Below are 51,158 nucleotides of genomic sequence, written 5' to 3'. Positions count from 1 at the left end.
GTTATTAGCTGTAACGTTCAATAAGCAAATATCTCTTAATCATAACAATATCTATCTATTTAAATGGATAGGAATTGGTTTATTAGTAAGTGAAGTCGTTGTATTTATTAATTGGTACTCTAAAAATAATAAAATCCAATTCAACTAATTTATGCATTAGTTGAAGAAGACGAGTTACTTGTAGCTCGTTTTTTTATTCAAGTAATGGCAGTATGGTTCAATTAAGATGTAAGTTATTTTTCCTAAATGGATTATTCAAGCTTAAAATTTAATATCTTTACATTAAGATTACTAATGTAAGGAGTGTGAGTAATAATGGCTGAAATTAAAGGGCAAATGGTATTAATAAAGTAATAATCTTATTGTTAGTTTTAATTTTTATTATTTTAGCTATAAATGCTCCTAGAATAGAAAAATATCAACCTGTTTTAAATGGAACTTATCATTGCGACAAACTCCCTTTTGTTACAATTTCATTTGATAAAAATTATGATAACTCTTTTTATTATAATAATGGTACTGAATCCTACAAAGGAACATACTCTCAGGAAACAAAAACAATTTATGTTATAAATAGTCCTAAGTTTCATAATGTAAAAATCACTTTTAATAGAGAAAATCAAACTTTTAAAATTCATTTAAATGAGGAAATATATGTATTTAAACAATCTGATTCAATTTCGAAGATTATTAATAAATCTGAAAGATAATAATTCTGTTTATTGAACTAACTGCTGCTTTTGTTAAATTAAGCAATTAAGGAGATGAGAAATGAAACCAGTTGTTTCAGCTATTTATATCTCAAGTGGCACAATACTTTTAGCTCTAACTTGTTTTAATAGTTTTAGTGGTCCGCGTTACTTTGAAAACATAGCTTTACTTTTCATAGCCATAGGAATAATAATTCAAATTATAATCTTCTTTAAGCATGGAGATGGTAAATAAATTATTAAACTATGTAACTAAATGATACTTTAGTTGAACAACAAGATCGGCTGTTTAGTCGATTTTTTTATTCAACAACTGTCAGTTTAGTTGTATTAGAAATATTGTTTTATAGATTGGAGAATACAGGAATTCGTGTATTATTGGGTTAATTATGCTAAAAAGGAGGATTCTAAAGTGAAAAGATTGGATATTTTTTTAATGCTTTTAGTTTTTCTCATTAGTACAATGGTCTTTCCTTTTCTTCAAGGAAAAATAAAAACTAATTATATAATATTAATAGTTGTAACTTTTGGATTAGGGGTAGGTTTAATTTCTAGATACGTTACTGAAAGAAATAAAAAATAAGACTTCACTATATGAATGATGCTTTAGTTACATAAGATACAACCAGGATCAGTATAAAAAGATCCTGGTTTTTATTGCCGATAATGATGTTTATGTAAACTAGATTGCATACGAAATTCACCTAAAAATAAGGTCATTCTTGTAACTAATGGCAATTTAATTGAACAAGGAAATACAGTAATTTAAGTAGAAGTTTATTATTATCTATCAATTGGAGGATTAATAAAATGGAACATAATAATACGAATAAAGTTTATATATTATCAGGGCCAGCAGGAGTAGGGAAATCTACAACCTCAAAAGCACTTGTAAATACATTTAGCAATAGTGCATATATTTCAGGTGATTATGTAAGTCATATGCACATTAAAGGAAGAAAAAAACCATGGGAAAGTGAAAAAGAAAACTCATTAATTTGGAACAACATTCTAAGTCTTACAAGAAATTTTCTTAATGCTGGCAATGATGTTGTTGTGGATTTTGTAACTTTCCCACAAGAAGCAAAATGGCTTCATGAAAAGTTAAAAGATTTAAAAGTGGATGTAATATATGTTGTTTTATGGGCAGATAATCAAACAATAATTAACAGAGATAATACGAGAATACCAGAGAATAGAATGGGTGAACGCTGTCTAATATTAGTCAATGAATTTAAGGAATCAGTCTTAGATGAAAGGTACTTTTTGGATACAAGTAGAAATACCACTCAAGACTTTACCAGTGTTCTAAATGAAATAAGGAATAATCAAAAATATAAAATAATATAACCTCTTATTGAAATGATGTAATAGTTAAATAAGATCAAAAGCATTGTCATAGATGAATCACATCCAACTATTTCAATTCTTTCATTGTTTTCTATTTTCCCCTTGTTTTAGGGTGGTGGCTGGCAAGGGGTGGGGGAATCCCCCTCCACTCCTGGTTATATTCTTCAGGTTGTTTTAGCTCCACTAAATGTCCAATTCCCCATGTAATAGTTGCTCCGTTTGGAAATGTGCTGCATGAATTTAATTCGATGGATGTTTTCGTTCTATTTTTTACTGAAAAGGCATTGGCGTAGGCTTTTGCTTGTGATGGTTTTTCGGCTAAAATGACCACTCTGCTCATTTATATTACTCCTTTTTTTATTAACCCTTACGGCACGTGATATTTTCTTCTAATAAGATAAAGAAAGACTAATTATAAAATGAAATCAGTCTTTCTAATTTCATCTTTCTAATACTAATTCGGTATTATTTTTCATGTTTAATTGCTTCATATTGGCTATTTTCATTTGCTTTTTTAATTGGTCATTCCAATCTTTCTCACTTGGAAGATCCACTTCAAGTACAGATGTCTTTACTAATTTCTTAATGGTTTCTATAAAGTTCAAACCAGCTTCATCATTATCAACCGCAAGTACCCATTTCTCAATGACATGTCCTTCTTTTTTGGCATCAATATGCGATTGAACGATGGTTTTAGGCTTTAATCCATCCATACTCACTAATCGTACATTCGTTAAGTTGTTTTGTTTAATAGACCAATAGGACAAGAGGTCTATTGGGCTTTCAAACGCAATAACCTTTGTTGGTTTACCAATATCAATCGTAAATCCACTATGCTCTTTTCCATTCGGAAGTATTTGTTTGAAACTGCCTCTCTTATTAACCATTTTGATTGTCCCTTGACGGTTAGCCCCTACTACTTCGCCTTTACCATCCTGTTTTTTCCACTTAAAGACGACATTTTTCCGTAGATCCTGGACGATAAATTCATTTGTTATTAACCACTCCACCAAGCGAGGGTTGATTTTACGTTCATTTACTAAGTAGTTTTGTATTGCGTCTGTCTCTTTGACATCTAAAAAAGCAGGATACCGAAATGGTCCCTGCTTTTTGTTTAGTTCAATTAGACGTTTTTCTCTATTTTTTTCGTTATATTTTAGGTCATTAATTTCTTTCACTGCTTCTGGAAAGGTTAATCGATAATACATCATCGCAAAAGAGATAGCTCCTACGCCCTTCTCTTGCTTACTATTCCAATAATAGAGATTATCCTTAAAGACAAGCGAATCATGTTCCTGGTGGCGATAATAACTGGCTCCACTCTCTTTCTTTAGATGTTCGCCTTTTGCTTCTAAATAATCGATTAAATGAATCTGTTTTGCGCTTAAAATCTCGTCTGATGAGACATATTTTGACGTTGCCACCAACTAATCCACTACCTTTCCATTTCATGTGTGAATGGTTTCACAAATGATGTTTGTAGGCTATGATCCTTTAAAAGAGCTGATACCTTTTCTTCCATCTTTCCAACTGTAGTTTTTGTCATGACACCAGTAGACAGTAACGTTTCTTTTGACTGATAGTACGCGTTTTCGGCATTTAAACGGTCAAGAATCACCTCTTCAGTCAAAGGGCCTTTTTTTTCTTTTTGAAGCAAGATAAGATACGTTGTGTAGTCTGTTTCTAACGTTTGGATTTTCTCTTGATCTTTTTTGTGCAATTCATTATAAAAATTAGAAGTTGTTCTTTCACGAATATCATTTACGTCTTCTTTCGTGTAAAATTCTTCTTTCATCGCAATATGAGTAAACTTATCAACCATCCATTCATTTTCTTCAGAACGAGTACTTCCATATGCACGAAGTCCTCTATTTATATTAGTTGTTGCTTGTAACCTTTCAACTACATAATGTTCAATTTGTTTTTTTACATGTTCTTTTGTTAAGACTGGACCAGCTTCTCTAATTACTTGTATATCCCATTTAGACTGCATATACTCAAGATCTTTTTTGTGTGAAAGATGGTTCTTTAACTCATCAACAATCGATTTGAAAGATCCATCTCCGAAATCAATTCTGTCCATTGCTCTTACGATCATTTCACCATTTTCATTAGGGTATAGGTAATGGACTCTCGTTTTTTCATACCCAGGATGATGTTTTGCTTCAAACTCAGCTTCTTGTAAGACCTTATCTAATTCTTTCAATGGCATTAATTGCTTCGTAATGACTGCTTCACTCCAAACAACATATCCCATTGGATCTGTGATGTGTTTATCAATGATGATAACTTTATCAGAACCGAGCATTCTTCCATCAAACTGATTAATTTGTTTAAGAATATCCTTGTCATCTGTTAATTCGGACATACCTGGTTGATTAAAGAGATTGAGATAGTTTTGATCTGTAAACACTCGTTGGATCTGTTCATCCGTCATATCCTTAATAGGAACTAACTCTGCTTTGGACATGTTATTTTGAACATAATAAAAATGACCATAACGTTCTCGAATTTCTTCAAGAGATAGGTCATTTCCATTTTTTACTTTATGGACTACTTTTTCTCCACCATACAGTAAGTAGGTTTCACAAAGCTCTTTATATAGTTTTGGTTCTTGAATGTAAATTTGTTGTGCGATGGATGAAAACGTCTGGTTCTCTTCCATTTTTGACATCATAAACGTTTGAGGTGTATAGATATTTCCCTTAACGTCGATCACTTTATATTTTACTGATACATCAAAACATTCATTATTTTTCAGTCTAAGAGTACCATCTTCATTAATCGTTTTCTGTAGCTCCTGGTTAAACTGAAATAAGAAGTCATTCGCTTCTTTAAAGGTCATTTCTGTTCCTTGTATTACTTCATTTATGTCTGAGTACTCAAAAACGACTTTCGGTTCTAGCGTTTCCTCTTTTTCCTGTCCTTGATTTCTTTCTTGTACTAACTTTGATTCGATTGTTTCAATAAACGAATGTGCAATTTCCTTTACTTCATCTAACAAACGAATTTTATCTTCGAATTTTGATTCATCTTGAGTGTAGTAGTGAATGTATTTTAAGCTATATTCAGATGTATCTAGCCCTAGGTATGAAGCTACTGTGAATGCAGTTAATTCTGCCTGGAATTCTCGTTCATGTTGATTGTAGTCATTTCGCTTTTCCAAGGTATGAAGAACAGCATGAACTAGTTCATGTATCAAAGTCTTTACATTTTGTAGTTCACTGTTTCTAGGATTTAAGGCAACTTGTTTTAATTCGGAGTAACAAACACCCTTTGCTGCACCTAACTCTTCATATGGTGCTACAATTTTGATTCCGTTAGTTTCAGCAATTTTTTCTAATGCTTGATAGACTAACTCATAATCCTTTACTTTGCCCTCTAACCATCTATTTGGAAAAAGCTTTGGTAAATCCTCAGCCCTCGCATTTGTTTGCGCGATATCGAACACATGCGTAATAGTATAATTTAATTCTGTATAGACTTTGATTTTCTTTTCTTGAATCAATCGTTTTTCTTCTTCTGTTACTTTACTAATTGGGATCTTCGGTCCATTTTTCTCACGTCTGAAATAGTCAAATTTCATTGGTTTGAAGATCTTAATGCCTTTTTCACCTTTGTTGACTGTGAACCCATTTTTCTTCCAAAATTGAAAATTCCCAACAGCTTCTGCCCCTGGGAATTGATTTTCGATTAACGCTGCATTTCGATTCGAAAAATTGTAGAATTTCGATTTAAATAGTAGGTACTCTTTTAATTGTTCAGATGAATGAAAATAGAAATCTACTTTTTGGTTCAATTGTTCTGATAGATCATGTATCTCTTTTTTTCGTTCTTCAGAGGTTTTAGGTTGATACGCTTTTATCGCCATTTTTAACCATCCTTTCCATCTATTTTTATATTACGCTACCCTCTTCATCAACTTCATAACTATCGTCGGCCTGTAATTCTTCTAAGTTCCATTCAGAAGGTATTGGTAAATCCTCTACTAATTTTTTTGAATTTTCATCAAATGGAATAATTAACTCATCTTCACTTAATAGCTTAAAATGTAACCATTTCACTTCATCTGGCGTTAATGGAATTACAAAATCTTCCTTTCCATTTGATAAGATTACCTCAGTTTCCCCTACCATTTTGACAATTCCTAATGATACTGTCATGTTATTACCTCTCCTTTTTTTGATGTTTTTCTTCCCAATCAATTTTTCTTTGTCGTTTATTTTCAATTCGCTCGTGAACGATATTTTCAGCCGTTTTAATTGCAGCCATTTTTATATCTTCAGTTGTGATAATGTCAGGAATATCCTGATGATAGATTAATCCATTGAATAGTTCGATTAAGATTTGAGTATTTCGATCTGTATTATTTGTCCCTAGTCTGACTCGCTTTAACTCTTCTCGTATATTTTGATTAATCGAATCCGTTAAGACCGTCATCGCTGAATGCGTAATATGATTCAATGACCACTGTTGCTTTTTTAATCGTTTATACTCCGTTATTAAGTGTGATAATACATCACCATTATATCGAATCTTTAATTCCATTTTTAAATCGTCTAGGAAATCGATTGTTTCTTGATCTACCGTAAATCGTATTTCTTTACTCACTACTTGTCATCACCTTTCCATTTCAATTTCTTGTTGTATACGTTGATATGCCATTTGATTCTTCCAATTTTTATATTCACTATTTAACATCCGATCAATGCCATATTTCAATTGATTTAAACCAGCATTTCTTTTCAGATTGTCTCTCTTTAAAGAACCTTTTTTAATCAATTTTTCTAATTTTTTTTGAGCCCTATCATACTCTTTTATCTCTTGTAAAAAAGCATTTCCTAATCGTTTATACAATTCATTTATCTTATTCTCTTTATAATTCTCATACCGTTTTATATTTCCTTCTCCGTATGTTTTTTTATAGACTTCAACTTCTTTATCTAATTTTTTGAGAAGATCTTGAAAGTCTTTCTTGTGATATTTTCCGATATATTCTTTTAATAATTTGTCTAACATTGGTTTCACTTCTGATATCGATTGATAGCCATATGACCACTGTCTACGATCATTGGGAAGTCCTTTATAAATTGCGAGAAAATCTTTTTTAAAAGAACGATTCTTAAATGAAAAAGTATTGTCATTCTTTTTTGAATCGACAATACTTTTTCGGATGATGTCATTTATTTTTGTTTGTTGACGAGAACGATCCATTATATTGTTAATGACTTTTGATTTCATCGCGTCTAATGATTTTAATTTCCGTTTCCCTCTTTCTTTCGTAGGTTCAGGTTGAACTGTTGCGATATGAACATGAAGATTTTGCGTATTGTAATGAATGGCTGCTGACCAATATGATTTATCCTCCATGTTCTCTTTTTTTAACATCTCATTCATCGCTAGACGAACAACATCTTTCATTTTTTCTTCATCAACAACATGCGTCTTTGAATCATACAATCCATGTTCTTCTAACCATTTGTTGTCAAAACTAATAACATCTTGCCACATGATACTTCCTTTATCATGAGCATTTTGAAAAATATTTTTAACTTCGAGTTTCTCTTTATCATCTAAATGATTTGTGTTACTCGTAAACAATGAAGACGTCTTTTCTGGGTTGCCCATATAGTCCATATAGGAATCAAAATGTTTTAAACGTTCGTTTGTTTGACCTACCACATTTACTTCTTTTTCAATTCGTTTTTCCAAGTAAAGAAGATAGTTTTGTTTCCGTTCGATTGTTTCATCTATTTTTACTAGTTTTGGTTTAACAAGCAGTCTAATCTGTTTTGTGGTTAACTCTAAAATTTTTTCTTCAATCGCAAAATCTTGTTCATACGATTTATGATTTTGAACTAATTGATTAAAGGTATCTTGTAGTTCTTTTTTCTCTCTAAAACTAAAAATTTCAGACTGAAAAGCAAATAGTTTTTGTACCGAGTTTAGATCATCCAAGTAGTCTTGATACTCATTGTATTGTTCTTTTTTAGCTGACAGTTTATTGATTTTTTCTTTTTCACTTTTAACATTTTCTTTCAATCGCTCAATTAAAAGTTCTTTCTCTTGAATAAATTTTTTTTGATTACTTTTTTGAAGAACAAGACTCTTTTGACTATAGCTCGAATAGTCTTCATACATTTCATTTCGCTTTGCTTCATCACGATCTACGTAATCAATATAGGTTTGAAAGGTGGTATTACTAGGTAACACAAATTTGGATTTCACGATTACACTTGCTGCACGATTCTTTGTTGCCATGTAGTCATCACTCTTCCATTAATTCTGTAATGATATTTCGTAAATGCCCAACTTCAAGACTCATCAATTCCATCATCTCAATATTTTTCGCAATTAGTTGTTCGTATCTTTTTTCTCTATCATCTACTTCAGGAGTAACTGCAATTTTTGTTAAGATTGATCGTAATAATTTATCTCGTGAGATTGAACTTTTCTTTGCCATCTCATCAAATTTTTTTACAATCACTGGATCTAGATTTCTAATTTTTATTTCCATTTCTATACTCCTTTTTTGTTAATGAACTGAATTTGGCCAAACACTAAAATCGAAGAGAAAGAGCATAAGGAAAAACTGCCCCCAAAAAGGTTGTGGGACTAGGCAAAGCCTAGTGTTTTCTTGGGTACTCCATTTTTTCCCAAATCGTCGGTCATTCGGCATCTCGAAAATCGGTAATCGTCGGTCATTCGGCACTCATTTATTTTATAAAATCAAAAAAAGAAGTATAAATCACTTCTCATCTTACAATTTCCCACTTAAATTGCTCTCTCTTTTTTTCAATTCTAGCTTCTCAATTTTTTCATTTAATAACGTTATTTTTTCTTCAAACTTTTTCGTTTTTTCACTTGATTCATTGATTAATTGTTGGTATCCATCAATGATACTCTGCGTTTCTGCCTTCTCATCTTCTGTTTGATAGATGAGTTTCTCTTCATTTTTTTTGATCTCATTTTGAAGCGTTTGTTGCTTTGTTTCTTCATTTTGGATATTATTTCTAGCCTTTTTAATTTGAAGATTTGTTTCTTCAATGAGCACATCAGATAGATAAACTTCATACTCTTTATCTGTTTTTACGTCAATTTTTTCTTGTTTTACTTTTCGTTGATCTGCGTAAAGTGTTGTTAAAACTTGTTTATGTTTCTCCGATTTTTGATGACTCGTTTGTTCCATTTCATTAAACTCTTCATCCGTTTGTTTGATGACATCTAATGCTACTTGTTGAAATTCATTTGATAGTCCATAGATTTTTAAGACGTAAATTTCATCATCATTAAACACCGTTTTTACTTGTAAACCATCCGAATTTCCGTTTCGTTGAAAGACATTAAATAGCACATCATTCTCCAGATTTTTGATATCTTTCGTCAGAAGTGTGACTTCCATTACGTTCTTCGACGGATCATACAACCATGATTGAATGATGACCGAACCACTACCTGGAATCGATAATTCTTCATTGATTGTTGTATTTCTAATTGGTATTTTTTCAGTGAAAATGAATTTTGAAGATAAAAAAAATGAGAATCCTAATGTCACAAAAAGTAGGATTCCCATAAAAAAAGATGATTTTTTTCGCAAGTTCACTCGATCTCGTTTAAACATCTACCTCTTCCTTTTCAGTTTATTTTTTCAATCACTGACATCTTTAATGTTTGTCGCTATCCACTTCTCACCCACTTTTTGAAAAGAAACAACGACAATTAAATTTGCTTTATCGACATTTCCAGTCGCAACAACTTTCAATTGATGCGTAAACGTAACCATCACATCGACTTGATTTTGATTCGGTTTTAGTTCTTGAACATAATATTGTTCGTTTGAAATGCTTGTCTGAATTTGGTCCTGGTACGTTGTATTTGCCGGGAAAAATCGTTTCCATAATTCATTCGTCATGATATTTTTCGCAGCCATTCGGCGTTCAGAATACCCTTCTTTTTGTTGAATATAAGCTGAGTGAACAAATAATTTTGCATCTTCGATCATCGCTTGATAATGCTTTTCTCGACTAGTAGGAGAAAATAAATTTACTTCTTCTTTCATTTTCATGTTTTTATTTTGAAGAGAAATCTTCTGTTCTTTTAATTTAGATAGATTGCTATTTTCTTTCTGTTGATGAACAAAAAAGTATAAATTTATAGCTGTTAGAAAAATAAGTAAATAGACTCCTAGCCATTTTATTAGTTTAATAGTATCCATATTTCACATCCTAATTATCAAAATTGGCCACTCGACCATAAGCATATAAATGTGATTTCCAGTACGAATTAGTTAAATCAGTTTCACCTACTCCTACGCTATGAGTATCATACATTTTTCCATTTCCAATATAAATGCCGACGTGTGTTACCGTTACACCAGCGTTATATGTTCCACTAAAAAAGACTAAGTCACCAGGTTTTAATTGAGCTTGTGTGATCTTAGTTGAAGCTTTATATTGTTCATTTGCGGTACGTGGAAGATTCACATCAGCTTCTTTAAAAATCCATTGCATAAGAGAAGAACAATCAAATCCTTCTTCCGGATTGTTACCTCCAAAGACATAAGGCATGCCTTCATATTTGTATGCTTCTGTTAAAACTAGTTTTAATTTTCCGCTCGCATTTGCAAGTGCACTTCCATTATGTAAAGGTAAACTATCAAGTGCTGCAACACTCTTTGGATGATAATATTTTAATACTGCATCTACATATAAGGGATCTCCATAACAGGCTCCCGTTGGGACTGAATCACCTCGAACACAAGAATAATCCCCTGTGTATGCTAACTGACTATACATCATTTGCGAGAACTCAAACGCTAGTTCTTTCGAGTATTTACCACCGTTTTTTTCTTTTGCATAGTCAATAAAACCTCCACCAAAGTTGTAAGACTGAAGCCCTAGCAATACGTCTTGTCCTGCACTTTCCATTACATTTTTGAAATGTTTTACACCTTGTGTGATGGACGCTTGTGGTGAAGTAATACAGCCAATATAACCACACAAGCTCTCTGAAGATTCCATTGGATCACTTCCTCTACCAGCACTTTCTTGCATCATTAAGGCCAGAATTAGGTCTGTATATTGAGAGATTCCGTTGGCCATTGCTTCTCGGTAAATATCATCACGATAACCTTCTACTAATTCATTTAATGGTGCACTTCCAATCTCAAATCCTGTTGTATCGAATGTTATTCCGAAATCTGTTACTTGTTGTGAAGTGTTGTTGACGAGTACAGTAAAAATCCCCATAATTAGCACGAGCAGGCTAACAATGAGGATTGTGGCACCATATACATAAAACTTTTTAGGAATTAAATTTACTATAAAGTGCATAGCATTATGCACCCCCACCAAACAAGTCTAATTCTTCTTTTGACACATCTACTTTTAATTTGATGTTCTTTACACCTGAAATACTTAAGAAGATTTCTCCTCTACTTAAATAAGGAATTTGAGCTAATTCACTCTCTGTTAATTGGTTCACAAAGACTTCTTGTAGCTTCTTCAATGATTCGGAATCTTGTTCCGCAATGATTTTATATTGTGTTAAACGAAATAGATTTTTTACTTTTTCTGCTGCACCTATATCTGCATTTTCAGGTACAAAGTCAGTGATTAAGTGACTCGCAAAGAAGATGCCACCGAAATATTTACGTGCTTCCCTCATAAATCGTTCAATGTACTCCACACCATGTTCAGACCCTTTTCGAGTATTGATGATGTGATGAGATTCATCAATTAAGATCAAATAACGAATGGCATCTTCGAAGCGTAATTGCTTCTTATTAAATGCTCGAAACTGAGGAGAACCATTGTATAACATCCCTTCCCACAACATGTTCATGAGATTAAACAACTGCGCTTGAAAGATTTCCGGCTTCATCGCAGACAAGTGTCGAAGTGGAAATGAAGCGACTTTTTCTTTATTAATATTTTCGATACTGGAATGACCATTAAATAGTTGGCCATAAGTCGTTACCATGTTATCAATGTTTAATTCAATATCACCTAAACGCTTAATTCGATCTTCACTTAAGTTCGTTCGAAGGACTTTTTTATCAAAATCACTGTATAATTCGTCTCGTACATACGAAAGAAAATCCGAAAAAATCGGATACTCAATTGCTTTTTTCTTTGTAATGTCAATCGACCCATCTTCACTCCATAAATCTTTTAACACATATAAATTTCGTAAAAGATTTTCATATTCTTTAAGCTCTGTATCAGGAGCATTTGGATTTAAAAAACGATAAAAGACATTTAATTTACTTAAATGCTGTCTAAAACTACCTTCTTCATTGACTTCACCATCTTCATCGATTGCAGTCGCATACACTTGAAGAGGATTAATTAACCCTTCACTACCATCTAATGCGACTATTTTTCCTCCTAATTGTTTAACTAGCCCTTCAAATTCACCAGTAATGTCTAAAATGCGTGTATAGTAGCCTTTAATCGCATTATCTAATGCAACTTTCTTTAGTAATGTCGATTTCCCAGACCCCATTTTACCAATCATTAACGCATTGTAATGTTTTCTTCGATTGTCACTATAAAATAAATCCCAAATGACATTACCTTTTGTAGCTGTTGTCCCGTAATGAGTGCCGTAAGGATCATCTAATGATGTGAAATGAAAAGGATATCCACCTGCAAGAGAAAGAGATGGAATCTCTTTTCCTTTTCGTTTATTCGTATACTTCAACTGTGTCGAGTAACTTGTAAAAAGTCCCTCCCATTCATATTCTTGTTCATTTAAGAAGATACTTCCACGGAAGTTCTGAGCTTCTAAGTTTTCAATAACATCCTTTGCGTTTCTCTCGATTTCATCGAGTGTTTTTGCGCTAATATAGAAACGTAGATGAATTCGTTTCATGACTTCACCTTGTGTAATGGCATCATACATTTCACTTAACTCCTGGAAACTTTCCCTGGCATCGATGCGATCAATATTATCTTTTGCAGTGGCGTGTCGAACGTTTTGTTCAGCCATCGACTTATTAATCGAGTCGACAATTTCTTTTCGATTAGGTGTTGAAATATCAATGGTCGCAACAACATTTGGCATGTTTAAAATCGGCTCTAACCACATATCACTGACTAATGTATTGTAATCATATACATGGATGCATGTTTCATAACCATCACCTTTTCGAATGAACGCTTCTTCAAATTTGATCCCACCTTGCGGTTGGATTTCAGCTACTAGATACGGATTGTACCCATTCTTTTCTTTATCTGTCAGATTTGTTTCCCTTTGTTTAAACCGTGAAAACACTGTTGTTAAAAGTTTCATTTCATCCTCACCCTTACTTAGTCTTTGAATTTAAATTGTTCAGCTTGTACAAAATCGCTATCTTCTTCTCCTCACTTAAATGACTGATTGGTGTTGTCCGTTGTAACAATCGTTCAACTTGAATGGCTTTATTCTTTAAAGTAAATTCACTTTCTGAATAAAGAAACAAGTAATATTCTCGATTCGTGCGATTCTTTTCAATAAATCGTAATTCCTCTAGCTTTTTCTTTAAAAAAGGAACATACAGTTGGTTATCTGTACGTTCTAGTTTTCGTTGGATATGTTGTTGTTGGATGGTTGTGTCGACAGGAAAGTTTAACGGTACAATCTTCATATCTTCTAAATACGACTGTAAGAAATAGGCAAATGAATAGATGTTTAGATTTTTATCTACTTCATTTAACGAATACACATCTTTTGTGGTTAACTGTAGAATCTCCATGAATTCGCCATTTCTCAGTTCAATAAATCCATTAGCTGTTAGATCAATCACTGGAATGATGTCTGCAATACTCTTTTTAATGATTGGTTTATCTTCTTTCTGTTTTTTCTTCATCATTATTTGACTTTCATCAAATATAGCTGGTGTACTCGTTTCTGGATTATTTTTTTCAACGAGTGAAAGATTGACGGTCTTTTCATTCAAACTCACTGGTTCTCATTCCTTTCGTTCTTTGGATCATCGATCGCACAATACGTCTCATTTTTTCTTGAAGCAGCGATTAACACAGCTTGATACATCCGTTTTTGAGGGTTTGTGTATGGACGTAGTATGAAAACAAGTCCGACAATACCAACAAAGACATAAAAAAATTGTTTTAAGGAAGTTATAACGAGATTCCCCAAAACCATTGCCCCTAGTAATAAACCCATGATGAAAAATAGATCAAATAGGTAAATTGCTTTATTAATTTTCAATTCAGAAGTAACCTCTTTCGGAATCCGATAATTCGCCATATTATCTCTCCTCATTTCGACTATTTCGATGTTTATCTCGATAATTTGCGATGCTATTACGAAGCGCTGATCCAGTATTTTCACCTATCTTATAAGAACGTTGAACACTTTGAACAGGTTTCTCTTGAGTGAATCGATCTCTTATCACTTGGCCAACATGTCTAGTTTCTTGCATAGGTTTACGACTATTGGCACTGCCTGGACTTATTTGTTGACCGTTTTGGTTTGATGAAACAGATGAATTTTTCATAGGCTCGTTTGTACGAACACTCGATGAAAGGTGATTACTTGTCGTTTGCGCTGGTTGACTATTATTCATTTCTTTCTGTAATCCACTTTGGACATTGGATTGTTCATCTGACCTTACACTTGCGATTGAATTTTCTTTATCCATTTCTTGATGTAGGCCATTAGTTGAGGCATTTTCAACTGACCCTACTTGGCATTCCATTTGAGAAGTTAAAGAATTATCACCACTTGCATTCATTTCTTCGTGTAAACCAGTTGGTGAAGATTCGCCGCCCAATTGTCCTGGTTGGTTTTCCATTTCAGAAGATGGTGTATTTACACCACTTGCATTCATTTCTTCATGTAGACCGATTGGCTGATTTGGATTATCATGTGCCTGTTGTTGATCCATTTCTTGTTCGAGGGATGAAGCAACTTGTCCCATTCCTGCATTCGCTTCTAAGCTAGCCTGTTCGTTATTTGTTTGATTTATTTGTTTGTCATCTTTACTATTTTGAGTTAAATCATTTTGATTGTTCATCGTACCATTAAAATTTTGATTAGTTGATAAATTCATTTGATTCGATGATAGTCCTTTCGTAGCACCAGCCATACTTGCAACTGTATTAGCACCACCTTGTGCCAAAGACTTTGTTAAACTTGTAATACCATTAACTCCTTTACTCATACCTTTCGCAACACCATATGCACCTGCAAGTGCTCCCCAACCTGATTTGAGACCTGCATCAATTCCAAATAATCGCTCAACGATATTTGGCCCATCAACCACAGCTAAAGAGAATGAGAATAATGCAATTACATAGGCAATTCCATCAAGTTTTTGCGTAATAAAACCAGTTCCGATTGTATAAATCTTAAGTGACATAAATATCATAATGGTTGTAATAAAGATATTAAGGATATTTTGAATAACTTGTTTCGTCTTTTGGCCTGAATGGATATCGGCTGGCGCAATGATGGTAGCCAGTACATAATTGAATGTTAATTCAAAAAATAACTTAGCTAACTTAATCGCAATTGTCACCATGGTAAACGCCATAACCCCTAACGTGATCGCAATCGTCCAAAAGTTCCAATCCCAACGGTAATAATTCTCATCGAACGTGAACAATCCTTTATCTAATTCGACTTCTTTTGGTGTACCACTATCTCCGTAACTAAGCTTATTTTCAAAAGCATACTGCCCGTTTTGACTCAATTCTTTCTTATTATCAAATTGAAAATCTTTATCAATTGGTTCTGTTATCGAAATGTTTAATATATTATCTTTTGGAATCTTATTTGGTTTATCTAAATTCACTGTTTCCCAATTAGTTAAATCGTATTGTGAAACATCCGTTATGTTGTCCTTTACAATTTGTATCGCAATGGATTGAGTACCTGAAATTCCAAAACCTTCAATTGCCTGGTCTGTAAATTTATTTGTCTTTTCCATCCCTGTTCCTAAAATTGTAAAAACAACAAGAGCCATAAAGATATTCACTACAATGGCTTCTCGATTCACTTTTTTTTGAAACATTATTAAATAACCTAAATATAAAAGAGAAAAAGCCATTAACGTAATCGATAATGGCTTTAAGAGATCAATTAGATCGTGTATTTGATTGTCTGTGAAAAATAATTTTAACTTTAAAATGGAATCCGTTACATTCGATAGTGAATCAACTAACCAGACTAAACCATTAATAATTAACCATCCAATAATTCTAAACATATAATTAATTGGATTTGAAATTTCTAGATGGTCTGAGAATTTTAATAGAATTTGGACCGTTTGATTCATTACTCATTCTCCTTCACATCTTGAAGAAATTGATTGATAACTAAATCTACTTGGTCTTTTTCAAATTTCTCAAGATCTACAGTAGATTTTACGGTACCTTCTTTATAGTAAACAATCGTTCTAGATATTTGATGAATATATTTGCTATAAAGATCTAAACCACCATCAATAACATAAACATTAAAATGTTTTTCCTTCCCCATTTTAGTTAATTGATCTAAATATCGTTTTTCTTGTTCAGGAAACGGACGCTTTACATAAACAAATCCGTCTTTTTTACCATCTACAAACTGTTGATACTCTTTTAAATCAATATTAATGATTTTTCCCTCTCCATTAAAAGGGGTCTTCCCGCAAGCTGTTAAAATGATGGTTAGTAAACAGAGCCCTATCATCGCTGTTAGTAGCTTGCTAATCTTATTTTTCACTTTTCCTTACCTCCATTATTTAACTATTTTCATATTCATTAATTAAAGCTTTGTATTTATCAATCACTGCCGTATAGATATTCATCTTGATTTGATTCGTTTCTCGTAAATTGACTAGTAAATCATTAAAATCAAGAATATTCATAGTCCGAATATCACTTTCATGTTTTTCAATGAAAGAAATTAAGCTATCACCTTTGAAAAACGTTTGGATATCCATTTTTTGCCAATCTGTTAGTTTAGGCTCTTCAGGATCTGACGTATCAGGTTGGTGGGGTTCTTCTTGGTTCGATTTAACATACTGGCCAAGTTTCTCATCTAAAGATTGAAATACTTCCTCAACAGGGTTTCTATTACTTCCGTTAAAATTAATGATTAATTTCTTTAAATTCACATCTGCATGCAAGCAACGAATATCAATGTCATTGATTGATTTGTCCGTATCAAAGTCCTCAGATAGGTACTCCCATCTATACTTCATTGCCGTTTCTTTCGAATTAAAGATTGGATAAGGTGTAATACGTTTTCGATCTAAATCTTGACGCTTGATAATCCGAATAATAACGGTTTCAGCTTCTTGAAGTTGCATTAACTCTACTGATGTCAATAATCTTCTTCCATCTACACTCTCTGTTTTACTTTTATCGAGTGATAACGTATGACCACTACGGCTCTTTGTAGTAATCGTTCTTTCTCCTAATTTTTTCGAGATCCGTTCTGCAGTCGTTTCGTCTGTTGTTAGAATGTAGATGGTATTATTACAGTTACCATCAATTGTTTCTGAGGCATCTCCATATTTCGTTTTTAATTGACTATATGCTTGTATAATTAAGTTAAATCGAATACCACGACCTAAACAAACTGTTAAATTCGTATCCATATTTGGAATTGTCGGCATGTTACCGAATTCGTCTAATATGAAAACTACTTCTCTCAAACATTTTCCACCTTTTGTGACAGAAGCATTAATGGATAACTCTGTATAAAGTTGAGCAACAAATAGAGAAGCAATGACATGAAGTGAAGGATCTGAGTCGGGTGTTATCATAAATACAGCAATCGGTTTTTGATAGGAGTCGATTTTTTGAATTCGAATGACTTCACTCGCACCTTCACAAGTAAATTCTACTACTCCTTCTTTATCAATTGATGTAACCATTACATCTAATGAACGATCCTTTTCCTTTTCTCTAAATACAATTGTCTCTCCATTTTCGATAGTATTTGTGTAGTTCAATTCAAAGTTACCATTTGCATCGGTCCGTATCGATTCGATTTCACCATTTGGAAACTCCATATTAATACGTGTTAAAGGTTTTGAAGTTCCAACAACTGCTCGACCAAATCCCACCTTCTTTAAATCAAAGCTACTCTTAGATGTCATCTTTGCAACGTTATCAATTGTAAAGATACTTAATTTTGAGGATGTATTCGAGAAAATTCCTCCCCTTGTATTACCAGAAGTGAAATTTGATGTAGCATACTGCATTTTGGCAGCACTATCATCTGGTAAGTTTCTAAAATATAAATCTAGTGCATTGTCTTCTGAACCATCATTATATTTGATTGTTTTACTACCTAACGTATTTAACATGTTCGCAACGGAATACATTGTAATTTGATCTTCTCTTCCTTCTTTAGTACATTTATCACAAATTGCTAGTATTAAGGCATTACAAAGTGAAATAGAAGAATTTTGCCAGAATGGATCTTTCGAATTCGGATCATTGAACAACATAAAACTAACTGTGTTTGCACTTTGTTGTGCTTGAGCATAGTTACCTTGTTTATAGTGTTTAATCACTAACTGAAGAATTTGGTAAGACATACTCTGTAGAGGATCTAATAGATTAAGTACTTCGACATGATAACCTCGTTTTTCTAAAGTATCTTTTGAAGCTGCGAACAATTCTCCTTTTGGATCATTTAGTATCATTGACGCCTGTTTTTCGGCACGGCTATATAGATCTATTGTTGAAAAGACAAAGGTTTCCCCTTTACCAGAACGAGTTGTCCCGATTATTAAATTATTTACTGGTGAATCATCTATAAAAATTTTATCCTGGTACCGAGAAACTGGAATTCCTCCTATTCCTGGGAACTTTTCTTCTTTCTCAGGTACTGCTCGATACTGTTTTTGTAATTCATCTAATGTTGTAAACCGTGATGTCCCTTTCTGCCCTTTTTCTAACGAAGCAAAGTTCGAACGAATCTTGTAAACTACAATACTTGCACAAAAAATTGCAAGACACATCAATAATAAATAGAAAAAAATATTTAACTGAAACAAAAAAAAGTCTTTTACTTCAAGATGAGGTGTATGGGGATGACCGAAGTCAGTTAATGACTGTAAAAGTGAAACGACAGCATTACCAACCATTGTTGATAAAAATAAGACAATTAAACAAGTCCCTATCCAAATACCAATTAATGTATTTTTTTTTTCAAAATATTTTAACATAGGCTCTCCTTCTGTAAATGTCAAAATGGAAACTATAATATCTAGTTCCCTAAGTTTCTGTTTTATACTGAAGATACAATTCAATATAGAAATAGTTAGTAATAGCCAATAAACAAAGAAAGGAGCAGTGTGATAACATTTGGTTACCCAGAACTTAACGACTATATAAATTTAAAATATTGAATTATGAAAATTTATATTTCACTCAATAACCTTCGTATATTCTAAACGAGTTTATCTGCACTTTCTTTATTCATCATCAGACCCAGGTTCGAGTTTGTGACATCAATTATTGCTACATGCGAATTTATTGGGTTGTTGTAATTTGACGTAATTTATCTACTTGCCTTGTCCACCGAATTTGCATGAAATATGAATACTAAATTTTTACATATAACCATAAACACCTTGTCAGTCATTGCATATTCATCTTTAATAATTGATGTCGAGAAATTAAACGGAACTTTCATATAACAAGCACAATCTTTATTACTTAAATTGACCTTAATTGTTTTTGTAATCCATTTTTCCTATCTGTTAGTTTCTTGACGTCATCATTCTTTTTACTTTCCTTTGATATGGAAATTGCCTTATCTATATCTTTTAATTGCTTTGTTAAGTCTTCATATTTGGTAATTTTTTGTATTAATTTTTCATTATTATTGTTCGATAACTCGTTTTTTGCTCCTTGAATGTTACCGGTTTTGAGATAAGCATATGTTTTCATCTCACTTCTTTTTACAGTCATTTCAACCTTTGTTAGCTTAAGTAAATCCGCATATTTCTTATCTGCAAATAATAAATCGAATTTCCCTTCATCTGTAGGAAAACTAGCATTATATTCTCTCAGTTGATCAATACTGCCTTTGGTTGAGATCAATGTTTCTACGAAACCAACATTATTTTTATAGATACCTACTACATCTTTGTATTTTTTTTGATCTAACAGTAATTTGGCATACAACTGAGTTTGCTCTATTGTTAAGTCTTTTTTATGTTTACCAAAATAATTTAGTATACTCTCATTATCACCGAGTAACGCATGTTCATACTGATTTATTATTTTCGTTTGTTCTTTTACTAGATTGGTTTGTTTCTGTACATCATGTTTACCATTACTAATTACTAAACTCATAAACGTAGCTGTTCCAACTAAAGTTAGTGAAACAACCCCTGCAATTGAATAGATTGTACGTCTTTGCCACTTTTTTAGTTTTGATATTCTACTTTGATCCAGACCAATTAAATGAACATGCTCATTTTTTTCTTCTAATTTAAAGACATCTGGAAGACAATCTTCCATTTTAGACAAAAGGATTAACTTATCTTGTTCGTGCTTTTTATTGATTTTCATTTGTTCAAGATTTTGTTTAATATGTTGATAAAGGTTTGGGGATTTATAGGAACCAAACTGAAACGTTCCTGTGTAGATTGGCGAACCATCACTATCTTTTTCAATTAAATAAAAATGGCAGTCTAATTCCTTTTTTTCTTCTCGACAGACTTTTTCGAGTTCTGCAGATTTCTGTACGGCTTCAATAAAATCAATTTTCTCAGATTTTTGAAACATCTTATGATTCAATTGGGTAAATACTACTTGTAGCATTTAGTTCACATCCTTTTCATTAAAAAGAATAGGTACACAAAATTTTGTGTATCTATCAGTTTTGATTTTTACTTTTGATCTTAGAATCGAATGTTGCTGTTGATACCTTGCGCTAGTGCATAAGCACCCATAACAACAATCAAACCAACCGTAGCACCAATAAACCAACCCTTGGCCTTCGGTCGTCCACTATCTCCACCTAACATAAAGTAATAACCACCGATACATAGTGCAATCGCAGCACCTACGATTCCACCACCTTGTAACCATTTTAAAATTGCTAAACCAGTTGTATTTAATAAATCCATACAAATTTCCTCCTACAAATAATCTTTTTGTCTCATTTGAATGACAATTGATTAATGGAATAATGGGGTCATCCTTCTTATCTTCTATAGCCTCAATATAATCTGACGAAATAACATGTTTTTCTATTACTTGACAGATGAAAGTCTTTTCTTCATTTGAGAGATAAACAAAATCCCCTATTTTATCCGATCAAGTGGACTAAATAAGAGATTCAGATTTTTCATATAATGTGAAGCTAAAGTATAGTTTTTTCCCATCGTTTAATTCGGTTTTAGGGTACCAGCTCCTGCCGAAACGCCTTTAATAAATGGCAGTCTCAACTTCACTCTCTGAATGTCAACTTCCCCAATAACGGGTAAAGTCATTCTTGAGGCAGTTATAACATCTTTTGTTGTAATATTTTTAATTTCATCAAAATTATAGGTTACCTTAGCCTAATCATTTTTGGCTTTTACTTTAGTCTGAATGAATAAGATTCCTATAATAATAATTAAATAGGAACCAAACCTACTTTCCTTTTTATCCATTTTCTCTTACTTCATACTGTTTATTTTCTAATACATCCACTTCTTGTTTAGTTGAAGAAAATTTTTCTTTTAACACCAATAATTGTTCAAATGCTTTTTCACTATTTTCCACAATATAGTTTTGATGTTGCTGGTATAACCATTCGTTATATTCTTCCCCTAATACTGACATCAACTTTTCCATTTTTTCTTTTTGTTTCTTTAGTTCTTTTAAATTAATTGTTTCTGACATCGAAATTCTCCTTTCTAACTTAAATAGCAAAATAAATAAGCACCGATGAAACGCTGCTATAATTACATGTATTCAATTCATGAGGTCATAAATTGTATTAAGCGACTTGTTTCTTGATTCGATAATAACAAGATCCGATCGTTGTTACCTTGTGTGCCATATGGTCTTACCTCAAGGTATTGAACTTGATCCTCAGTAAAGGCTGTACCGTTGTCATCACTCGCATTTGTTACAATGAAAGTCTTATTCGGTTCTCTTTTCATCCACTCAGAAAAGCCTATTAATAACTGTGTTGCTGTAAATTGACCATTCAGTTCGAGGACGACATTAAGTGGTTTTATCATTCCTTTCGCGGATGTAGCTTTTCGAATAAAACGTAATCGATATTTCTTATTTGTTACTTCTTTTGGTATTGCCATTTTATTATTTCTCCTTTCATTTATTTTGTATTTGCATGAAACTGTCTTTCAATTTCAATAAATGCACACTTTGTATAACTTCCCATTGACCCAGAATCAATAACTCAGCCTCTTTTAGACAAAATAAATAGCCCTGCTTTTTCAGTGAACTGAGTTTCACACTCATCTTCATAACGCCTTTTCTGTTTTGAAGTTTTTCTTGATGAATGAAATCTTTGTATTAATCCCCCGTAAAAGTATGGGAAACTTATACAAAATCTAATAAATGGTTGTCTTTTAATCGCTCGAATGTGCAAACAGGCATTGTCATCGCGTTTCTAACCAATCATTATCAAACAAAATCACTTTCAAATCATTGAAAATAAATGAAAAAACCTATAAAATTAAGTTTCCTACGTTTAATTTATAGAGGTTTTTGTTTAATCAATTAATCACGTAACATAACCATTCGTTATAGAATACTGGTTAATTGTGCGGGCATTTAACCCAACCTCACATCACGCCCTTGACGACTTGCGTCTAAGGTTAATTTTGAGTTGTTGGTTTTCAGAGACCAACTCGTCAAAACAACCCACAGCGTAACCGAGTGCCTTCATTGATAAAGGTGAGAAGACATTACCTTTAACTCTTTTTATTCTTTTATGAATGAACCGATGTGAAAAAAAGATAGCGCATTTTCCTATTTCTAGGTAAATGCGCTATCTTCATTCCTACTGAGTACACAAAAAGTATATGTTTCACAATAAAAAGATTAATCATTTTTATGAAAAAATATACTACCTTCCCCCATAATCTAACTAAATAGACAATGAAAATCTAGGGTTTTCATGTGCAATTTTGGAATGAGACAAAGTTACCTAGCAACCCTTATTTGCTATGGAAACTGTAAGATGAATGCTTCCAACACGATTCTTACTGTCTCATTTTTTAATAGTTCTATAATTATTAGTCATCCGTTTACAATCCAGATAATTCCAAAATTTTTATTTTAAATTTCATTTATAAATCCATTTAATTTCATGAAAAAATCTTAAGGTTCATGCGGAAGTGAATATATTATCATTTTTTGTAACTACATATAATTAATCTTATACTTCTCCTCATTTCTATAAATAAAGTTAGCATGTAGAAAATAATTTGGGGAGGGTTAAAAAATTAACCCTCCCCAATCAGCTACAAATATTGTATAATAAAATGCTTATTTTTCTATTTTCTTTCTAATATTCTTAATTTGAAGTTTTATTGTCTCCACTGATTTATATAAAATTGAAGCAATCTCATTTTTCTTTAAACCTTTTTCATGCAATTCGTACACTTCTCGTTCACTTTTAGTTAATTTTTTAATTTTTCTTTCTTTCAATAATTCAGATAAAACAATGTTTGTAGCGTCAGAATGAAGACTATGATTATTTTGATAAGCTTCTTTTATTGCGTTCGGTATATCTCGAAAAGACTTTTTTGCAACATAGTTCATTACACCTTTATCAAATGCATTGAGGATGGTATCTTTATCTTCCCACGAAGTTAACATAATGATTTTACAAAAATTCTTGCTTCTTAAATAGTCAGCAATTTCAATTCCTTCGAATTTCTCAACATTATCTGTCAATGAAAGATCTAATAATGCCACATCAAATTTCGTACAATCAACATTCAAGGCAGCTTCTTTAGTTGATACTTTCTCAACAACAACTATATCATTTTCTCTTTCTACTAATTTGCACAAACAATCCATCCAAACAGGATCATCTTCTACAATTAACAATCCAATTTTATTCATTACTAACACCTCTAGCCTATGATACTCCGAAATTCAATTTTTCTGTTAATCGGAAATTTAAGCATTACAGCAGTTCCATTGTGTAACTTACTTCTAATCAGTAGCTTTCCATTAAGGCGCTGCATTACATTAAAACAATATGTTAATCCTAGTCCATAATTATCAACTTTTCCTTTTGTAGAGAAAAATGGATTTAACACAAGAGACATGTTTTCTTTGCTAATACCAGCTCCTGTGTCAATAATATCAACGTATATATATTTTCTATCACGATAGACATTAATTGTTATTTTTCCAGATCCTTTAATTGCTTCGATTGCATTTTTAAGGATATTTAACAGCATTTCTCTAAAATGAACTGAATCACCTTTTAATTTATAATCGAGTTTGTAATCTTTATGGATGATTATTTCTCTCAGCAACGGTGTTAAGAGTATGATACTTTCTTCAATAACATCGTTTATCCAGAAGAAATCTATTTTAAAATCAACAACATCTAACTGAGATTGAACTCGTGTAGATAAATCAATAATATGATTAATTGATTTTTTCGTTAAATTCATATTACTAAGTGTTTCTTTATCGTTCTCTACTATTTTTCCTTCTAGCTGTTCGATTAAGAAATCAATTTTGGCAATTTCATTTTTAATTGTATGATTGAAAACTGCTGTACCTGAAACAGCGCTTTTAACCATTAATTCACTTCGATCATTCTCAATTCTAATTTTAACACCTAGAATACCATAGCGTATGCCATAATAGACGAATAATAGAAATTGGACTCCAATGATTAAAGGATTAAAAAAATCCCAAGTTCCTACAACACCGAATGCCTCCAAAATGAAATTTGTTATCATCGACATACTGATCATCGGTATCACATATATACAAGTCAATATTCTTTTCTGCTTGATAATAGGGTTATTTTCTTTCAATGCCGTATAGGCCAATAAACTTATACATATAAACATATATGGAACAGCCCATGTCGATATAACTTTAAAATTCACTTTAAAATCAGGATAGTATTCGATATGGAAATACATATATATTACTGGAAGAAGGAATAAAACTTTACATATTCTTTTTAGTTTATTTTCTTTAATGATACCGGTATAAAGAAAACCAAATATCAAACTAGTATAGGGAACAAAAAAATGTGAAGTAGATGTAAAAAAAGCATCTGCAAATTTAATATATTCTGGACGATTCATCCCTCTGCCCAACAGAGTTCCTATTCCACCAAACATACCAACGAAAGCTAAATAACTCGACCAACGAAGCGCTTCATTTTGATAATTCTTCCAAAATAAAGTGATCCCCATAATTCCTAGAACAATGACGAGCATGACCATAACTCTCACCTCATTGTTCTATTTTGCAAGAAAGTCATAACATCTTTCGCAATTTTATTTCGTTTAAGAACAATACCCGAATGACCACAATTGTAGATAATCCTTCTTGGTTTATTCCAAGCATTCCACAATATATCTGCATCTTCAATATCTACATATTGATCGTATTTAGCAGAAAGTAATAAAATGTGATCCTGTTTTATTTTCGGAGGAACTAAACTCGCTTCTAGAATTTTAAAGTGTTCAGATATTTCTTGATATCGAACTCCATTTTCTAACAGTTCTTTTTTGATAAATTTTCCTGGATCAGTATTCCATATCGTATGTGCAAGAGAATTCACATAAAATATAGACACCATTGCATCTACCTGGTCCTCAACAGTAGCAAGCAAATTTGTAATAAATCCACCAAGACTAAGACCTACGACAAAAACTGGCCCTTGTTGTCTCTTCTTGATTGAATGAATAAAAGATCTTAAATCCACAACTGCTTGTCTAACTGCTTGCACTGTACGTTCAATATTTGCGCTCACCATATGTTCACCACTAAAAGATGACTCAAATGGCTTTCTTTGCAAATGGTAAGGTAAAGTATAATAATACATATTCCACTGATGTTTCTTCATGTGATGTTGAAACATTTTTATTAGTCGATCATTCGATTTCATTCTCCATCCATGTACAAAAATAACATTTGGTTGTTCTTTATTCTCATGTTGAACAAATTCCCCAGTAACAAGATCATTGATGGTGTCCCCTATCGGAACAATACTCTGAAATTCAAAAATTCCAGAAGTATATTCATCCTCGATACTATGGGTAGTAAGAGATACATTTGGTACAGAATTAGTACTATAAAACTCGTCCCTATTCCTCTTATTGACATGCTCCTGAAAAGAAGTGTAATGTGCAGCGTTGCTAATGTTTTTATGAAAATTTCGGAGTGCATATCGATCAATTAATTTTGAAAACAAAATTTCTCACCTCAAGACTATCTTTTTTGTATCTATTTGAACTGGATAATTACCAGTTAATTTATATCGTTATCTATAAAGTAAATAATTGTATTTTTGTATCTATCTAATGCTTTTTAAAGGTGCCGTAAAAAATATAGCTGAAAGGTATTGATATCTAGCTCAATTTATTGAACAGGTAGCAAATATTCCTTTGTGTAATTAATTTTCTAACCAGTTATACATAATATTAATGTCAAACGCTTTAGGTTCATCTTTTAATTTCTCTTTGTATTCTTCTTTTTGTTGATTTAATTCCATTTTCTCAAGAGACTTTGTGTAAGCATTATTTAGCATTACAAATAACATATTTGAAAAATTTGTATGTACTTCACCCTTAGATAGTTTGTCTTTTGCGATTCGTATTTTTGATCCGATCATTTGATGAGTGAGTTTCCCTTTGAATTCATTCTTGTAATAATTACATATCTCGTTAATTTGATCTTCAGAAAAAGACTTTCTATCATCATCTATATTTCTATCCATATCTAAAGGTAAATTTTTATCTATTAACCTATTAATGTTAGTGTTACTATCTTTTGAAGCATTAAAAAGAATATTTGAAACATTATTGCGTTTTATTTCTGATACGGTTTAATTCAACCGTTTGACTTTTAATACGGTAGGTAGAAGTTCGATTGCGTATATTTTGTGGATATTCGTAAACTATTATATTTTTTGGCTTTTGTGCTTTTCTAGTACTCTCTTCGTATTCAATAATATCAATTAGACCAAACTCCCATAAAGGCTGTAATTGTCTATATAATGTACTTTTACTCATTCCTAAATACTCTGCTAAAGATTCGATGGATCGTGGGATGATATCAAATGCACGATTTGCGTCTGAACGATCAGCTAGAGTATGCAATCTTAAAATGATGAAGGAATGACAAAGGATGTACATCACTCTCCGGGAGTGGGATATTGACCGTTTTATGAAGCTGCGAACTTCTTAAAACACGTCATTCCTTTTTTCTCTTCCTTTCTGTTAATTTCTAAACAATGAATCTATCTATTTTGAATTAATTACTAGTTTCTGTTAGCTTAATCCTATCACTTTAATTAAATATGTAGTGTCCCAAAATAAAATTATTACGTTACTTTGCAATTTTAAATCTTTATCGTCTTGTGATAAAGGCTTATTGCTGCAATGCTGCCTCCATTAAAGAAGCAATTGATGGAGTTTTACCTGTACCAGTTCATCCTGCAGCAAGCATGTGGTAGTTTAATTCGTTGGAATTCAATAATATACGTTCTTTAAAATCTCTATACCATATAAAAACACCTGTTGAAAGTTTTTCTCGATAGTTTTGCTGTTTCTTGTCCAAAAATGTAACCCTATTTTTGCGAAACGCTTTATAATTTTGTTCAGATTTTTGCTTTAGTACTTCACCGGATTTTGTTTTCACTCGCTTTTTCCAAAGAAACGTTGCAAAAACGAAGTACCCGAATGAAAATAACAACGCCATTGCGACTAACATCATATACGATGAAGCATTAGCTTTAATAGGATGACCTTCATTGACTAACCGTTCAAGTCCGGTTAGTAGATACGGGATATTCATTTCAGAAATGATGCCAAAATACGTAAGGTCGGTTCCTAATTGAAATTGCCAGTAAAAGAAGCATAAATCCTATCAAAAGAGCAGCATATGATAGCCAGGTTCTATTGAATTGATGAATAATCGCAAAGATCCGCATTCCCTGTAATGCAGGAAAAAAGAATAGTAATACAACCATACCAATCAACCGGTCTGTTTCAGTTTGCTGAGATTGCTCCTGGCTCCTCGGCATGTCCACTTGGCACCACCTCTTCCCAACGCTCTTCTAAAATTACCAAAAGAATTTTGACATCATCCGCAAAATCAATCACTTGATCATACCCGTAAGGCTGATCTTCTAATCGTTCACTTGAAAGTAGAGCATCTAAAAGCTTAAACTTTTTATCATACCGTTTTCGTTCTTTCTTATTTAGTTCCAATTCGACCAAGGTAGTTGTACTTTTCCTTCAGCTGACTTGAAAAAGAACACAGTGTCAGGTATTCGATCCCTGTTATCATTGTAAGCTTTTAATTTACTCTGATTATCCCCTTGTCCAATCATTGAGTGACGAATTTCTCTTTCAGTACGATATTTAAATTCAACACCCTGCTCTAGCTTGAAACTCATAATATAGGCCCAAATCCGTTAAAAGCAGATCATGCTGCATCGTATAAATGAAAACTTTTGTTAGTACTGTTGCACTGACATTCGTTAAATTTTTAGCTTCAATTTTCCCCAAATAAACTCCAACTTTATGAGCAATCGTTTCATGTATTAAATAATTCTTACCCTCTAATTTTCTTAACCGACGATAAACACGATGAATATTAGGCTCTTGAAATTTAAATAACGGAAACATTCCCCTTTACCTAAAAAATAGGAACCACTCTCTTGTTTAACAGTTAACCACCCCATTACCGATTCCATTAACAAAAAAGTCAAATCACACCGCAAATTGAATCACAACTAAAAATTAAGAAATTAATAGATACCTAGAACAAGTTCTCATACCAAACTATTAAAATAGCTAAATAAAAAGTTATTCATTCTTATAAACTCAACAATTTTACTAATGTATACGTATACACTATAAGCTAACTTTTATACACTAATCCTTTTATTAAACAAGCTGCTAATCTACTTCAATCATTTGAATTTCTAACTTTATCTCAAACACTTTTAACCCCTTTTTTTCACTGGAACCTATTTCTTGACCTTGAACTTAGTCACTATTTTTTTGAGTGGAAAAGATCGCAATACACAACCATTCATTTTCTTTTGAATTACATATTGAAAACTATATAAATTGCGAAAATTCTAATTTCCCAACATTTTACAATACGTACAACTGTTTCGCAATTCCAATCAAGTAAATTCGTTATGTATGGCTATATAGTGAAAGTTAAAGTAAGAAGATCCCCTATAAAACTCCTTTTTTACTACGTAATTGCCACAAAAGCTTAAATTATAACCCCATATAGTTTTAATTTATTTCTGATTTAATAACACTGATCAATTTCTTTTACACTATTAAATTAATAATTATAAAAAATAACTATTTACCTCAAACAATCCATTGTCACTATGAATAAAATCATACATAACAATGACAAAAAATTATAAGACAATCTTAAATTTTTTTCCTCTAAAATATTAACAATTTCATTTACTGAACTGCACCTATTCTAACTATAACAATAAACAGTCCCTTCGAAATATCTTTTCGAAAGTAACGCTACTACACACTACGCTTTAAAATAGAAACAAACACACATTCTAAAACTACGACCCTGACCTAGTAAAAACAAGCTAGCAACACCAGACAAAAGGAGAATATAGATATGTAAAGGCAGACTGGCTTATTAATTTTAACCGGTATTTAGAGTAGGTGGCGATGCTCCACAACCATAAATCAGGTCTAGTTCAGCCCAAAGTAGATCAGCCTCTACAGACGGGATGGCAAGTGAGTGTTTAAACAGTTTTAGTTCAGGAAATAACTCAGTAAATGTTAATTGTGCATTTTTAACTTGTTCTTTACGTAGATGCAATAGTCTTCTAAAAAGCATAGTTCGACTAGCCACTTTCGTGATTGCTCCACGCCCTTGACCAATTGTATATTTTTTTAGTTTACTAGAGCGCTTCAGAACTTCTTTTAGAGATGATACTGCCATTCCAAAGATTTCAGCAAGCATCTTTAAAGAGCCCTCTAAAAATGGTGTTTCGGGGCTTGTCCTAGCCTCTAAAAAGGCAATAATATCTTCTTCCCATTCGTTATAATGAGAACGAATTCGATCTTCACGAGATTTTTTAAACTTATACCAACCTTCTCTTCCTGCAAATTGAGCTTGTCCATCTGTCCATAACTCAAGTAATCCCTCAACATACGAACGTTTCGCCCCTTTATACTTACCAGAATATGCACTATTCAAAGTACGTTCAAATTCAGTTTTTGATAAAGGTTGAGCTAAATTACTATTAAACTGGTCTAGCTCATCATATGCCTCTTCATACGATCTTTCACTAGCGTAATTGGCAATAGCCATCGTTAAAAGAGCATTATTACGGCTGGCTCCATGATGCCCTTTTTCAATATCCGTTGCACGTATGAGTGCATGATACCAATCTGAAGACGTTTGATCGAATGCTGATGTATACTTATTGTAAACAACATGCAAAAAAGTTCTTTTTTCTTGTTCTTCATACTGTTTTGACCATAAAAGTAATTGATTCGTATTTGCCATTACCTCATAAAAATCAAGTGTATTATCTTCTCTTGGTATACGATAAAAACCAAACGGTATACATCCTGTATCGATTGGAACATACTTACTTAATGCTTTCCGTATATTTTCTGATAAACGTTCTGCTACTCGAAGTGCCTTGTAATCATTGTTTTTATGAATATAAAACGGTGTGTCTAAGACAAAAAAAGCTTGAAACCCTCTTGGAGTTTCCAAAAGAAGGTTTGGACGTGGTAGTCCTAATTCTTCACAACCTAAATAAAGGGCATACAAATCGACGTTTTTTGTGTCGATGTCAAACCCAATAACATTAATCTGTTTAAGATTTTCACGTGTGTGTCCTTTAATCACTCGTCTTTTGAAATCGTAATAAGTACCACCTCTGTACGTGTTTGGTGTCCAGTGTGACAATTGCTGATAACGGTCCTGCAATGCTTCATAAGATGTAACAACATAACCTTTACCATTGATAAGGTCCTCTTTAGTAGGCGACACGAAAACTGCACCTTTGCGGTACGGATCATTCTTTTCAACTTTCTCGAAAGCTACAACTCTATCAAATGGTGCACGAGATCCTTTTTTCTTATATAAAAGCAGGCTATTATGGGTCATGAATTGCATAATTTCAACCGGTGAAATAACACTTCTTATTTTGTGATCTAATTCATGCACTTCCATTTCGTACACCTCCTTTATATGTATATAAGAATGCTAGAATAATTTGTTGAAATAAGTATATCGAAATCGATTTTTGAAAAAGTGCGCTCTCTAAGCAAAATGCACCAAAAAAAATAAACCCCTTGAGGCCAATAGCCACAAGGGGTTTAGAATAAGTTGAAATTTATTTTTCTATGCAAGTTTCGCTGATATTTTGCACCAAATTAACAGAAAATGAACCATTTTTTATAAAAGGCAACTTTTATAAAAATTGAAGAAACCTTGTTCTATCAATCGTTTCAGAGATTCTATCCAATAAATTACTAAACAGGTTTCGCTGATACACTCTTGCTTGTGGTGCATTTTTCATACACAAGTTCCGCTGTTTTTTCAACAACACCATTGGGAGAACGATGTATTTTTTTATTAATTTTGCTCATGAAAAGTAAAAAACTGTCGAGATATCAATGTTTTACTAGGTACACAGGTTCCGCCGACTTTTTTATAAATGCACCAAAAATGGAGCAATTCGATAAAGAATAGTACGCAGGTTCCGCTGAACGTCTAAAAAATGCACCACTATTGGGCCATTTTTTATAGAAATAATATACAGGTTCCGCTGATGTTTTATAATTGGTGCATTTTAAGAAGTTAATTGAATGATAATGTACCAAATTTGGCATACTACCTAATCATATCTATTTCTATTGATGCAAGACAGGACATACTCTGTTTTTATTTTTCCCGCTTAAAGATATTTTTCACTTTTTTCACTGAAACCTTTGAACCACCTCTATCTAGTACATTTTCAACGACCATTGCGACCATCAAATTTGAGGATTTCGTATCATATGCGATGAACCATCCATTTTCGATCCCTTTTTCACCTTGTTTTTGTTTGATTTCAGCTGTACCGGTTTTGCCTGAAAGTGGATAATCTGCCATTTCTGCAGCATGTGCTGTTCCTTTTTTGTCAGCGACGACTTTTCTTAGCATTGTTGAAATCATCTTCGCATTCTCACTTGTCATCGCTTGCTGCTTCAGCACCTGACTTTTTTGCTCATCAAGTAACAGGATGGGCCTAATCATATTCCCGTCATTTATAAGTGGTGTGTAGGCAGCCATTAAATGAACAATATTCATTTGAATTTGTCCCTGTCCATAGCCAGAATCAGCGAGTGAAATGTCATTATCAAGACTACCAATCGTCGATGTTTGCAATGGGAATGGATAAACGAGTTCCTCTTCAAAATTGAACCCCTTCAACCCTTGTGCAAATGAATCTTTGCCAATATTCAATGCGGTTTGAGCGAAGTAAATATTATCAGAGAGAACGAGTGCTTTTTCAAGGTTTACCGGATTTGCTTCGTGGACCCTCGTGACATAATAGCTACCCCAAGATGGATCCTTTTGCCATTTCAGGCCTCCAATTTCCACCGATTGTTCAGGAGTGATTGCTCCATTTCTCAACCCAATAGAAGCAGTGATTGGTTTAAGAACAGAGCCAGGTGCATATTTCTGTTTAAAGCGCGTCATCAATGGCTGCCGTTTATCTTCCTGAAGTGTTTTCCATTCGTCAGCTGAAAATCCTAAAGTGGCTTGATTCGGGTCAAATGATGGACTACTAACAAGTGCGAGTGTTTCACCAGTTTTAGGATTCATTGCAGACGCTGCGCCCGCTTCCCCTTTTAACTCTTCATACACATTTTCCTGTAAGTTGGCATCAATAGTAAGGCTTAGATCTTTCCCATCCTCAACCTCTCGTTCAGCCAAGGCCTTCTCGCTTCCGTCTTTCTTTTGAATTGTGATTTTCGCACCACTTTTTCCTTTTAGTTGTTCATCAAGCACCTGCTCAAGACCTTTTTTACCGATAACATCAGTGCTTGTATAGCCCTTACCTTTCAGTTTCTCTAATTCTTCCGCGGTGATTGATCCAACATAGCCGATTAAATGGGCTGCGGCATCTTTATACGGATAAATGCGTGCTTCAACCTTTTTCATTTGCACCGGTTCTAAAGCGACTAACTGCTCGATTCGCTTCTTATCGTCCATTGAGATTTTTTTCAATGGAACAAACAAGTCCGGCTTTACCCAGCTCGCACCCAGCTCTTTGTTGATTTGATCTGGTGTTATTTTAAGGAGACTGGATAATTGCTGAATAACTGTTTCGTTTTGGTCGGCTAATTTTCCAGGTACCACGCCAACTTCGTACACTTCTCCATTCACGGCCAATCCTTTACCGTTACGATCGAATATTCCTCCTCGTTTCGGCGAAGTAGTGCTGAGTCCAATTTTGTCGCCTTCCTTCAGCTCTGGAAAAATATATGTCGTGTTCCAGTCGACATACCAGTTTTTCTTTTTGTCTCTTTCCTCTTTTTTCAAATTGGCTTTTTGGGTAAATTCGATTTTGCCTGCGATGCTTTCCATATTTGCAGAAAATGTATAATCAGCCTTTTCTTCCTTAGCTTGTTTAGCATCTTTTGGCTGTTGGAATGTAATCTTAAGGTCAGTGATTTGTAGGTCTTCGTATATTTTTTGATAGCGTTTCGTAAATTCTTCTCTCGTAATCGATTTTTTCGCATCACTGGTAAGATAATCATACATCTTATCAAATTTTTGCTCATTCCATAATGCTATGTATTCCGAAAATCTCTCTTGTGGGTTTGGTGCTTTGCTGCATCCTGATGTAATAATCGCGACAATAAATAGCAAACCTACTAACTTTTTCATCATTTCCTTCCTACCTTCCTCTAATAATCCTTAATTCCTCTAAAGTTGCCCAATAATAAAATGTGGCGTGTAACCAACATGGATTATTATTGTATTCAATTGAAACTATGGAAATTATATTTCTTCACTTTTTTCAAACCAAAAAACCTCCTCCTAATTTCTTTCAATCCTTCTTATTCGAATAACTGTCTTTGTGTTCATTACAATTATTTCAAAATTTGTAATATTCTACAATCCTAAAATTCCAATAAAAAAAAGCGTTTTCCTTGTTCTGGAAATACGCCATTTAATTGATTACATTATTGGGACTACTTAGTAATTCTCGCAAATACTCTAGCACTAATAGGGACAAATTTATTCGATTGTAAGTACCCTTTTAATTCAGCTCCTTGATAGTACCATTATCGCCAACAATTGAACTTATTTGGTCATTGGGTTTACTGAACATAAAGGAATGTTCATTTTCTAGTGATTAAATTTTGTTACCAATTTTAGTACGTTAATTCTCACATTGTCAGCATATTGTCTATTCCGTTTGTAATTGTTAGAAAATCTATTTTAAATTCAGGGGTTGAGAGATCTATCCTTCGTTCTCCCTCTACCATAACCTATACTTTTCCAATTTCACTTAGTCCGACCAATCTTCCATGGCCCATCGTTCTGCCATTGGAAGTGGTCTATCAAATTGCTCTAGTATCTGGACAATTGCAAGTTCAACAATATCATGATTCTGTAATTTATAATGCTTTGTAAATCTGTTCATTCTTCCAATCGTGCTATTTGTTAAATTAAAACTACTTCTAGTCATTTCCTCATGTTTATTAATAAATATATCAATTAAATCGGAAATCTTCTCTGTACGGTATTCCGATATCGTACGTTTTTCTGTTATTAATATTGCATTACTAAGTTCTTCTCTAACAATTTGTCATATCATTTTCTCAATGTTTATTTTTACATTCTCCTCATAAATTCTTGACAGCATAATCCACAAATTCAGTTACATTTTTTTCATAATGAACTATTTTAATGAATTAGAGAATTTCTTTTATTACTATGATAATAAATTCTTTTCATTTAGTAAGATCCATTTTTCAAACAGTCCTAACGATGTTCGGTCTGATATATTTCTTTAATTTTCCTTTGTTTCTATTTGTAGCTCTATAACTAATTCAGATATGTAGATTCTATACTACATTCATCTAATTAAAGAGTCTGGCTCAAAAAGCCGTTGAACAACGACATTTAAGCCAGACTTCTTACTTATTTTTTAATTCCTAGATCCCTCAATATGCTATCTAACGTCATACCGTTATACTCCAATTTTGGTTCAGGTGAATTCGCCACAGTTGGATTTTTCCTCTTATAGTAATAAGTAACAGAAGACATGTCTTTTGCATCGACTGTTCCGTCAAAATTGATATCAGCATTACGGTAATTTGTATTGTAATGGTTTTTAATTTCAATAGCGTCTAGTACATCAACAACATCATCACCGTTTACATCACCTGCCTGGATAAAATCTGTATTCAATGTTTTCGATAGACCAATTTTTTCACCATTATATATTTCGTTCATTTCTTCTACATTCAATACAGATCGGAAGTGCCCTGGGATTTTAACTTCTACTTTATATATATCATTTTGTACTGGTAAATCTTTTAATGTAAAACGACCGTCACGAGGTATAACCCCTTCGTATGCATGACCTTTTTTGTCATATGCGATTAAAGTTGCATTTAGCTTGCTGTAATTTACATCCGTCACCGTATTCCATCTAAATCCCGATAAAAGTAATTCCCCAGAAATTTGGGATGTGACAGGAAGAATGTTGAAGTACTGTCCAAAACTTAGGATTTTTGTCATGTTAGCTTCAGATTCTTGTATGTTCACATTTTTCAGTGCGATTTCTTTTGGACCTTTCATGTATTTTTCATTGCTTACTGCAAAAGTCATATCCACTAATGAAGTATTTTTATTTAGGTTTACTTTCTTCCCATCATGGTTCACTTGAAGTGTTACAGTGTTAGTACCATATTTCGTAGATAACTGATAATCCTTCGAAAGTTGTTTACTTAACTTTACATCTTTCAACTCTAAACCAGCAGGATAAGAAATGGTAAATTCTCCGCTTTGCATTTGTTTTACGTTATTTAACATGACTTGAGCTGTAAACAGTTTATCTGACTTAATTTCAGTTTCTTTAGCAGCAATGTTCGCATACTGAGTTCCTTTTTGGACAATCGTATAATTATAATCTGGTCGGCCGTATACATAGTTGTTGGCTTCATCCATTGGGAGTAGGAAGGCTTGTTTGTATGTTTCTCCTTCCGCCAAAGATAAAGTAGTAGAGAACAGGCCAAACTTATTAACTGGTATTGGTTGATATATTAACGTTCCAGGATCATTCATATAGACAGATTTTTCTCTGTTAGGATTGTTTTCAATCGGTTCATCGTAGATCCAGCCAGCAATTTGCATTCCTTTTTTATCTACTTCATATACGCCACCTTTTTTTAGCATTTTAACAATCGGCATTTTATTATCAACGTAAAACGGAACTTCTTCGGAAAATTTATTCCCATTCGTATCTCTGCCCACTACCTCCATATTGTATTTACCAGAAGAAAGAGTAGTAGATTCTTGTATAATCAAATCCGGTTCAGACAACGACATCGGCATTGGAGTTCCATCAAATTGCATCCTTCCATCTACATTTTCTTCTCTACCATACGTTGGTACTGTTCCAGAATACCCTATACGTTTTCCCGTTTTCGGGTCTTTAATGAATAATTGTAAGTCAATAACGGTAGGTGACAATAGTCGGGTAACAACATCAGTTGTAATTTTAGCACTCGAATGACTATTTGTCGTAATTGTATTTGATGTAAGATTTAGTTTTGTAATACCTTGTCCTATTTTGCGTACTCCAAATGGTATTTGATATTGTTCGTTACGATCTGCTTGATTCGTAAAGATTACATACCCTTCATACGTACCATATTCAGCAGATACAGGTACCATTAAGTCGGCATTTATACTTTGTTCTGAATCCCCTTCAACTGATAGCAAACTCGGCACTGACAACTTAACCCCATTAGCCTTTGCATCTTTGGCATTTCTAGTATCTTTTTGGTACACTACTTCCACTTGAAATTGCTTTTTAGAACTGCTATTATTTTTAATCGTTATTGGCATTGTTTTTGTAATCGGCTCGTCTTTAATAATATTAGCCCCAAAGCTTAAACTGCCCGTCAAATTTGGAATTTTGACAGGTTGTCCATCTACAATGTTGACCGTTTCTCCCTTTACTTGAATTTCTACATCACTATGGACTGCTTCATATGCGTCAATTCTTCCCGCACCTACTTCATAAACACTATAATCCTGGCTTAACTTATCAGCCGTATTCATTAATTCCGTTTTTACATCTGCAGGTGTATAGTTTGGATGCTCCTGTAAAAGAAGCGCAGCAACGCCTGCTACATGCGGTGTAGCCATCGATGTTCCCGACATGCGCTGATACGCAGTTTGATAATCGTTTAGATTGTCTGGGTTGGTAATATAAGAAGGTGCTGCTGAATAAACTGCTACACCAGGTGCGGTGACCTCTGGTTTTATGTCAAACGTTTCTAGAGTAGGTCCCCGAGAGCTAAAAAAGGCAAGCTCATCTCCATTTGTTTTCATCTCACCTACAGTATCAAAAGAAAAGGTTATTGATTCCTTAGCGATTTGATCTACCAATTTAGCAGCGTCTTCATTTGGTAAAATAAACGTAGGTAGAAACTTGTTGCTTTCTCCTTTATAAAAATCCGTGTATAAATTACGACCATTCGTAAAAAATACGGCAGCCGCTCCTGCTTCCTTTGCAGATTTTAATACTAAATCGGGCGTATAATCCCCATAGTTAACTACCAATATTTTATCTTTAAAATCCTTTCCAACAAAATCACTCGGTATTCCTCTTCCTGCCTTTACTACAGGCAAGTTTTTCCCTTCAAGCTTTTGAATATCGTCAGTAAAATTCTTCGCGAACAATTGAAGATTAGGAGAAAATGGGCTTGAACTATGGATTGTTCCATTTACTTTTGGTAACGTAATAGAAAAATTACTTGCTCCTACTGTCAGCGGTAATGCTGCTGCTCCTGGAGTCCCGAGAGTATACATATCGCTTCCAGAATTGCCGGCTGCAATAACTGGTAATGTACCAGCAATTGTTGCATTATTTAGTGCAATGGAAAGTGGATCAAATGGATCATTTGTATCTGATGCTAATGATAGATTAATAATATCCATCCCATCTTGGACAGCTTTATCAATAGCAGCTAAAATATCATTTGTACTACCCGTTCCATATGGTCCTAACACACGATAGACGTATAAATCTACATTCGGTGCAACACCTTCTACACCATTTAGCTCATTTATATTTTGTCCTGCGATCGTACCAGAGACATGTGTTCCATGCGAAGTATAATAGGTATTTCCAGATACTTCAGGCTTCCCAGAGGCTTTCCAATCGGCATAAGTAGTTTCCATTGGATCATTATCATTGTCTACAAAATCATATCCGCCTTTATAAACATTTTTTAAATCTGGATGATGATAATCGATCCCTGTATCTAAGACACCGACTTTAATGCCCTCTCCTGTCACTCCCTCCTCATGAAGCTTATCTACCCCAATGTTCGGCAGTGTTTCGCTAACTGTTCGGGATTGTGTACTTGCAGTGGCTTCTGTTTTATCAGGAGGATCAATATGTACTTCTCTATCCTTAGTAACGGCCTTTACTAATCCTGATTCCATCAGATTTGGAATTTGATTCGCCGGGATTGTAATCGCGACACCATTAAAAGCATGTTTATATTCATGATTAATTCGTACAGACGAGGTTGATTTTGACTTCTTATTCACAAATAGAGCTTTGAAATCCTGATGATTTTCTTCTACTTTTTCGTCTGCTTTCCGAATATTTAATGAGGCTTTTTGATTTAATTTTTTGTTTTTTGCAAGCTGTATCTTTGAAGGTTCCTCATTAAATTGAACAATAATATCCACAGGCTTACTACTTGTCACGTCAATATCTTTCGGAATGCGTATATCTGGAGATTGTTCAGACATTTTCATTACTTCATTTGGTACAGTTGATAAAGTTGGTATAGTATCTAGCGAAGTTTGTTGAGTGTCAGTGGATGCATGGGCGGAAAAACCAATCGTTCCTAGTAAACTTGAAGCAATAAAACTCGTTGAGAGCACCTTAAACCATTTCTTATTCAAGTATATTCCCCTTTTCTCAATTTATTTTTGCTTATTGAGTAACAATTGTAATCTAAGAAAATATCCTTTCTACCAATGTCTAACTGTCCTCCTTTCTGCTGATATTTTCATTATATTAAGAGTTGATGTTATTTTAACTTTGAAAAAAACTATAAATATCAGATTTTTCAAAAAATAAAAATGATATTAAGTTTCAGTTGATCCAATAATATTCTTTAATATTTAACTGTTGATGTAGCAGGCTAACATCATATACACAAGTGAGTAGATATCCAAAGCTACCTCACTGATAAACGTCTCCGATTGAAGAACCCTTTTGACGCAAATTGGACTACCGAATTAAATTTCTTAATTTATAAAAAAAGTACCTCTAATTCTCGATCTTTTAATATAAGATTTTTAAAATAGAATTTTGGAGATTCTCATTTCTAAAAACATTATTGTATAGGGGTTTTACTGTAAATCAGAAATAATAAAAAGTTCTGTGGAGTCATATTGGAATGATTTGTTATTAGAATGCATTAAATTGGAGTAATCCATAGGCTGTTCGACACGCCCATTCCCTGCATTACAATCGGAATACTCACTTTGGAGAAGGGACATCTAGCTGGAGATACATTCAACGGGTAAGAGAACTTGGGATTACTCACTTACCTTACAGTCCTCTAGGTAGGGGGTTCATTTTTGGCAAACTACGATCTTTCAATTTACTATTATGCAACTTATTTAATAACACTAGCTAGAAAAATCTTTTGATTAATCAAAAAAAATCTCCTCTACAATAAACAGTACCCTCATTTTTTTGACTGTCTATTATAGGGAGATAGAATTACAGAGCTGTCCTCAGCTAAAATTCTAAAATGACTTTTGGATATCGACTGCTAATTTCTTATTGAATGCTAAGCTCACTCTTAATTGTCTCTAACGTACTTCCTTTAAATTTTTTGACCGCCTTTGGCGCGACTGTCACAAAAGGATTTTGCATTAAGTAGTTTTTCTCAACAAATGCTAAGTCTTTTTCATCGATAATTCCGTCATAGTTGATATCAGCGCTTCGTTTATTTGTACCCCAATATGTTTGTAGCATTAAAGCGTCCATGACATCTATTACATTGTCCTTATTAATATCACCTGGCTTCGCTCCAACAGTTGGATATGATACTGCTTCTCCAATGTTAATTCCTCTCTCTGTACGGCCGATTTCCAACGGTGAATAAGTTGTGAAATGGCCAGGAATATCCATAATTACTGTATATTTTTGTACTGATGCAGGAAGTCCATTAAAGGTTACATTTCCATTTTTTTCAATTGCTCCATCATAAATAACACCATTAGTGCCTTTGAGTTTCATAGTAGCACCAACTTTTGTATAATCAATACTGCTGTTGTAGTAACCTGCAGCAGTATACAAACCTACTCCATTTATTTTAGCTGTTGCTGTGGAGTAGATAGGATATCTTGGCAATGCTCCCATAATAATCTGTAGTCTATTCGTACTTTCGCTATTTACTTGTACAGTAGAAAAATTAAGGACTTGAGCATATGGGTTAAGGAATTCATTTGCATTTGTATCAACGTCTAAATCAAATAATGCCACATCTCCTGCAATACCTTCTCCTGGTACATTGATATTGACTGTTGTCCCTTTACTAGTTGTACCCGTAATAGTTGTTGTCAGTTCTGATCCTTCTGGTAAACTTTGTGTTTTTTTAAATTCAACACTATCAAAATATTTCGCTACATAGTCCAATCTAAAATTAAGCTTATTGGCTTTTCGTAAATTATGTGCATAAAACGTATAGGTAACTTTGTCACCATTTTCCATTGCCTCTTTATTTGGTTTTGCATAAATATAAGAAGCACCTGGCTTCACGTAATAAACCATTTTTGGTAAAGTACCGTTTCCTGCAAAATCTGCGCCTACATATTGAATTTGATTAATTGTTCCAGTCACATTAACTTCTGTCTTGAACTTTCCATTTTCATCGACACTTAAGGAATATGCAGATGTTGAACCAGGGCCATAAAACAATTTATTATTTGCTTGATTCAGAGGAATTCCTACTTCTTGTGTTTTGTTTATTTCAGGATCCAACATTGTACCTGATACTGTTACTGTAGTTTGTCCTTCTGCCAATTCTACAATTTGGGTATCGTCTTTTGGCATCGCATTAGTATCATCGAACGTGATCGTCGGTGCATTATTATCAACGCTTACTTTCGATGTTTTCACAAACTGTTTCCCCTCTCTATTTGTACCAATCATTTTAATAGCATAAATTCCATCTGGAGCTAATTCAGATGCATAACCAATCGGATTTTTTTCATTTCCAGTAAACGGAAAATATCTACCGTAAAATCCACCGTCTATCGTGTAAACTGTATCAACTGCTGCACCTGAACCGCTAACGGAAGTAATTAGTCCAAGATCTTTATTTGTTTTCGGATCAACTAATACCCAGTCTAACGTCTGCATCGATGAATTCAAACTAAAATCTAAGTCAGTATCTTTTCGGCTGAATAAATTAATGACTCTGTTCGATGATATGCTCTTAAAATATGGTTCAAAGTACGCCAAGCCTTCATCCGCTGCTTTTACACCAAATGGTATTCGATAGCTTTCTTCTGGATTGTTTTTGTCTTTAATATTAATATATCCTTCATAATTACCTTTTTCTGCTGTTTTTGGAATATCTAGTTTAGCAGAAAGTCGTTTTGTGCTGTTTTTCTTCACTGTAATCGTACTTGGTACTTTTAGCGTTACCCCATTTTTCTTCGCATCCAATGAACCCTTTGTACCTACATTGTATTCAACAGATAGTTCGTACCTTTCATCTTGATTCCCCAAGTTCTTGAATGATAGTTTTGTAGTATCTGTATAATCCTTATCTGACGAAACTGCAACGAATCCGTAGCTTAATCCACCTGTTTGTTCAGAAATAATTTTATCTACACCATTTTCAATATAAGGTGTCTGATCATCAACACTAATGATACTATCCGAATGAATTGCTTGCATTGGATCGATTCTGCCAGCCCCTACCTCAAATACACTGTATGCAGTTTTTAGTGGATCTGCTGTATTCATTAACACAGTCTTTACATCACCCGGCGTATATTCTGGGTGAGCTTGTAATAGTAATGCTGCAACTCCTGCTACATGTGGTGATGCCATAGATGTACCAGACATACGTGCGTATGCTGATGAATAATCAGAAGTATCTTCTTTATTCTGCATATACGAAGGGACTGTTGATAAGACATCTACACCCGGTGCTGTTACTTCTGGTTTTATATCATATAGCGTTCCAGATGGCCCTCTAGAACTAAAGCTTGCTAATTCATCTCCTGAAAGTGCTTTTTCACTTTTTGCACCAAATGTAACGGCTGGCACACCATTTGCAAATAAATCATTCATAGCAAGTCCATCTTTATTTGTCATAGAAAACGTCGGAATATTATCATTGCTTTCACCTAAGAATACCGGAATTTGTCCTTCATCTGGATTCGTATTATAGATGATGACTCCTGCAGCGCCGTGATCTCTTGCATACTCCATTTTCTCAATCAATGCATATGTACCACGTTGGACAAAAGCAATTTTGCCATTCACATCTTTTCCAGTGTAATCGTTTGGCCCACCTTGCCCTACATTCACTATGTCATATGTTTTACCAGATATACTACTGAAATCATCTGTCCACTTCTTCGTCATTAACTGCATTGTCGCACCAGTATTATTGCTACCAGAAGCAAACTGACTCTCAAAGTTCGTTACATTACTCGGAACAGAACTTGCCCCAACCGTTAATGCTAGAGCCGCTGCTCCAGGTGAACCTAATGTATACAATTCATCCCCAGAGTTTCCAGCTGCAACAACTGCAGTCACACCGCTTAATACAGCATTATCGATTGCAATACTTGTAGCATATAACGGATCATTGATGGATGCACCTAATGATAAGTTAATAACATCCATTCCATCTTTCACAGCTTTATCGATTCCTGCAAGGATCGCAGCAGTTGTCCCGCTTCCGTATGGGCCTAATACACGATAAACATATAAATCTGATTCAGGAGCCACTCCTATGACTTTATAATCTGAATCGTTTTCTGCTCGACCTGCAATCGTTCCAGATACATGTGTACCATGATCTGTATAATAGGCACTTCCATTCGAGTACTCTGCTTTATTCGACTTTTTCCAGTCACCATACGTAGTTTCCATCGGATCATTGTCATTGTCTACAAAGTCATAGCCACCTTTATAAGCATGCTTCAAATCCGGGTGATTATAATCGACACCTGTATCAATCACACCAACCTTAACACCTTTTCCTGTGTACCCTTCATCATGCAGCTTATCAAGATTTAAAAATGGGATACTATCAACCTTTGTTTGGTCTTTTGCTTCCTCCGTCTGTGTTTGAGTTGGCGGTTCTACTTGCACTGTGTAATCACTAAATACAGATTTTACAACCTTCGAATCTAATAAAGATTTTACTTGATTTGCTGGCAGTGTTAATGCGACACCATTTAAGGAATTTTTATAAGTATGTTTTACACGATATGCATCCTTACCTGATTTGGTCTTTTTTAGTTTTGTTTGCAAATCTTTTTTAAACTGTAATTGAGATTTTTCTACATTCTCATTTGCTTGTGTAAGAGAAATTTTTTCTCCTTTAACTGCTTTAGCAATTTGTGCTGTTTTCGCTGGTAGTTCATTTAATTCCACGATGACAGTCACATCTTTATCACTTGTCAAATCAATATTACGTGATAATTGTAATCCCGTTTTTAATTGATGATTATCTAATTTTTGTAATGCTTCTCGTTGCTCTTTTGTCAAATTCGCTAGAATATTCTCGGCTTTTGTATTTGTTTGTGCATGTGCCACAGAAGTAATTGATAGGTTAGCGATTGGCCCTAGTAAAAGTCCAGTACTTAACACGACAACTGCTGCTTTTTTCGCCGTAGCGAAAGAGTTTCTCTTATTCAACTGTTTCAATCTTATCAGGTCCTTCCTTAATTAGATTTTGAATTTTCATAAAAATCTATTTATATTATAAAGACAATTGATAAGTTTGCTTTTTTGACAAATTCTCACAACATACTAAATATTAAACGATATTTTTCTACATATTTTGAAGAACGACCAAAATAAATTAGCTGATTTTTAGCTAAAAAGTGCCATTACTCCTCTTTCCAATAAATTGACAACGATAATTATTTCTCTAAAAACGGAAATCTTTCGACATTTAATAGTTTAGAGCATTATAAAATTTGAGATTAGTAAACTCATCATTTTAATATAAAAAAACCGATCTCCCTATAGAAGATCGGCTCATCTACCTTATTTAACGACTGTAACTGTAACTGTCTTAGTTGTTACTTTAAATCCTTCTTTATCAACTGCATCAGCAGAAATAGTATAGGTTCCGCTAGCTAAGTTTGCATCAGGTGTCCATTTAGTATTAATTTGATGTTCATTATTCACTTGCATACTGTCTACTATTTTCCCACTCGTGTCTTTTACGTAAATTGTCCAATTTACACGTGTTTGAGCAAATCCATATATTGAAGCTGGTTTGCTTGCATTGATATTTGTACTTGGACTTATACTAAATGTAGGTACAAGCATACTGTATTTAATATATGAAGGATCACCCCAAACTTTATAACTTATATTCATTGCATTATCTATTCCCATTACAACAACACTTTTTGGCTCTTCACTTACTAAAACAGAAGTTTCTCCTGGTGATACAGATTTTTGTATGCCATTATACCAAAGAATCGCTCCCAAATACCCTGAGCTACTATCAACTGCATCGAACGAAATTTCATATTGACCATCTTTTGGTGTCACTTGAACATTCGATACTTTTGGTCCAACTGAGTCGACTTTAACTGGAAGCTTTACCTTCTGTGGTTTCGCACCCGGATAGTCAAACGTTGTTTTGATGACAAAGTTATACGTATCATCACTTACTGTGTTACCGTTTTGATCTTTTGAATCCCAGTTATATCCCATGTACATCCTACTTGCAGAAAGAATATTCTTACGAAGCGGATAAGACTTCCCACCATTATATTCACTAAAGTCTCCAAGATATTTAATCATCTTACCTTTTTTATCTTCAATATACATCTCCGCTTTTGCTAAGTTTCTAAATGCTGTAAAGGTTGGGAATACCCCTTTAAGGATTGAATTTGGAGATGTTGCGATTGCATTCATGTTAAATTTGCCTGTTTTATTATCATATCCCATAGGAACTGATGCACCTTCATCATTCCAAAGTGCTGTATAGCCTAAAAACGCATCTTTCCGATCCCAAGCTGCTGGATCAATATTATTAAGTTCAGTCCAATCGCCATTAAAGCCCATATATGGGACTGTTAAAGGAACAGCCGTATCACTATTTGTTCCAGTTGGTACAAGTCGTACAAAACCTTCAACAAACTCATTTTTCTTTAATGTTCTAGGTAAGCGAATCTCTACATTTAGATTTTTCGTTTGTCCTCCTTTAATTTTTAATGTTGCACCTTCTGAACCAGTAAGTTTCTCTCCATTTACATAGATCGAAGCACCTTCAACTCGTGTGCTTTTTAATGATAGATAGTCTTTTGATTCTAAAGTTCCATCACCATCAAAGTCAAATTGTTTTGTATCAATCCCATCTGTTAATAAGTCCACATTAACAGTGTATTCGTAGTCTTTTTTTGTTCCCTTTGTTTCAAGTGATTCTACATTTAAATTGAAGATCGCTCGGTCATTTTTAATTTCTTTTAATGCAACGGCCCCTGCTTGCTCAAGTGGTGTATTCTTTCTTGTTACTATTACAGGTGTTTTAATTGCATTTTGAATTTGCATTAATCCAGATCCCTGAATACGTGGAGAGTATGGAACCTTGTTATTCGTTTTAGGATCCATTACCATTTTAGCCGTATTCATTAAAGCAATTTTTGCTTTTAAAGCTGTATCTTCTGAGTGAGTTAGTCCTTTTTCATACAACGATTGCATTATTAAGGCAGCACCACCTGCAACGTGTGGCGTCGCCATTGAAGTACCGCTCATTACCTCATATTCGTTTCCAGGAGTAGTAGAATAGATTTTTCCACCTGGTGCAGAAATTTCAGGTTTAAAGTCCAATGTAGTTGGCGCACCATAAGAAGAGAAATAAGACATCGTATCTCGTTCAGGATTATCTATCCAAGTTCCTTTTGTTACTTTCATTTTAACAACTTGTCCGCTATTTAACTTATCAATTAAAGCATTTCCTGCTGACTTACTTGTTGTAGCTGCAGGGGTAAGATTACTACCGAAATTTACGTATGGATAATCAGACATATTAGTAGCTGGAACTAAAATGACAGCCTTGGCCCCTCGCTTTTTAGCTTGAGATTGCATTGAAGCATAAGTTGAATAAGATGTATTCGGTCTAAAAACTACAATTTTCCCATTAACATCTTTTCCAGCATAATGCTCATCTTTAAATCCTTCACCAACATAAACTAACTCATAACTTTCATTAGGAGAAAGTACTCTAGAAAGTTTAAAATCATATTGAGTTTGATCTTGATATGGGAGTTGTAAACCATTTTCTTCCCCCAATGTACTTAATTCGTAATTAGTATTTTCATAGGAAGCTACAGACAAAGCAAAAGGACTCACACCTGGCTCACCTACAGTCCCGATATCAGGATTCTCTGCATATGGTTGGGCAGAAGCTGTCATAATACTGTTCTTCGTACTATATGCTGCGTTTCCACCTGCAACTACAACTAATGTTCCATGTTCTGTCGCTTCACGTATTGCTTTTTGGATTGGATCTTTATCTTCTCCAACGAATCCTGAATCAGTTCCAAGACTCATATTAATAACATCTGCTCCCATTTCAACAGCATGGTTGATTCCTGCAATAATATCATCTTCATATGCGCCTACACTGCCATTGTCAGAAAAAACTTTTTCAGCTAACAACTGTACACCTGGTGCAATTCCTAGTACACCGTCATTTTCTTCATTCCCATTTGCTCCAATTGTGCCTGATACATGCGTACCATGAGGATTTGCGTATTGACCACGTGGTATAACGTCTGTATCATTATCAGCCCAATCATAACCAGTTGGAACCTTGTCACTATACCACTTTTCATTAACAGAAGTTTCAGTGAATTTACTTTGAATATTACTTTCTGTCAACTTTTCTTTCTGTTTTCCTTTTTCTGTTAAAGTCATGTCTTTATGAGTGTAGTCTATACCTGAATCGACTACACCAACAACTAAACCTTCACCTTCATAGCCGTATTTTTCCCATACACTTTGTGCCTGTACTAACTCTTTACTCGTTTTCATTGTTTGTTCGTAAGTTCTTGCGATATGTACATTTGTAACTCCTGGAGTTGCTTGTAATTCTTTAATATTTTTGTATTCGGTATCTAAGCTGAAACCATTAAACCCTTCATAAAAACGGTGCCTAATCTTCGGGCTCAGTTTCTGCTTCGACATTTTAGAAACAACATCATCCTGCTTTTGTTTCATTAATACTTTTTTACTTACCTTGGATTTCGTTTGTGTAATTTGTGTAGCTTGTTCTGGTTCTTGAACTTCAACAATTACACGTACTTTCTCATTCGGACTAAAACCTTTTGAATTTTCTTCATTCATATTTTTATAAACTGAATTGGCAGAATCTTTAGCTGCTTCTTTGTTAAGATTATCTAAATAATCTTTTAGCCCACCTTGTGCTTTTTCATCTACATTGAAACTTGTAGATTGATTTTCCTTTGTAATTTGTGCGTATCCTGGTGTAGTTAAAAACATTGCAGCTAATGTAGTTGCAGTAATTACTCGAAATGGTATTTTCTTGCTATTGCTCATAAACTAAAACTCTCCCCTCGTATTCTTATAAGTTATTAATATATGTTAAGTCCAAGTCAAAAGTTTATAGATTTCAAAGAACTCCAACTTAAAACTTTAACTTCACATTAAAAAATCATAATTAATATCTAACTAACTAAAATATCTTATCGCTAATAGACTATTAATCTAATTTTGATTTCGCTTTATGCGTTTAGGGCTGTTAGTAAAAGCAAGCAATTAAGTAAAGCTAGTTCTGTTTCAGTGAACTCGTAACATGTTTTCTTTCATTGTTTGCTTTTGCTTCATAGAATACTACTCTCCATCCTGAAATTAAAACGGCTTAAATATAATGAATATTCTTAAAATTCTAATCAAATTATAATTAGAATTGATTTATTTGCTAATTTGAAAAAACATCCAAACACCTAAATATTAATCGTTAATTTTCAACAAAAATTAACATCTGAACTAGATATAAAACTAGTTAAAATAAATATTCTTCATAGAATAAACAAACGCCAATCCCTGTCCTAACAGTGATTGGCGTTTTCTATAAGAATATTATAATGCAGTTTATAAATATGTAATATTTTATCGAAAAACTTCTAATGATTCTTTTAATACTCCATTAAAAAACGTTATACTAATGGTAATGCGACTGAATTGTTTAAATTATCTCTGAAACTAGTTTTCCCATCATCGTATTCGATACGATAACAGGGAGTCACATAATTTTTGCTAAAGCCCAAATGGAACTAAGTATTCCAGGATCAAATATTTATTATGAAAAGTCTCGAATCAATTTTCCATATCTTACTAGAACATACTCCAATAGCTTTAGCTCTTAGAGTATTTCTTTAGATGTTCTTCGATCGTTTCAAAATAAAGGATTGTGTTCTAAGCTCATTATCGATGAGCCAATCACATTTGCATCGATAATGTTATTACGTGCAATCCGCTTTGCTAAGGAAGGCATCGTAGGACCTCTTAAGTCAACAGGAACCTCGTCAACTGTAAGTACAAAGCCCATGTGCCAATAGAGTTCAATTGAATAATTATTGCATATTTGTTCCAAGTATAGACCTACAGATGATTTCTTGTTTCACCTACTATTGAGATGAAGAATAAGCTTAAGGAATTCCTTAAGCTTAAAGATCTTACTTCTAAAGTTTTACATTCACTTTTTGAGAGGATTACTTGTAACAATCAAGGTAAAATTCGTGTCCATTATAACTTCGTAAATCCTTTTCAAGAAACTTAAAAAGGCAACTCCCAATTGGGTGATAATCCCCTTATAGTAAACATTTAAAAGAAAGTTGCTATACTGTCTACTATAAGGGGAATTTTTTTATGGGGAAAATTAGAAAGACATATATTAATGAAAAAGAAATAACCAATCTACTTAAATGGTACAACTGAATTAATGAGCGATCCCATCCCACCAATATAAATTAGATACTTCACTGTAAACAAAAACACTTTCATTTATAGACTCGCGAGCTATATCGCTCTTGCTTTTTTGCCAAATGTAATTACTGTTATCAGATTTTTTGATTGTTTCAAAATTACTAACATTTACATTTGTATATATAGTAGAATTTTTATTTATGGCCGTTAAAAGCTGCATATATTTTTCTTCTAATTCTTTATTAAAAAATATTCGGTAATTCCAGATTGCTAAGAGACATTTTCGAAATTTCTCATTATCCTCAGCATTTTTCATCTTTAAAGCCACGTTTAATAATTCTTCTATTCCCAAATAGGTATTATTTGTTTCACATTTTAACAGTCCAATCGCATAGCTATAATCTAAATAAAGATGTTGAATAAATAAATTAGAAGAGTTGCTCATTGCTTCAATTTGATTTTGATGTTTTTCAATAAAGATTTCCGCATCTTTAATTCTACCTAATTTTACATAGCATTCAATGATCCTTGGAATCCCAATAAAAACATTATCACGTTTAATTAGCCAATTATAATAGGAATCAACAACGTGTAAATCCCCAGAATCCATGAGAGCCACATATCGATTTCCTGCGGCAAGTTCTGCAAAATGATCATTTATTTTTCTATATTTTTCAATTATATTTAAAACATCCTCTAAATCTCCACCTAATCTAGTTAATGCAAATGCTTGATATATTAGTGCACGTCCCAAATGATCTTCATTTTTTGTGGTTTTTTCTAATTTTTTAGCATAATGTAAAACTTCATCCCATTGTCTTAAGAAATAATAACTAGCTGTAATCCATAAAATGGTTAGTTCTTGAAATTTATCCGGCAAGTAAGAAATATACTCTAATACATGAACCATATGTGAATTCCCTTTGTTAGATGGAAGGGTCATATAAAATTTTCTAAAATAACTAATCGCCACCACTTCCGTTACTGAATGTGGCATATACTTAATGACCATTTCATATAAAGGTAATGCTTCTCGTTCATTTCCATCTAAAAAAAGCTGTTCTGCAATCGAAAATAAATTTTGAAAGTATTTAGTACGAATGGCTTTTGATTTTTCTTTTATCATGACTGATAAAATATAGGATAACTCGGATTTAAATCCATACTTAGCACATTGATAAATCAGTGAACTACTTCTTCTTTTATCTAAAAGATGTCTTTCATTAAAGCATAGGTTTAAATACATTTTATAAAATGATCCTTTAGGAAGTTGGAAAGCCTCAGTTATGGCATCCAAATTATGTAAAGACAGTGGTACTTTATTATTAAATATTTTACTAATATCGGTATAGTGTATTTTTGATTTTTTTGATAAGATTCTAAAGTTCCATTTCTTTCTATTCAACAACTTGGTAAATTCATTAAGTAGAATATCATTCATTTTGGACCTCATCCCTTTAATTG

The 51,158-nt window shown here is 33.4% G+C and carries 39 protein-coding genes and 1 pseudogene; 3 read left to right on the top strand and 37 right to left on the bottom strand.

Annotation, left to right across the window (positions count from 1 at the left end; translation table 11 throughout):
- Positions 1-771 precede the first annotated feature (771 nt).
- The 3 genes from ACFCYN_RS18860 to ACFCYN_RS18850 all read left to right on the top strand — a co-directional run bounded on the left by ACFCYN_RS18860 (position 772) and on the right by ACFCYN_RS18850 (position 2,060).
- Positions 772-945, top strand: coding sequence for a hypothetical protein (locus ACFCYN_RS18860; protein ID WP_375950979.1), 174 nt, complete (start codon positions 772-774; stop codon positions 943-945).
- 177 nt (positions 946-1,122) lie between these two features.
- Positions 1,123-1,293: a hypothetical protein gene (locus tag ACFCYN_RS18855; RefSeq protein WP_375950977.1), complete on the top strand. Its 171-nt coding sequence runs from the start codon at positions 1,123-1,125 to the stop codon at positions 1,291-1,293.
- Between the two features lie 227 nt (positions 1,294-1,520).
- Positions 1,521-2,060 (top strand): P-loop nucleotide/nucleoside kinase family protein, encoded by a 540-nt coding sequence (locus tag ACFCYN_RS18850; RefSeq protein ID WP_375950975.1) that lies wholly within the window; start codon positions 1,521-1,523, stop codon positions 2,058-2,060.
- 91 nt (positions 2,061-2,151) lie between these two features.
- Here ACFCYN_RS18850 and ACFCYN_RS18845 read toward each other — a convergent pair whose 3' ends face one another.
- From ACFCYN_RS18845 to ACFCYN_RS18665, 37 genes and pseudogenes are all read right to left on the bottom strand, one after another.
- Complete coding sequence (locus ACFCYN_RS18845) at positions 2,152-2,400, bottom strand: toprim domain-containing protein (RefSeq protein ID WP_375950973.1); 249 nt, start codon at positions 2,398-2,400, stop codon at positions 2,152-2,154.
- A 100-nt stretch (positions 2,401-2,500) separates the two neighbouring features.
- On the bottom strand, positions 2,501-3,484 hold the full coding sequence (locus ACFCYN_RS18840) for a toprim domain-containing protein (protein ID WP_375950971.1): 984 nt from the start codon (positions 3,482-3,484) through the stop codon (positions 2,501-2,503).
- Between the two features lie 11 nt (positions 3,485-3,495).
- Positions 3,496-5,931, bottom strand: coding sequence for an LPD25 domain-containing protein (locus ACFCYN_RS18835; protein ID WP_375950969.1), 2,436 nt, complete (start codon positions 5,929-5,931; stop codon positions 3,496-3,498).
- Positions 5,932-5,956: 25 nt separating this feature from the next.
- Positions 5,957-6,223 carry a hypothetical protein gene (locus tag ACFCYN_RS18830; protein WP_375950967.1) on the bottom strand — a complete coding sequence of 89 codons (267 nt, stop codon included), beginning with the start codon at positions 6,221-6,223 and terminating at the stop codon, positions 5,957-5,959.
- Between the two features lie 4 nt (positions 6,224-6,227).
- On the bottom strand, positions 6,228-6,671 hold the full coding sequence (locus ACFCYN_RS18825; RefSeq protein WP_375950965.1) for a hypothetical protein: 444 nt from the start codon (positions 6,669-6,671) through the stop codon (positions 6,228-6,230).
- 9 nt (positions 6,672-6,680) lie between these two features.
- Entirely contained in the window at positions 6,681-8,321 is a 1,641-nt protein-coding gene (mobP2, locus tag ACFCYN_RS18820) for a MobP2 family relaxase (RefSeq protein WP_375950963.1), read from the bottom strand.
- Between the two features lie 7 nt (positions 8,322-8,328).
- The gene (locus ACFCYN_RS18815; protein WP_375950961.1) at positions 8,329-8,577 is read right to left on the bottom strand and encodes a hypothetical protein; all 249 of its coding nucleotides are present in this window, start codon (positions 8,575-8,577) and stop codon (positions 8,329-8,331) included.
- Between the two features lie 243 nt (positions 8,578-8,820).
- Positions 8,821-9,681, bottom strand: a complete 861-nt coding sequence (locus ACFCYN_RS18810) for a hypothetical protein (protein ID WP_375950959.1) — start codon at positions 9,679-9,681, stop codon at positions 8,821-8,823.
- Between the two features lie 27 nt (positions 9,682-9,708).
- Positions 9,709-10,275, bottom strand: a complete 567-nt coding sequence (locus tag ACFCYN_RS18805; RefSeq protein WP_375950957.1) for a hypothetical protein — start codon at positions 10,273-10,275, stop codon at positions 9,709-9,711.
- 10 nt (positions 10,276-10,285) lie between these two features.
- Positions 10,286-11,392, bottom strand: a complete 1,107-nt coding sequence (locus ACFCYN_RS18800) for a bifunctional lytic transglycosylase/C40 family peptidase (RefSeq protein ID WP_375950955.1) — start codon at positions 11,390-11,392, stop codon at positions 10,286-10,288.
- 4 nt (positions 11,393-11,396) lie between these two features.
- Positions 11,397-13,355 (bottom strand): VirB4 family type IV secretion system protein, encoded by a 1,959-nt coding sequence (locus ACFCYN_RS18795; protein WP_375950953.1) that lies wholly within the window; start codon positions 13,353-13,355, stop codon positions 11,397-11,399.
- 13 nt (positions 13,356-13,368) lie between these two features.
- Complete coding sequence (locus ACFCYN_RS18790) at positions 13,369-14,007, bottom strand: hypothetical protein (RefSeq protein ID WP_375950951.1); 639 nt, start codon at positions 14,005-14,007, stop codon at positions 13,369-13,371.
- Entirely contained in the window at positions 14,004-14,312 is a 309-nt protein-coding gene (locus ACFCYN_RS18785; protein WP_375950949.1) for a DUF5592 family protein, read from the bottom strand. The genes ACFCYN_RS18790 and ACFCYN_RS18785 overlap by 4 nt, the downstream gene beginning before the upstream one ends.
- Position 14,313: 1 nt before the next feature.
- Positions 14,314-16,344 (bottom strand): pLS20_p028 family conjugation system transmembrane protein, encoded by a 2,031-nt coding sequence (locus ACFCYN_RS18780; protein WP_375950948.1) that lies wholly within the window; start codon positions 16,342-16,344, stop codon positions 14,314-14,316.
- Positions 16,344-16,772, bottom strand: a complete 429-nt coding sequence (locus ACFCYN_RS18775; RefSeq protein ID WP_375950946.1) for a hypothetical protein — start codon at positions 16,770-16,772, stop codon at positions 16,344-16,346. The genes ACFCYN_RS18780 and ACFCYN_RS18775 overlap by 1 nt, the downstream gene beginning before the upstream one ends.
- Before the next feature lie 19 nt (positions 16,773-16,791).
- Positions 16,792-19,233: a VirD4-like conjugal transfer protein, CD1115 family gene (locus tag ACFCYN_RS18770; protein ID WP_375950944.1), complete on the bottom strand. Its 2,442-nt coding sequence runs from the start codon at positions 19,231-19,233 to the stop codon at positions 16,792-16,794.
- Positions 19,234-19,726: 493 nt separating this feature from the next.
- On the bottom strand, positions 19,727-20,839 hold the full coding sequence (locus ACFCYN_RS18765; RefSeq protein WP_375950942.1) for a hypothetical protein: 1,113 nt from the start codon (positions 20,837-20,839) through the stop codon (positions 19,727-19,729).
- A gap of 80 nt (positions 20,840-20,919) precedes the next feature.
- Positions 20,920-21,147, bottom strand: a complete 228-nt coding sequence (locus ACFCYN_RS18760; RefSeq protein ID WP_029715230.1) for a hypothetical protein — start codon at positions 21,145-21,147, stop codon at positions 20,920-20,922.
- A gap of 520 nt (positions 21,148-21,667) precedes the next feature.
- Positions 21,668-21,907 (bottom strand): hypothetical protein, encoded by a 240-nt coding sequence (locus tag ACFCYN_RS18755; protein WP_098119147.1) that lies wholly within the window; start codon positions 21,905-21,907, stop codon positions 21,668-21,670.
- 77 nt (positions 21,908-21,984) lie between these two features.
- Positions 21,985-22,326 (bottom strand): hypothetical protein, encoded by a 342-nt coding sequence (locus tag ACFCYN_RS18750; protein WP_375950940.1) that lies wholly within the window; start codon positions 22,324-22,326, stop codon positions 21,985-21,987.
- 1,198 nt (positions 22,327-23,524) lie between these two features.
- Positions 23,525-24,106: a response regulator transcription factor gene (locus tag ACFCYN_RS18745; protein ID WP_375950938.1), complete on the bottom strand. Its 582-nt coding sequence runs from the start codon at positions 24,104-24,106 to the stop codon at positions 23,525-23,527.
- Positions 24,107-24,117: 11 nt separating this feature from the next.
- A complete protein-coding gene (locus tag ACFCYN_RS18740; protein WP_375950936.1) occupies positions 24,118-25,461 on the bottom strand; it encodes a sensor histidine kinase in 1,344 nt (447 codons plus the stop codon).
- 5 nt (positions 25,462-25,466) lie between these two features.
- The gene (locus ACFCYN_RS18735) at positions 25,467-26,438 is read right to left on the bottom strand and encodes an alpha/beta hydrolase (RefSeq protein WP_375950981.1); all 972 of its coding nucleotides are present in this window, start codon (positions 26,436-26,438) and stop codon (positions 25,467-25,469) included.
- Positions 26,439-26,636: 198 nt separating this feature from the next.
- On the bottom strand, positions 26,637-26,855 hold the full coding sequence (locus tag ACFCYN_RS18730) for a hypothetical protein (RefSeq protein ID WP_375950934.1): 219 nt from the start codon (positions 26,853-26,855) through the stop codon (positions 26,637-26,639).
- A 187-nt stretch (positions 26,856-27,042) separates the two neighbouring features.
- Positions 27,043-27,381: a hypothetical protein gene (locus ACFCYN_RS18725; RefSeq protein WP_375950933.1), complete on the bottom strand. Its 339-nt coding sequence runs from the start codon at positions 27,379-27,381 to the stop codon at positions 27,043-27,045.
- Positions 27,382-27,673: 292 nt separating this feature from the next.
- Positions 27,674-28,039: a hypothetical protein gene (locus ACFCYN_RS18720; protein WP_375950931.1), complete on the bottom strand. Its 366-nt coding sequence runs from the start codon at positions 28,037-28,039 to the stop codon at positions 27,674-27,676.
- Positions 28,040-28,233: 194 nt separating this feature from the next.
- Positions 28,234-28,464, bottom strand: a complete 231-nt coding sequence (locus tag ACFCYN_RS18715) for a hypothetical protein (RefSeq protein WP_375950929.1) — start codon at positions 28,462-28,464, stop codon at positions 28,234-28,236.
- On the bottom strand, positions 28,446-28,643 hold the full coding sequence (locus tag ACFCYN_RS18710) for a hypothetical protein (protein ID WP_375950927.1): 198 nt from the start codon (positions 28,641-28,643) through the stop codon (positions 28,446-28,448). Before ACFCYN_RS18710 ends, ACFCYN_RS18715 begins: the two co-directional genes overlap by 19 nt.
- Entirely contained in the window at positions 28,615-28,875 is a 261-nt protein-coding gene (locus tag ACFCYN_RS18705) for a hypothetical protein (protein ID WP_375950925.1), read from the bottom strand. Before ACFCYN_RS18705 ends, ACFCYN_RS18710 begins: the two co-directional genes overlap by 29 nt.
- A gap of 1,009 nt (positions 28,876-29,884) precedes the next feature.
- Positions 29,885-31,435 (bottom strand): primase C-terminal domain-containing protein, encoded by a 1,551-nt coding sequence (locus ACFCYN_RS18700; RefSeq protein WP_375950923.1) that lies wholly within the window; start codon positions 31,433-31,435, stop codon positions 29,885-29,887.
- Positions 31,436-32,149: 714 nt separating this feature from the next.
- Positions 32,150-34,144 carry a penicillin-binding transpeptidase domain-containing protein gene (locus ACFCYN_RS18695; RefSeq protein WP_375950921.1) on the bottom strand — a complete coding sequence of 665 codons (1,995 nt, stop codon included), beginning with the start codon at positions 34,142-34,144 and terminating at the stop codon, positions 32,150-32,152.
- A gap of 628 nt (positions 34,145-34,772) precedes the next feature.
- Positions 34,773-34,952, bottom strand: a complete 180-nt coding sequence (locus ACFCYN_RS18690) for a hypothetical protein (protein ID WP_375950920.1) — start codon at positions 34,950-34,952, stop codon at positions 34,773-34,775.
- Positions 34,953-35,407: 455 nt separating this feature from the next.
- Complete coding sequence (locus tag ACFCYN_RS18685; RefSeq protein WP_375950918.1) at positions 35,408-39,421, bottom strand: S8 family serine peptidase; 4,014 nt, start codon at positions 39,419-39,421, stop codon at positions 35,408-35,410.
- 889 nt (positions 39,422-40,310) lie between these two features.
- Positions 40,311-44,429, bottom strand: a complete 4,119-nt coding sequence (locus ACFCYN_RS18680) for a S8 family serine peptidase (protein WP_375950917.1) — start codon at positions 44,427-44,429, stop codon at positions 40,311-40,313.
- A gap of 345 nt (positions 44,430-44,774) precedes the next feature.
- A complete protein-coding gene (locus ACFCYN_RS18675; RefSeq protein ID WP_375950915.1) occupies positions 44,775-48,305 on the bottom strand; it encodes a S8 family serine peptidase in 3,531 nt (1,176 codons plus the stop codon).
- A gap of 826 nt (positions 48,306-49,131) precedes the next feature.
- Positions 49,132-49,386, bottom strand: a pseudogene (locus tag ACFCYN_RS18670) (DUF3626 domain-containing protein); the annotation flags it as partial.
- 321 nt (positions 49,387-49,707) lie between these two features.
- On the bottom strand, positions 49,708-51,158 hold a 1,451-nt coding region (locus ACFCYN_RS18665; protein ID WP_375950913.1), incomplete at its 5' end, for a tetratricopeptide repeat protein.

This window comes from Gottfriedia sp. NPDC056225, from assembly GCF_042267765.1.
In the GTDB taxonomy this organism is placed as follows: domain Bacteria; phylum Bacillota; class Bacilli; order Bacillales; family Bacillaceae_G; genus Gottfriedia.
Note: the sequence above shows the minus strand (reverse complement) of the source record. Positions and strands in the feature narration are given on the sequence as shown.

Excerpts from the sequence above, each read along its gene's own strand:
- ACFCYN_RS18695 (WP_375950921.1), bottom strand. The coding sequence starts at position 34,144 with ATGAAAAAGTTAGTAGGTTTGCTATTTATTGTCGCGATTATTACATCA.
- ACFCYN_RS18740 (WP_375950936.1), bottom strand. The coding sequence starts at position 25,461 with ATGGTCATGCTCGTCATTGTTCTAGGAATTATGGGGATCACTTTATTT.
- ACFCYN_RS18850 (WP_375950975.1), top strand. The coding sequence starts at position 1,521 with ATGGAACATAATAATACGAATAAAGTTTATATATTATCAGGGCCAGCA.
- ACFCYN_RS18675 (WP_375950915.1), bottom strand. The coding sequence starts at position 48,305 with ATGAGCAATAGCAAGAAAATACCATTTCGAGTAATTACTGCAACTACA.
- ACFCYN_RS18750 (WP_375950940.1), bottom strand. The coding sequence starts at position 22,326 with ATGGCAATACCAAAAGAAGTAACAAATAAGAAATATCGATTACGTTTT.
- ACFCYN_RS18845 (WP_375950973.1), bottom strand. The coding sequence starts at position 2,400 with ATGAGCAGAGTGGTCATTTTAGCCGAAAAACCATCACAAGCAAAAGCC.
- ACFCYN_RS18830 (WP_375950967.1), bottom strand. The coding sequence starts at position 6,223 with ATGACAGTATCATTAGGAATTGTCAAAATGGTAGGGGAAACTGAGGTA.
- mobP2 (WP_375950963.1), bottom strand. The coding sequence starts at position 8,321 with ATGGCAACAAAGAATCGTGCAGCAAGTGTAATCGTGAAATCCAAATTT.
- ACFCYN_RS18835 (WP_375950969.1), bottom strand. The coding sequence starts at position 5,931 with ATGGCGATAAAAGCGTATCAACCTAAAACCTCTGAAGAACGAAAAAAA.
- ACFCYN_RS18690 (WP_375950920.1), bottom strand. The coding sequence starts at position 34,952 with ATGACTAGAAGTAGTTTTAATTTAACAAATAGCACGATTGGAAGAATG.
- ACFCYN_RS18700 (WP_375950923.1), bottom strand. The coding sequence starts at position 31,435 with ATGGAAGTGCATGAATTAGATCACAAAATAAGAAGTGTTATTTCACCG.
- ACFCYN_RS18765 (WP_375950942.1), bottom strand. The coding sequence starts at position 20,839 with ATGCTACAAGTAGTATTTACCCAATTGAATCATAAGATGTTTCAAAAA.
- ACFCYN_RS18760 (WP_029715230.1), bottom strand. The coding sequence starts at position 21,147 with ATGGATTTATTAAATACAACTGGTTTAGCAATTTTAAAATGGTTACAA.
- ACFCYN_RS18805 (WP_375950957.1), bottom strand. The coding sequence starts at position 10,275 with ATGGATACTATTAAACTAATAAAATGGCTAGGAGTCTATTTACTTATT.
- ACFCYN_RS18785 (WP_375950949.1), bottom strand. The coding sequence starts at position 14,312 with ATGGCGAATTATCGGATTCCGAAAGAGGTTACTTCTGAATTGAAAATT.
- ACFCYN_RS18755 (WP_098119147.1), bottom strand. The coding sequence starts at position 21,907 with ATGTCAGAAACAATTAATTTAAAAGAACTAAAGAAACAAAAAGAAAAA.
- ACFCYN_RS18745 (WP_375950938.1), bottom strand. The coding sequence starts at position 24,106 with ATGAATAAAATTGGATTGTTAATTGTAGAAGATGATCCTGTTTGGATG.
- ACFCYN_RS18860 (WP_375950979.1), top strand. The coding sequence starts at position 772 with ATGAAACCAGTTGTTTCAGCTATTTATATCTCAAGTGGCACAATACTT.
- ACFCYN_RS18795 (WP_375950953.1), bottom strand. The coding sequence starts at position 13,355 with ATGAAACTTTTAACAACAGTGTTTTCACGGTTTAAACAAAGGGAAACA.
- ACFCYN_RS18720 (WP_375950931.1), bottom strand. The coding sequence starts at position 28,039 with ATGAATATCCCGTATCTACTAACCGGACTTGAACGGTTAGTCAATGAA.
- ACFCYN_RS18800 (WP_375950955.1), bottom strand. The coding sequence starts at position 11,392 with ATGCACTTTATAGTAAATTTAATTCCTAAAAAGTTTTATGTATATGGT.
- ACFCYN_RS18730 (WP_375950934.1), bottom strand. The coding sequence starts at position 26,855 with ATGATCGGATCAAAAATACGAATCGCAAAAGACAAACTATCTAAGGGT.
- ACFCYN_RS18810 (WP_375950959.1), bottom strand. The coding sequence starts at position 9,681 with ATGTTTAAACGAGATCGAGTGAACTTGCGAAAAAAATCATCTTTTTTT.
- ACFCYN_RS18770 (WP_375950944.1), bottom strand. The coding sequence starts at position 19,233 with ATGTTAAAATATTTTGAAAAAAAAAATACATTAATTGGTATTTGGATA.
- ACFCYN_RS18710 (WP_375950927.1), bottom strand. The coding sequence starts at position 28,643 with ATGAGTTTCAAGCTAGAGCAGGGTGTTGAATTTAAATATCGTACTGAA.
- ACFCYN_RS18815 (WP_375950961.1), bottom strand. The coding sequence starts at position 8,577 with ATGGAAATAAAAATTAGAAATCTAGATCCAGTGATTGTAAAAAAATTT.
- ACFCYN_RS18780 (WP_375950948.1), bottom strand. The coding sequence starts at position 16,344 with ATGAATCAAACGGTCCAAATTCTATTAAAATTCTCAGACCATCTAGAA.
- ACFCYN_RS18705 (WP_375950925.1), bottom strand. The coding sequence starts at position 28,875 with ATGTTTCCGTTATTTAAATTTCAAGAGCCTAATATTCATCGTGTTTAT.